A 56,949-nucleotide genomic window follows, 5' to 3' on the forward strand; every position below is an offset into this window, starting at 1 on the left:
ACAGTTCAGTTTACACTACCAAAGACTACAAAAACTCCTGAAAATTATACTTAGTGATACAATGCTATACGTAATTGAGCGAATTGAGATGTGTTTCAAACTCAATATCGAATTACTTCCATCGTTGATAAGTCAATGGTCACTTACAGTGTATTGCCATTGTTAGCCACAGTTACTTTTTTGATGTATAATATTCTTTCCAGGTTTTTATCCTTTTAACAAACATTTTTAGGTAGTTTTCCGTCAAAAAGATATTCGACCAATCAAACCTTTGTGCTTGAACGCCGAGATAAAAAGCAAAAATAGCTGCCCCAGCTTCTGGAATTAGTTTAATTTCTTTTTTCGTAATCGCTCTTACCTTTTGGTAACCATTAAGGAAGCTTTCAACTTTTGATTCATAGCTTTCTTTATTTATCTCTATGTGAAATAATTGGATAAAGAAATAACCAATATCTAAAAACAAAAAGCCATTACCGCAATTGTCAAAGTCGAAAATGGTTATTTCTTCTTTATTATTTACACTTACATTATCATACCAAATATCGAGATGAACTATTCCTTTCTTAACCTCTGATTGTTCTATTTCTCGAAATGTATTGGAGATTTCAAGACCTATTTCTTTAAGATATTGCATCTCGCTCAAATCCTCTGCGAAATAATGCTTTAATAATTCGTATGATTTATTTAAAAGTAATTCTGAATTATAGTTGGTTCTATTTATGTTTTTATTTGAAGTAATGGTGTGAAACCTTGCCATTAGAGATCCCATTTCATAACAAGTTTCATTATCCATAAATCTCATCTTTTTTCCTTCAGCATATGAAAATAGTACAATGTAGCGCTGCCCTTCAGGTGCATTGATTTCTTGTATCAGATTATTTTCCTTATCTGGAATAGGGAATGAAACAGAAACACTATTTTCTTTCAACAGTTTAAGAAGCCACAATTCTTCTTGAATTTCAGTTTTGGTTCTCCAACCATGGCAATAGACTCTTATTACATACTTTATTTTTTTGTCAGAGATAAAGTAAGTATGATTTACACCTGTTCGGAATAATGTACACTGAAATCCCTCTCTGAGATCGTATTTATCTTTAATAAATTCACCTAAGTTCTTCTCTGATAAGACTGATGTTATGACTGGAAAAATGGACATCAAATTTTGGTCGTATTTAATTCTTTGTAAATGACTATTTGATTTTTATCCCCGCGAATATACATAAATACGAAGGGATTCGAACATTTTCGCGTATTAATCATTTTGAATTAAAAGCCACGTAGGGTAAATGAATGAGATCATTCCTTTGATTTTGATGGCGAAGTATGGTATCTTACTAATGGTATCTTAAATACTTTGGCTATCAAAAAAAGCTGGAGTAAACACCTCAGCTTTTTTTGAATCGGATTGTTTAAGATTCTATTCAGTAATTTTGAGTGATTGAATAAGCCCATTAGACAACTGAAAATGAAATTTTAAAATGACTGGACTTCCAGGAAAAGATCCAGAAATTTCCGCGGACAGCATATTTTCTTTTTCGTCATAATCCAATGGCTCCATAGTAGCGTTATACTCCTTATTGGATTTATCTATCCATTGTTCAATTTCCGCTTTACCGTTATGGGTTTTTCCTTCATCAAATACTACCGCGGTTTCTGTAAAGCATCGGGCATAAGCTGCACTATCGAAGTTGTTTTGTTTTTTTACTAACTCGGCAATTATTCTCGGTAAGTTCATATGTTTTATTTTTAAATAATATTAAATTGTTGGTACTGTTCCACCATCGATTATATATTCGGTTCCTGTTAGATAGCTGGCTCTCGGTGAAACAAGGAAAGCAACGAGTTCAGCCACTTCTTCAGGTTCGGCTGGTCTTCCGAAAGGGATTCCACCCAAAGCGTTTATTACGCCTTTCTGCGCTTCTTCTACTGTACTTTTGGTGTTTCTTGCAATTTCGCCCAGCCATGCTTCCGATGCTGTGGTATTGATCCATCCAGGCGAAACAGTCAGTACACGAACACCTTTTGGAGTTACTTCATTCGATAAACTTTTGCTGTAGTTACGCAGTCCTGCCTTTGCTGCGGCATACGGCAAAGTCGAATCATATAGAGGCAATTTCCCCTGAATTGAAGCTATATGGATGATAACGCCTGTTTTCCGATCGATCATTTGCGGTAAAAATCCTTTATCTAGACGAATCGGGGCCAAAAGATTCGCCTGTAGCGTATATTCCCAATCCGCATCGCTGAGTGCCGCAAACCCGCCGGTGGGGGTTGATGACCCACCAAGATTGTTTATCAAAATATCCAATCTTCCATAGTTAGTAAGTACCTCGCTAACTACGTTTTGGGCACCTTCTGTTTTACTCAAATCGGATGCGATGAAATGCAGGTTACTGTTTTCTTTCTCAGGTGCGTTTCTTGCGGTTACTATCACTGTTGCTCCAGCCTGTAGCAGTCTTTCTGCAATTGCTATTCCGGCACCTTTAGTGCCGCCGGTCACCAAAGCTATTTTGCCTGATAATTCATTGTTGAAATTGAATTGTTCCATTTTTACGAATTGTTTATAGGACAAAATTGGATTATAAAAACAGTTAGCACAAGTACGGAAATACGATTCATATAGGGATAAATTTTTCCCCTATTGTGCAATTCAGAACATACCTTTAATTTTGGAATATGTATGAGAGAAAAATAATTCCGAACCTGAACTGTGGTCTTGATCTGATCGGTGAAGTGCTTTACGGCAAATGGAAAATACGTTTGCTCTGGTTTATTGATCAGGGATATCGACGACCAAGCGAATTGCAGCGTAAAATTCCGGATGCTTCGCGTAGGGTTTTAAATATTCAGTTAAAGGAGTTGGAAGACCACGGATTAATTACAAAAAAAATATATCCTGTTGTACCGCCAAAAGTTGAATATAGTCTTACGGATTTCGGCAAGACATTGATTCCGATTATTTCTGCATTGGGACGCTGGGGAGATGAACATGAAGAACTTCTGCGTTCTCTGATTTTAAATCGTTTAAAGTCGGAAAGTTGATTATTTTTTAAAGTTTCAGCATGACTTTTTTTTATGCGCTTACCGCCTATGCTAAAGAAAGGTAGGATTTTGCCAATGCTTTAATTAAATTTGGTCGAAAGCATAGAGATAAAATTAAAGCAAAATGAGATTTCTATTTTAAATGCTCATTTTTTGATTATAGAACTATCGTGCACTTTGCTATAAAATTCTGACTGGTCAGAATCAAATTTGAAACTCATACTGAAAAAACTATTTCCTTCAGCAAGTCGAAGCTGTACTAGTTCCCATTCCAATATTATCTCCCATAGATACCCGTTTACGTATAGAACGTGCTTGTTTCCATTTAAAGACAGTGTATCCGTTCAAGGAAATGCAACGAAAAGACTGATATAAGGGCATTTGCCAAAAGTTTTATCATACGTTATCATTTTACTAGAAAATGGTATCAGTTATTCATTTGAGACAGTAATGAGTCATCCATCCAAACTGGTGGAAATCGATGAAGCAAGTGAAAGAAAATTTAGGACTTATCTTTATTTTGTTTACTTGGATAATCCATTGATTAATATTTCCCGGGTTGAAATTAGAAAGGAAAAAGGCGGCCATGGTGTGGCGGAGGATAAAATCGTCGACAGGTACTATCGTACGCTGACCAATTTATTACCTGCAATAAAGCTTGCGAAAAAGCTTAATTATTTGATAACTCTGGCAAAACAATGGTTTTGATAACGGAAGTATTGCAAGGAGGGATCGCCATTTTATTGCCAGAAAACAAGCTTCCAAATTGGTTTATCAAATACGCGGTCAATAAAATTAATTTATAAGCTTTCCGTATATGCTATTTGGCTTACTAAGGGCCAGGTTATCTTTTGAATTCTATGTGGTCGCAGAAACGATTTGTTAGTACCATATAAATACAAAAGCCATAAAACAAATATGTACAAATAGGTGACTGTTAATTCTCTTCATTATCCAAATTATTTTTGTGGAATCTCAATGTCTTTATCGCTTTGAGAAAATCCTCTTCTGTTTGTATTTTTAAATCAACATCACTGAATGATAGGGTGTATGTATAGCCGTATTTTACGGCACGTCCAATTAAAGTTGTTAGAAAGGGTATTACTTTTATGTTTGTGTTTTTGTTGCTAATTATTTTAGTAATTTTGAATTTATTATTGTATATTTGCCTGATAACCAATTTTTAAACATTATGGCTAAATCAAAAAAACATTTAGGTAAGTATGTAGATCCACGTACCGATTTCGGTTGGAAATTTTATTTTGGTAGGGAGGAAAACAAAATCTTACTGATTGAGTTTCTCAATAGTCTATTTCATGGAGAGAAGATAATTTCGGATCTAAGATATAAGCCTGTAGAACATGATGGTGATTATGAGGAAATGCGTCGTGTTGTATTTGATTTACATTGTATCGGCAGCGATGGTGAGGTTTTCATCATTGAGATGCAGCAGCTCTTTCAAGAATTTTTTAAGGACCGCGCGGTGTACTATACCTCACGTCTCATCAATAAACAATTAGCGCGAGGTAAGAAGGGGAGTGATTATTACCTACCTGAGGTTTACTTTATTGGTATTTTGGAGTTTGACATGGATAGAAATGGAGGTTCCGGTATATCCCGTGTCACAGAACGCCCTTATTTCTATGATGTGGCGCTGTGTGACAAATTGACCAAAGAAATATTCTATGATAAATTGGGATATAAAATGATTTCGCTCCCATTATTTAATAAACAGCCAGAAGAACTAAAGACAGTTATGGATCAGTGGTTGTACTTACTTAAACATTTGAGTACCATGGATAGATTGCCAACGTTTTTGGATAAAAGAATATTTGGTCTTATCTTTGAGATAGGAGAGATAGGTAAATTAACGGAGGAGGAGCTAATGTCATACGAAGCAAGTTTAAAACATAAGCGTGATGCTGAGAGCGTATTTAATTCGGCCAAGAAATCCGGAGAAGCTTTAGGTCACGCTAAGGGTCTAGCAGAAGGAGAGCGTAAAAAAGCTCTTGAGACTGCCAAAGCATTTAAGGAAATGGGGCTACCTATAGCTGATATTGCTAAAGGCACTGGACTTTCTGTTGAAGAGGTTGAAAAGCTCTAAGTTTTGGGAAGTGTAAAGTAAATTGCGTCACTCTTTTTCAATTTAAAGAAAGTATATCCGATCAAGGGAAATATGGCTGAGAGAATAATATAGATGCATTTCGCTTGAAATTGCCAATTTATATTCAATGGGAGTGGCATTTCCTTGATGAGATGAGTTATTAAAACATCATATGCTATGTAATAAGCCTCAGGAATTAGCCATAAAATGGTGATACCTATATTTGTGTTAAACTGATAATTTCCTGTTATGAGTATACAAAATATTAACATCAGTAGTCCAATCAATGCTGGCCAAAATATAGAGAATATCTTTCTATTTCTTTTCGCTTGTAGGTATCCTGCATAAATAAGTGCTTCAACTTGAAATCCAAAAATAATCAGGTTAAAATTTAAACTCCCCGTAAAATATCTCAGCCAATCACCATCTGTGAACACCGCATAAAATGTCAAAGCCATAAAACTGAGATGTACAAATAGGGGAGCGTCAATTCTCTTCATTATCCATATTACGTTTGTGGAATCTCAATGTCTTTATCGATTTAAGAAGATCCTGTTCTGTTTGCGCATTCAGGTTTGAACCATGAAGGTTAAATCGGACTTTTGAAGAGTCTCCCCATAGGCTGCCGATGTACACTCCGGTGTTTCCTTTTCCGGATATTCTCGGAAATACGATTTTCGCTCTTCTGTTATCGATAATATCCCAGGATACATTTTGTTTTCTGTAAAGATCAGCATCGAGATCCAAATCCAATATCGGCATATCTTTTACAATAATATAGTCCGAAGAGTCCGTTGCACTTTCCTCCATCATCTGTCTGGTAATGACTTCTATGTTATGCTCTGTCAAACTATTGGAATACATCCCCAGATCGAAGTAAAGCGTATCGTTGTTGTCTACAGCAATTGCGCCGACATAACTGTCGATTCCGTTTTGTTTGACTTGTTGCCATTTATAGGGAACCTCAAGTGTAAATAGACCAAAATCCATTGTCTTTGTGCGAGATGGATCCTTGCAACCAGTAACGAGGATAGTAAGGGCAGAAATGTGGAATAGTTTTATGAACTGTTTCATGCTATGGCTTATACGTTGAATTTACAAAATTAGGATGGACTATCCATCTATGGCTAGTATTTTTTATTATTAAATCGCAAACGGGTGGGGTGAAAGAGCCAGATTAATTATTAGCTTCGTGCAATATGATTTTCCTTTTAGATATAGACGGTGTCATGGTACGTGCCAATCCACTTTATTTCGAGATGAATCAGCGTTAGCCGTTAATTTTTCAAAAATAGTATATAACCGTACAATGTACTGTATGGCTAGTCAAATCAGGTCATTGGTCGAGCCAATGAACGATATTGAGCAAAAACTGGGCATTCTGTGTTGCGGCGGGATGGTTCATTCCTCTTTTTTCACTTTTGATGCCATGGAGCTGTGCCGAAAAAGGAGCACCATCTCCGAATACCACAATCCTCCCTTTCCCAAACCGGAGGTAAGCACCGTTTGCAAATCCTTTGCCCGACAATCGGGGAATATTGTCTGGAATAGGTCTTTTTATCTGATTAGCATCATTGGGTAGATAGATGTCATATTCTTCATTTAATAAAGAAATAATATGTGCGTTCGTTGGGATGATAAACCCTGTTCCACCCCAACACATAATACTGTCTATTTCTCTACCTGATCCAGTGGTTATTTCGTTGGATAACAGTGTTTCTCTATCTTTTGAAAAGATTTCGGGACGTCCATTTTTAGGTAAGGCAAAACCGTTCACTATATGAATGCCAAATGCTGCACCAAGCGTTTGTACAGAACCGCCACAAGGCATGTGGTCGGTGACTAGAAATAGGCTTCCACCATCAAATACCCATTGGCGGAGAGTTTCTATCTCCTTATCGGTAAAGGCTGAATAGAGGTGGGCAATTTCCAGTTTTCCGGATTATATAGGGCATTTATGCTGATATAGATTTTTACTTCCTTTAATTGATCGCAAGAGATTTTTTCTTTAGCACTTCGGAGACGATATCCATCAGCCTGAAGGAGATCTGAAAAAGGAGCGTAAGCTCCTCTCAAAGTAACTGGATTGTTGTGTGCCTCGTCAAATAGGAGTAGAGGTCCATCACCGATCCGGTGGTGCGGATCGGTAATGGGATAATGAAACTGTTCATCTGCTACCTGTTGGGCCCTAAGCTGAGCCATACCCAACAGCAGAAATACGCAGGCAATAAATCTGTTCATATTATTTTTTGAATAGGATTATTGGTCAGTCTTTAGCCAAGCATCATTTTCGAAACACTGCATCTGCTTTACCTTACCATTGGCAACAGAAAATGTCAATGGGAAGGTGCCATCATCGTTGAGGAAGAAAAATTCCGAACGAGGAGTAAATGAAATTGTTTTGTTATCCCACAATTGTGTAAGCATTAAGCCTGTTGAGGAGGGTTCTATTTGAATCTTAAAGTTGTTGTCATTTAACTTTTGATAAGTTCCGGCCAGCTGTTTCAGTTGAGATGCGGTTAGAGTCGCAATTTTATTCGGGTCAAATTGCACGCGCTCACATACAATTCTACCAAGGATTTTTGTTTGGCTAAAATCGCCGGAGCCATTCTTTAAAAATTCTATAGCATATCCTTCGTTTTTGGATTCAAAATGCGTGTCATCTTTACGGACCAGCTGATATCTTTTTTTCTGATCCCATAGCTGTGTGACATACAGGTTGTTTTCTTGCGCCTGGAAAGCAATGAAAGCTACTTTATTGGGTAGCTGGTAGTAACCTTGAAATGATTTTAGCGGAACCAACTGTTGTTGCTGGGGGCTGTCTTTAGGGTGGGACTGTGCAAATGTATCAATCGAAGCAAAAAGACAACATGCTCCCACCAGAAGACCATATGTTGCTTTGGAAAATTGGTGGATCGCTTTCGAGTATCCCCTTGGTTTGATGTATTGTATCATAAATTTTTTTGTTGATATGATACAAGAGTAGGTCTTTTTGATAGGCTAACCGTTCGAATGGATGCAATCGAACAAACTTCATTGTGCCGGGTTAGTTTGATTGTTTACTATGGACTTTCATATATTCTGTCGGTGTAATGCCCGTTGTTTTTTTGAAGCTGGCATAAAAGGTTGTTCTTGAATTGAAGCCTGCCCTTATTGCGATTCCAAACATATCAAGTAGCTTGGCCTCTTCAGATAATAAAAGTTTTTTCGCTTCTTCCGTGCGAAGCTCGTTGATAAACTGGTAAAAATTTTTCTCCAGTCCATTGTTTATGATGTAGGACAGATCATGCGGATTGATTCCGATATGCCCCGCGAGCGATGATAGTGTTAAACCCGGGTCGAGATATAGCTTTTCAGCTGTTGTTTTCTGTAATAATTTTTCTTTTAATGTGTCTACCTGTTGTGCTGTCAGCCGCTCTTCGGCTTTAACCTTTTTATGCTCCGCTTCGTTGATGAGGTTTTCTGTAGACTCAATTGTGTAAATTGATCCTTGTGTTAGCGTTGCGTACCCAAGTGCCACGGTGCCCATAAAATATAAAATTGGGGCGACAGCACTAAAAACTACATGAACCATAGCCAGTAGACGGGCAACAATCATCAATAGTAACGCGATCAATAGATACTTCAACCAGACCATGTTTATCTTTTCCGTATAGGAAGATAGCTGGAGAATGTTTTTCTGATGTATTTCGAAGAGCCTATAACAGGCAATCCAATAAAAGATACATTGTGCAAAAAAGAAATATTTGATAGCAAAGATGATCCATTGCGGCATTTGAGGCGGATGGATATGATTATTAAAAAGTCCGGGTATTAAATAGATGATGGAGAAGAAAAGGAAAGCAAGGAAGGGAACAAAATGTAGTCCCCAATACCGAATTTTTGCTGTTGGCTTGACCATGTAGTGAACGGTCAGGTAGAAGCAGGGGAGTGTAGCCCATCGCGGGAGTTCCAGCGTATGGATCAATACGTTGCTCTCGATATGAAAACCTTCAAGAAAAAGCTGGGTAAATAAGCATGCCATCAAATAATACCATGTTCCAAGCCAGCGGTCTGCGCGCGAAAAACTGTGGTTGACACCCATAAAGATTAAGGTGCCAAGCATCAGAAATGCACCAGCTGAAAAAGCATGAAAGGTATAGAGTATATTGATCATGGGCCGTAGCAAGTTATCATTGTAACGTGAATTTAAACATAATTGATCAAATGGTACTACATCATCCAGATGGGTACCCCGATCCAACCATTGATGGATAGAAGGGCGACGAGATAGCAAAAAAAGAAATTATTGAAGGCCAAAAACAGACGAAGCCATAATGGGTTCAGTCTAGACCAACGGTAGTAAAGCAGCAAACTGCTGAGGACAATCAAAATAGCAAATAGAAGCATGCCTGTAATCCAGCATGGCTGGCTAATGTACTGTGAATAGTCTCCATTTCCTTCAGGCCGGCATTGTCCAGTAACCTGTTGTCGGCATTACCATTGAGCAGATAAAGCATAAATTTTGCCATGTCCTCAGCAGTGGACACCAAAGCGCTTCCGGCCCCATTTCCGATAGGACTATAGAATGGCATTGGTCTGTATTCGCCCTTTTGAAAGTCATAGCCTGTGGCAAAGCTGGGTCTATGCGTACCATCAAGATCAAATAAGCTATTGTGCATGTTTAATGGTGAAAAAATATTTTCCTTTAAATACTTATCCCAAGGCATGCCCGAAATTTTTTCAATCATATAGCCGAGTACATTATAGCCCGGATTGGAATAGGACATCATTGTTCCCGGTCTCCAGCGTACCGTAAGCGAATTGCTAACAGCTTTTAAGGCCTCGATACCAACAACTGGCTTTTTTTTGCTTATATCTACCATGCTGTTGAGTTGAACATCTTCAAAACCGGCAGTATGTTCGAGTAGGTGAACTACCCGTACCGGATCTGTGGCTTCCCAATGATTGTCAAATGGTATTTCGGGTGCTATATCACGAATACGGTCATTGAGTTTTAGCTTACCGTTAGCCACTAATTGTTGTATACCCATTGCCACGAAAAATTTCGTGACAGAAGCGAAGTGAAATTGCGTTTGATGTTCTACTTGCCGACGTTGTTTAAGATCAGCATAGCCCAGTCCACCCGAGTACAGTATACTGTCTTTTTTTACAATAGCAACCAGTAGACCGGGTATATGTTCCTTCTGAATGACATTATCTAAACTTCTATACAATTGGCTAATATTACTGTCAGATTTTGTAGCAGTGCTTACCTGTGCTGAGGCGGTAAAATAACTGGAAACAATGAGCATTGCGAGATAGAAAGTTTTTAAGTTGATCATATGCTTTTCTTTCTTGCAAATTAGCAATGATCTTAACCAGTCTTGTCCGTGTCCATCCAAACGGATAAATCTGTTAGGGTTACATGCGGTACAATATCGAAGCGCAATGAATGTCGGAGGCTATAATTTGGTAGTTTTTAATGATGCTGATTTCTTCTTGTGCAGAAGCGAAACATCATCATGTCTACCTTAGCCTTACAGTTTGTAATAATCTCTAACAATCCAAATAATTATTCTTCAATCTTATTAAGTATTGATAAACAATATTTATCTTTGAATTCACAAGTACCCAAAACCGATTTAATTTAAAAACTGACACCACGAAATTTGCCTAACCTTATTATGATCTAAAGGTCAGGCAGTAATATCTATTTTTAGCAAGCGCAGTAGTTGCTAATAAGACAGGAAATTTTACTTAAATTAAGGGTTCTTGGACCAGGCTTCTCTGTAGTTCGCATCAATATCGTGTTCATAACTTATTTCTGTGTCAAAAACAACCACTGGTCTGTTCTGGCAATTGTATCGATTCCAGGGGTATTCTTTTGTACCATTAGGATTTCCCGTGTGCGCAAAATTGATCCAACAGGTCTGCATAATTGCCGAGAGAGCATTAACCTCTGAAGGGTTGGCTTCTTTTAGCATTACTTTTCCTTCAATAGACTCTGCTGTTCCAAATATAAAAGGGATTTCCAATGAATGAAAGCTCGCTAGCCCGGTATCTTTTAAATAATTACTAGACCATCTGAACCTATATAGATAGGTAGGGGATTTGTCCTGCATTATTTCTGCAATAGTTGTTACTGAATGCCATATCATAGCATCAGCACCCATCTTTATGGGTTGAATATGTAGAGGTAAATTGCTATAGATATCTTTTATTTGGGCTGCCTTACCTGGATAATTATTTTCAATGAAAATATCTATCTGCTCTTCTTTTACAGGCATCACAGGGGCAGGCATGCTAGCAAAAAGAGTGCCTTCGTCCTGGTTCGAACCTACTATTAAAGGTACATGGCTACCATTTCCATTTTCAATAGCAACGTGTGAAGCTTCGGGTAGAAAATCGTCTCCTATTATTGGCTGAAAGGCAATATTTCCAGGAATTTCGAAAGCAATTTCGTCCACCAATTGTATTGATGCATCGACTATATCCTGTGTAGATATTTCATATAGTTTACTAGCTTTGTAATCATTGATACCTAATAGCTCAAAAAACTTTTTTGTGACATAGCTTGCTGTAGCTTTATCATAATAAACCGTCGGATAACTAGCGGGGCTTTCAGCAATCGCTTTGTGAAATAATCCTTTGGCTAAAGGTGATCCCAGAAGATTGATCACACTCGATCCCCCAGCAGATTCTCCAAAAATAGTAATATTGTCTGGATCTCCACCGAAATTATAAATGTTATCTTTTACCCATTTTAATGCTGCGAGTTGATCTCTGAATGCTATATTGGAATCAATCTGATCTCCTTCTGGTAAATCCTTTGTATAAAGAAATCCAAATGGCCCAAGTCTATAATTAATGGTGACCACGACGACGTCACCATTTTTTGCTAAGAGAGAACCATCATAAGCAGATATCGATCCGGAACCGGTTATATAACCCCCGCCATGTATCCAGAACATAACAGGGCGTTTTTTTTCGTCAGCACTTGGAGACCAAATATTTAGATATAGACAGTCTTCACTCGTTTGTTCTGTAATCTCTTCGGTACTTATCTGTGGTGAGGCAGGGCTATATAAAGTAGTTTCTTTAATCCCCTCCCAGTACTCCATTGGTTCGGGGGCTTTAAATCTCAGATTCTGGATAGGAGGCTTTGCATAAGGAATACCTTTCCAAGTACTGATTCCATTTTCTTTTTTGCCTTGTACCTGTCCGTAGCTTGTCGAAATTAATGTGTTTTCATTCATAAATTTGAGTTTTTTAATTGCTAAAATTCTATTAACAGCTCGAATTTATGAGATGAGTGATTAGAGATAAAATATATTCCCTTTCAATTTCTATTACTTATCTCCGTTTTTATCCAAATATTGATAATCAGTTGATTAAATTTTATTACTGATTGCTGCTTAATTTTATATACTGTCGATCCAGATATACAAATTAGTCTCAGATGATAGGCTTAGTTTTTTTCTAAGTCTCGTTTTTCGGTTGTCCACAGACGAAATTGTATTATTCTTATACTTTGCTATTTCTTTTGTCTGCAGATTGAGTTTCAAATAGGCGCACAATTCCAAATCGGAAGCACTAAGGTCACTGTTTAGGTTAAGTAGTTTCTTCTGGAATTCAGGAAAGACCTGCTTGAAAACAATGTAGAATGATCCGTCATTTTCTTTAGCCATTTGTAATAATTGGTTAATCTGTTCTGTATGAGATTTCACATCTATAAAATTAACCTCGGTAATCTCTTCATGAATTGCGGAATTCTTGTCTCCTTGTCTTATTCTGATGTAATAGTATGCTGCTGCTATTGCTATAATGATAACTCCAATTATTGCATATGTAATTAATTCTGAATGAAATTTATTATCAAGAGACACCTCTATTTTTTCTGCGATAGGGATAGCCTCCCGCTCACTTTGATCAATTTCATTTCTCAATTTTTTACTATCATCAGCTCGCAGACGCGCAGGAACAGTCATTCTCATTTCTGAGTATAAACTGGCAAGGGCATCTGTAATAAAATAGGATTCAGTAGGAATATCATAAATTTGTGCAATGCGATATGATTCATTATAAAGATCTAACGCATTTTGGTTGTGGTTGTAAGCAACAGAATTGTAGGCTAATAGTCCTTTAAACCTATAGAGAGCGATCATAAAACGTTTATCTTTAAGATTTGATAATAATTTTTCTGCCTCTTTAAGGTATTGCGCAGCTTTTTCGTATTTATGTGTTGCAAGAGAGACCGATCCTACAATTCTTGCTTTGATTCCCAGCCAGCGGGGTTTTCCAGCGTGTTTTGGCGAAATCATCCTTGCTTCTAGATATGCTTTTTGAACATAATACATCATAGAATCCTTGAATGGAGCAGGATTTTTATCACCAATTGTTGGATTGGAATGTTCAAATATCATTGCTATACCTCCATAATGCTGTAATTTTAGTATATGCCTATTATCTTTTTGAAGTACATTTGAACTTAGTTTTAAACCAATGTCGAAAGCGTTTCTGGCTTTACTATATAATCCTAAATTTACGAAAGCTCGCCCCATATAAGTATAAAGAAGGCTTAATCTATAATAATCTTTCTCGTCCTGAGCAATAGATAAGGCTTTTTCAATTCTCTTAAGAACATTGTAGTTATCCCCTAATTCACTGTAAATTCTTATAGCTGTCGTAATAGATTGTAATGCTTCTTTAGAATTGCTGTTTTCAATTGCTTCAGCAAATATATTATTGCAAGTCATCAATAGATCTTGTTCGCTTTTTTTTGAGAACGTTTCAGCTGAATATACGGTATTATAAATGTTATCACAATTTCTTATATAACCCTGTCCATTTGATAGCGTGCTAAAGAATAATAAAAAAAGGCATATTGTTTTTCCCATCCATTTTAAAAATAATATAGTAAATAGGTTACGTTTAATCACAAAGTTAGTATTTTTCTATAGAATACAAACATTATCGATATTAAGCGCTTTGGGTTTTACAATTGGGAGTGCAAAGATAATGCTGTTTTACTAACATTTATGTTTTTAAAAAAAGTATAAATAGATATTAAAGGAATATCTTTACAATAAAAAAAGCACATCAAGTATTATTTATAGCTTCAGTTCAAAGCCGTTCCTTTTATAAAATTCAATAGCATTACCGTCTGAAGTAAGCATCTGCATATGAAAACCCTTATAGATATCTTGCATTTTATTCATGATCAAACGACCAATCCCCTTAATTTAATAGGAAGGGAAAAGACATTCATCTATCATATTTCTTCATAGTGCAAAACCTGCGGGAAAGGATCATAATAATCGTGCAGTAAGACTTTCCATTTCTGGTATTGCGGAGACTGTCGGAATCCAACTTCATGTGCTTCGACAGAAACCCATTTCACTAATAAAATGTATTGGTTGTCTACCTCTATGCATTTCTTTAAGGAGTGTATTATATATCCGTCGATAGATGATATATACTGGCTAGCTATTTGAAAATCATTCTCAAACTTCTCCGCTCTACCAAGTTTTACATTTAAAATAGCTACTTCTAAAATCATCGTGTTTTTATTTTTTTAAAATTAGGATTAGTAATATCAGTCAATATAAAAATCGATTTCTTACCAATTAAGTGAAGCCAGTGACCTCTCCGCGAATTTAGGTGTATTCTAAAATAGAAAATTCCGCTGTTTTGTTTTTTTTATAAACATTTCAGGAGTCAAATCCCCTAAAAAGCTGTGGAGTCTGAAGGTGTTGTACTCTTCCATCCAGATTTCAATTTTTTCCTTCGCATCTTCCAATGACAGGAACCAATGCGCATTTAGACACTCGTCCCGAAAACTTCCATTGAATGATTCAATATACGGATTATCTGTTGGTTTTACTGGGATGGAGAAAACTAATCCCACCTGATGCTCATATGCCCATCTATCGACCTCCTTGGAAATAAATTATTCACTTGTGTTAGTTTTATTTGGTGTTCATGATTGCTCCGCAATTCCGATCCGTTATCCACTTGGATTTTTCTGGGTATTGCCTGTTGGAATAGTCGGAGCTCTTCCAAAACAGAAACAACGTCACTTCCTTTAAGCCCTAGTCCAATCTCAATAGCCATGCATTTACGGCTATAGTTATCCACTATAGTTAAACAGCGGATTTTCCTGCCATCTAACAGCGTGTCAGCGACAAAGTCCATACTCCAGCAGTCATGTAAATTGGAAAAAACCGGTCTCTCGGATCGATGAACGGCGGCGCGGCAGCGTCTGGGCCTTTTCACGCGTAGATTTAAGCCTTCTTCTTTATAAATTCGATAAATCCGTTTTGGATTATCCCGCCAGCCTTTTTGGATTATCCCGCCAGCCTTCACGTTTCAATAGAACAATAATGCGTTCTATGCCGTAACGCACGCATGTTTCAGCAATGCTTTTTATGCGAAGGCGTAATGGACTGTCATCTGGTCTATGGTGTTTATAATACCAAACTGAGGTGCTCAGCAGAGATATCTCGCACGCTCTGTGTAGGGAAATTCGATAATCAAAAATGAGTCCGGTAACCATGGTTCTACGCTGCGAAGGCTTTAAAACTTTTTTTAATACATCCTGGAGCATCTGTTTGTCCAGACTAAGATCGGCCACGAGCTTTTTGAGCTGTGCATTTTCTTCTTCCAATTGCCGGAGCTTACGCAGCTCCTATACCCCCAAGCCACCGTATCTCTTCTTCCAGTTGTAGAACGTAGCTTCGCTGATACCCATTTTTCTGCAGACTTCTTCCACACGGGTACCTGTCTCGGACTGTTTGATCGCAAAGGCAATCTGTGCTTCGGTAAACTTTGATTTTTTCATCGTTTTTCCTCCCTTTTAAAATTAGTAATTCAAGTCAGAATTCTCTACTTTTAAATGCTCTAGTTGTTTGGGGAGAGGTCAAAATCAAAAAACATCACAATATGCGCACACTAGCCATTGCACTATTTTCGGTGGTATTTATTTTTTCGTATAACTCTTGTACTTCCATATCGCCAAAGTACTTAGCACAGAATGCCGCGGCACATAGCGTTTCGAAGGTAGGATTGAAGGAGACATACATCTTTGATAATTATCCCCAGAAGGTAATTGGCCATAATCATAGCCCTCAGGAGAAGAGTGCAGCCTATAATGAATACTGTTTATGGAACTATATTGAACCAAATTATTATAAAACGGATAGTCTGCACTATCTTTACAAAACCTCATTGGAGCTGACCAAAAAAAATAAAATCCATTTCAAACTTATTGATACTTTAGGAAATGTCGTGCGTGAAAGAACGAGGAAAGTTAAGCCCGAACCACAAAACTTTGTTTCTTTCAGAAATACCGATCTTGAAATCTATGTATTAGTCAATAGATTCTTCACCGAAACTATTTGCTTTGCACTAGATAAACATGGTAATTTAGTAGTGCCCAATGAGTCGACAGCAGCAGGATTTCTTATTCTCTTTCCACTCGCGGGCGCCCTCAACCATGATGCTTATACTTATTGTCGTGTGGATACAATTGCCAATTAAGGCTTATGGTAAAGCAGATCCTATTTGGAAAGAAGAAGGTGATCATCTTGTGCTAGAGTTTCATGGGCTTGGAATTGGTGAGGGTGTAGGTGATAGTGTAAATGAGGGAGTTACACATCAATGGAGTTATCTCTAAAACCTATGGTTCACCATCGAGCGCAAAATTATCGAATATCATCCTTTATCCACTTTAATTTCCCGCGTTGGATCATGGTGATGTACTTTTGAACGTGATCATCGGTCAATAGGCTATTGTCTTCAATGTGGTAATTGAATTGCTTGGTGAAGGTGAAATATTGAATACTTCCTACATAGGCATTATTGAGATAGATATGCCAAAGGCTATATTCCTTCGCTCGCACTTTCACTATCTGCCGTTTTCCCTGATGGTAAAATAATTCAGGAACATCACTATCAAAACGAAGTATAAGCGCATCAATGCAAGCTTCCTTGATATCATCCGCGAGCTCTCCATAGGCAAGCTCCCAAATGCCCTGAGATTTCCTGAAAACATAGAAATCAAGGCCATTTTTGCTGTAAAGATGATAGTCTTTCATGCCCATGCTCTTATCGTGTACAGTCATCTGGACGTACATAACACGATTGCGGCAATAAACTTCGAGCGGTTTCATAAATCAAAAATACTAACAAATTTAGTAAAACAACAGGTCCAATTGTACATTTGTTTTATGAAACTCAGCAAGCAACCACCGACGGGTTACATAGATCATATTGAGAAAACGGCTCTATTAGCAGCACAAAGCGTTGGATCAGGTTCTTGCTAATGTATCGACTATAAAAATTGGTTCGTTAAAAATTTCATCGTCTTCCAGATAACCAGAATAATTGGCTCCGTTAAATTCTTCTATCTCTTTATAAGCGATTTCCCGTGGCAACCATTCGACATCTATGAATGGAATGACGACCATGGTATAAATACAATCAATAATATGTGATTCGCCCTGTTCAATATATGTTTTCGAAGAAAAAGGAATTTCATTACCTAATTTCCATGCGAGGAAAAAGTTAAAAATACTCACCCAGATCACGTAGACCTCTGATGCTCCAATACGTACTTCAAAATTAATTCCACGATCTTCTTTAATGAAGGGCCTAAATCTCTTGATTTGATATTGTGGAAAATCGTTGTTAAACTTATCCAAAATTTTCTTCACAAGATCAGGGTTTTCCTGTTCGAATTTGTCACTCCTCTTATAGATATCTATTAATTTAGGAGATCCATTTTCATAGTGTTTCCAAAAAAAATCCCTATCAAAATAATTATTAATTATGTTCTTAATTGTTTCCATATATAAATTATTGACAACCTGTCATTGGTTTTGGCGACCGTGCGGCCACTCAGATTCGAAGATACTGTTGTTTCTGGATATATTTCTTTATCTGCAATAGCATTCTGTTATGAAATATACGGGAAATATGCGCTTAAATTGTATTTAAGGATATCTTAATCGTTACTTTTGGATGATCGTAAGTCATGTTCTACTTTAAAATTTAACATTCGAATTTGGCGAATTGCGTATATTTAAGCGTTATGTGACATAGTAGTAAATCAAGTCCTAAATGGAACAAAGAGAATTTTCAAAATTAATACTCAAATTCTTGGAAGGAAATTATTCACAGTTTGCTCAGACAATAAAGTTTCAAGATGACGGATCTTTTGATTGTGATTTGAAAAGTGAATCCGGAATATTTTCAATTTGGATTGCAACATATAATACCGAAATAACTATTGGAATTGAAGATCCAAATGGAAAAACAGATATTCATAGTCATATTCCATGTTATGGGTTAGGTGATTTAGAAGCTTGTGTTGCAGAGCTATCATCATTTATTGAGAATATTAAAGCTGACACTTTAGTTTTATATCAAGATGAGGATGGAAAATATGATTGGATAGAATCATTTGAATTTGAAAACTTTGATAACTGTAAAAAGTTTTCTTGGAAGATTAATCACGACGTCACATAAAATGCGGACCAGTGGAAGGAATGCTTACTATTACTCGTAAACTTTCGCACCTTTGAAAATATCAGCAAATGTTGACCACGCAGCTTTTTCAGCATCTACTTTTGCGTCTGTATTATCATAATACCCTTGGATATCTTCTGCGTATGAGGCCAAAGCCTCCAGAAAGTCGGGTAAAGTTTTGTTTTCCCAAGTTTCAGGATTTTGGAGCAGATCCTTATGCAGAAGATCAAGAAATTTAATGAAGCTTTGTCTGTCTTTTACTTTCAATTTATATAATTGATTATCCATGTATTTTTACTTAAGTAATTAAAATCATTTTAACTAGTTTAAAGAAGCCATATCCTTAATTATGACCATAAAAAATAGTATTTTCAATTTACAAAACAAAAGATCTCCCATTGAGAACATTGTCCGCTTCTTCCAGAGTGCTTCTTTACCTTTATAGGCCCTCTAATTTTAAATAAAGCCAAATGGGGCAAAACTAGTTTGAGCTCAATAACTTCCAATAGATCATTCCTTGATACTCTTTCACTACATTGAAATTTAGAAAAGTTAATATTTTTTGTGAAGCGAAATTCTCTTCTGAACAATTGGCTGTAATCGCTTTAACTCCTGCTTGCTTAAATGCCCATTCTATTAATCCTAAGGCAGCCTCTTTCGCATATCCTTTTTTCGTTTCGGTCTGAACGATGCCATATCCAAGATCAATCTCGCCAAATTCATTAGGAGTACCTTTAAATCCAATATCTCCTATTAATATATTTGTATTTTTATGAATAACCATCCATGACTCAAATCCGGTAGGGGATTGTACTTTATTTAAATTATTTATAATTCTTGGCAATGTATCCAAAGTTTCCAAATCTGGCCAATCTTTAGTAGGAATAATGCCTAATTCTGTAAAACGTGAAGTCGAACTGGATAATGCTTCCTCACAAATCTGAATTGTAAAAGGTAATAATTTTAATCTATCTGTCTGAATTTCAAGCTGCATAATGATAATTTTGTAAAATCATTTGATCTGTTTGGTCGGAATTCTCGATTTAAAAGAATCTATTTCAATTTGTCCAAAATATCCTGAAGTTATTACGAGCAGTTTAGCAAGTTGCGCTTGACTGAAGTTTTTTACATTCCTTATTTCTCTAACCAAATTACCAATTTTTAGGGAGAAATTTGCATTGGTATTAAATATATATGAGAAAGCAATAATTTGTTAGTTCTTAATAATACTGTTTAGCTTTAAAAGAAGTTAAACATCATCATGTAAAAGGCTTAAAATATGATTTGTAATATACATATGTCCAATTTTTTTAAACCTGATTTTTTTAAAGTTACTATTTCCCGTAACCTGCACTTCTTTCAACCCCTTACCTTAGCCTTACAAATGGTAATCATCTTGAAAATTAATATCTTTAAAAATATTTATTCAACATAAATAATATATATTAGGCTTGGGTATTAACCTTGTACAGGTGAAAAGTAGCATATCATAATAGTAACCACAACCAATTCCAGCCTTCCAATAGCTGCCCATGTTTTCAGTGGTACCAATATGTTTAGCGATATAGGGAAGAGCTATGTAGATTCCTTCGGGGGCCGATCTACCAGCTATGAGAAGAATGCGCAGAAGATATAAAGCCGCGTTACCGAAGCGTTTAACGAACATGCTAAGACATTCACGCTAAATCTATTATGAGGATTGGTTTAGCTAATCAAGAAGTTTCAGGAAAAGGGAGTCAGATTTTTATGATTACTGTAGTGGTGACACCAGTACATCTAAGAGGGGTTGCTTGCATTATGATGGAAAGGCAGGATTATCTATTAGACGGCCAACTGATTGAGCAAAAAGTTAGAGAGAAAATTAAGTTCATGAAGTCGATTTATGGACATATTTTTTTAAAATGTAAAAGAAAAGTTTAATGTGAAAAAAATTACTAAATTAGATTTCATAATTAGCCGATTAAATTTTTAAAGCCGTAAGTTGCCAGTAGGTTCTGATTTCCCAAAATCGCGAAGAAATGAAGGAAATAATGCTTGGTTCGGGATCAGGATCGGGCTCTCAACCACAATCAGCTTGTACCGCAAGTTGCACTTGTCCAGGTGGAGGTAAAACATTTGAGGTACAAATCATTTGTTTGAATGATTGCCGGGCTGTAAGTGAGCAGGGGGTGGAGTGTATTGATAAAGGTGTACTTAAAGGCTTTGTTACTTGCAAGTCGGCTTATGCTTCTCAATGTTATTATAGCATTTGATATATAAATCAATTAGACTAGTAAATTATGAGCATTATCAAAAAGTATCGATTATATGATATCCGGTTAATTTTTTGTTTGGCCTTTCTACTTGTAGCTTCTAATCAAATGTGCATTGCACAGATAAATGTTTCGCTAACACCAATGGTTGATAGGAATTATTTTTCCGTGATTATACCCAAGCGCAGTGTTTATTCAACAAGTGATTATAAGGGACTTAATTTATCGAGATTTAGTAATTGGCAGCTATATCTGTCGTCTTTTTCCGGAAATCAAGCCGCCTATGAAGCAGTTGGATTGAGTTATCTTAAAGAAATTGACCCCAGCATCGATACCAGCATGATTTACCTAGGCAAATTAGAAAGGAATAGTATCGCATCGTTTGTGGGGGTTGATAAAGACGGAAATTTTCATGCAGTTGTAGATGAAAATAACAACCGGGACTTCAGTGATGACAATTGGTATAAATTTCCACCTAATTTATCTGCAAAAGATTTTGCTGTTAACAAAGAGGAAATTGTCTGTAAAATAGCTTATTATGACGGAAAGCAAGTCAGAGATACGTGCCTAAAATTTGATGTAGAGTTTTTGAGATTTCCAAGTAAGTTTACTAGACAGGATGACCACAATCAGAATGGTAACTTAGCGAATATTTTTGAGCTTCGCATGCTCAAAAAGTCTTATAAAAAGGGGGCTACAACAGTAAACGGACAACGTTATGACTTTTATGTAAGTGATCCATATTACAATCTTTATCCCTCTTTATCACCCTATTCAATGACTGTTAAGAAAGCTGCTCTGAACGAGTCTAATGATCTGTATCAGTATTACTCCCTTTCCGATGAATTGGTGCGTATAGGGGACGGGCTTTATCAAATGCCTAAATTAGTAAAAGACGAATTGCATTTAAACTATGTAAAGCAAGCAGATTATGGCGATGGCTCAATAGGAAAAAGCATGTCTTTAGCCAGAGCCGAAGAATTGATTACAGGTAGGGAATATTATTTAGGGGAACCCACCGGTAAGTATACCCTCATTGACTTTTGGGCCAGCTGGTGCAAACCGTGTATCGCATCAATCCCCAATTTAAAGGCTATCCATTCTACATTCTCTGGAAAAGGACTTGATGTATTGAGTCTTGCAGTGGACAAGCGTTCTAATACAGCCAAGTTGAAACAATTGATTTCAGAACACGGAATGAGTTGGGACCAGCTTTATATGGATAGCGATAAAGAAGGCCTTGATTATTTGAAGAAGAACCATATTCAATCTTTCCCAACAACAATGCTTATCGATCCACGAGGAAAGGTGATTTATCGCGGTACATCTGAAGCCGCATTAATCAAGGCTAAAGAACTGCTGGGTAAAATTATAAATAGCAAATAGTATAATTTAACATCTGTAAAGCTCATGGAAAGATCAATATTTAATTTTTACAGATTTATAAAATATCTTCTTTTTGTACTATTGTTAATAAATGTGGGCTTTGTTTATTCCCAAGATTTTAAAGTTCCATTGACTCCTCAAGTCGGAGAAGAATCTAATCATGCAATTATGATTACGGATGCAATAGAAATACTTATGACTACAAGGTTTAGATACGAATAACTTCAATATTTGGCAATTGTATAAGCAGTCTTTTTTCTATGAGCAATTAGCATTTGAAATTGGCGGAATGCCGTTTTTAAGGCAAATAAACCCTTCTATTGATACCACATTGATTTATCGAAGCAAGCTGACAGGAAATAGCATAGCCACGTTTGTGGGATTGGATAATCCGGGTGTTTTTCATGCAGTTTTAGATGCAAACAATAATAGAGATTTCAGTGATGAAAAATGGTACAAGTTCGAAATAGAAAACTTTTCCCACGATTACGTCCAGTCCGATGAGGATGTTTTATGCAAATTTGAATATTTTGATGGCCTGAACCTGCGTGATACGTCGCTGAGGATGGAGTTAACATTTACCAAATTCCGTCCTGGGTATCATACCGAGATTGATTCTAATAACGATGGTAGAATGAAAGATAAATTTCAACTATCGTTGAAGAGACTATCTTACAAGTTCAATATGGCGATTTATCAGGGACAGCAATACCAGTTTTTTGTATCAGATGACTATTATAACCTCTATCAATATTCAAGAGATTATACCTTAAAAGTAAGAAAAATGCCAGTAGCAATCAATGATAATTTATATACCTATTATCCTTCGTCTGGCGAATTGGTCAGATTAAACAATAGTCTATTTCGTATTCCAATGACAGTTGCCGACACACTATCTTTTAAATATGTAGGTGAAACAAAAGAAAGTGATGCTTCTATATGCAAGCCCATAACTCCTGGTTTAGCTATTGATTTGCTAACAAATAGGAATTATTCACTGGGTGGTAAAACGGAGCCACCGAACGCGTCAGCCTGTACTGAGATTTTAGTCCGTAACCAATTCTTATCCCAGCTGCTAGTGGCATCAATAACTAATAATCCAATTACCGTAATTGAAATTGATTGGCCCCCTGAGTGCAATTCAATTGTAAAATCATCAAGCTCATCCATTTGCTATTGTTAAGTTATATTATCTATACACTATATTGACTCAGATTCATTCCATTGTGGGATACCGCTAAACATTTCCTTTACAAACTGTTCTGTATATCGCTAGATCCCAGCTTCCTCCTTATCAAATTAAGCCGTTATTGTTGAGCAAACTGTAGGAGTATAGCAAAGTTTGACCCGGAGGTTCTCTACCCATTCAGCGCGAATAACAATTGTGATTAACCTTTTCGTATCTCGGGATAAACCGATTACCGTAATATCTTTACACATTCCGGCAAACCAGTCGATAATATACACCTTAGTACTAGCGCGAAACTGTTTCGTGCCGATACGAGTTTTTAGTTTCCCTTCACCATGGCTGATGTTCTCTTTGATGTTAGCAACCAATGTCCATAATGGTGTAGGTTCTAAATGATCCATATTGATTCAGTTATACTTGAAATATGGTGAAGTTCAATTATTTTATCAGAGATCTTCTGGTATTTCGCACTTTTCTTGCCATGATCCATCAGCGGAATAGTTACTATATTTTTTTATTTCTTGAATATAAGACCGCTATCAAATATAACTATTTGGAACTATTATTCCGTTCATGCTTTTTCGATGCTGCAAATTTTTGTAAGTTGGTATAATCGAAAAGCAGCAATTTTATGCAACAAACTACCAAGACAAAACGGTCACTGATTTTAACAACAATTATCTGTAGCGTTTATCTTGTGCTGACCATATTTTACCATCATATTGACAAGTATCTTTCTGGTATTGTGTACTGGGGTCTGACAGCTTTAATCCCCGTTACTTTTGTCACGATATTTGTTTTTGAAATCAAGGGAATTACCGAAATTATCCGCAATCAGAAGAACTTGTCTTTAAAATTTTGCTTACCAACAATAGTTTGTTCAATTACAATTTTGTACACGCTATTTAGTCCCTACAAGCTTGATTCAGAAAAACTCGAAAGCGACGTTGAATTTAGAGCCTGTTATGAAGGGACTCAAAATCAAGCTTATATCCTTTTCAGAAAAGACAAGACATTTGAACTGCATTGGACAGGCGTTTTCGGATATAATGAATGGAGGACAGGCAAATGGCAGAGAGCAGGTAATGTATTAACGCTCAAATATGATGGAAAAAAAGTTGAACAACTTGGCGAAGTGATTTTGATTTCAAAGGGTTATCTTAATCCAATCGGAAAATCAATTGATAAAAAGAAATATCCATATCCGATGTTTTATCTTGGATACTGTAAACATGAAAATTAAATTGTCTTCAAAACATGACGAATAAAATAAGTTACCGACATTTATGTTATTTTCTAGCTGTCCGTTTACAAGAAGGTAGAGTCACATCATTTTAACGTCACAGGGGTTTGCAATTATGAATAAACTTTTAATAATTTCTATTTTCTTTTGTTTATCTGGTACTGGGCTAGCTCAAGATAAAGAGGATATCATATTGTCTGTTTTATCCAAAAACGTTGTAGGGAAGACATTCAGGTTTAATCTGAGTGATAAGAAGGATTACTTGAATGAAGTCGATGTAGCCTATCTAGGCGAGATAGAGACGAAAGCAAAAAAAAAGTATTGCATATTAACTTGGGGCAGGATGTGGGGGCCGAATAAACATACTACAGGCTCAATTCTTTTATATGATAATGAAAAACAATACTTTGGGAATTATGTGTTGGGAGCATCAAGTGATTTGCCTATAAAGTTAGACAAGAATGAACTGTTCTTTTATAACACAACTAAAAATGAATGTGATCGATCGTTAGTCACCAAAATTGATTTTTCTGAGATTCCTAAGAATATCTTCATAAAATGCAGTGGTGAATTGGGTGATGTTTACGAGCTTAATTTAGATTCCTTAGAAAAGAAATAAAACGCTCAATCTTTCGCTACTCGGCTACATTTCGCCACAGTACAATATCAAAGTCAGTCAATAGCTGACAAATTTTGCCATCACTGTCCCTTCCAATGTATGTAGCATAAAAACCATCTCCATACCCCGTGGAGAAAAAGACAGCATTGTAATTTTGAAAATCGTAATTTAAATAATCCTTGAATTTTTCGGAGAACATATTGTCCCAGTTTTTGTCGAGCAGCGTATTCAGACTATCCTTTGCTGCTTGATCAACGAAAAGACCTAGTCCTGCATCTACTCCATAGCCATATATTTCTTTGGATTTAAGGGGGATTGGAGTCTGTCCAGGTAATAAGGCAAACTCCCATTTTCGGATAGGCTTATCTGAGAATTTTACCCGTGCAAAGGCAACCCTTCGATCCTTATTGGCGATGATATTTGCCATTGCCAATTCGACCGGAAACTCACCTATTGGGAAATTCTCATTAAAAGCTAGCGCATCGCTCAACATCACAGGATCAGTCGCGATAATCTGGCCTGAAGATACCTTTAGATTTCCTACAACTATCATATCAAAAGTGATTTCCGTGCCGAATTGTGCTACTTTTGTGCCCTTCACGAAACTTCCCTCAAATATTTGCGGGAATGCCAGTGATGTGTCTCTAATTGTTATTTTAGGTATAGTATCTATGAGGTCAAATTCTGCTTTTTGCAAAATGACATCGTTATTATTACCTGGAGCTTTGTTTTTCGAAATACATGAAAATAGCACCAGGGCCATTAAACATATTGCTATTATTCTTTTGTGCATTGAACGTATAATTATCTTTTTCTAATTGTTGAATGACGAAAAGATAATTTCGCTCAGTCCGTCGAGCTCGCCATCATATTCATGGTCGTAGACTCTGATCGGATAATCATTTGTTTCGAAGGAGCCTCTCGTATCAAATACCAGTGGCCCTGTATCATTACCTTCACTCGCAAACGGGATCAGGCCAAGTGGGATGAGTTGTTCAGGTATGTACCAGTCAAGATTGGCTATTATTTCCGCTAACGGTTGAGAAGGCAAGGAGTGAGGTAGTCTTACTATTGAACAATCACAGTCGGCAAAGAAATAGCGCTTATGCCATTCAATAAAGCTTTCAGGTAATGTAACTCCAAATTCTATCTCCACTTTTTTGTAATCCGCAGGAGTCATTGTTCCTGGAATTGGTTTCCATTCATACCAGCCATCTTCGTTAACTTCGGATGCCATCATTTCTTTTGGAACATCCTCTGTGTAAACAGAACTTACATCTCTGGTCAAATATGCATTAAAAAATTGTTCTATATTGTCGGTCATTTGCAGTCAGTTTTATCGCTTAAAAGTATCACTTTGCATCTAAATATTAAAAAAGGTTTTTCATTGTTGGATAAGTTTTCTTTAATTGAAGCTTACAAAATGAAAATGTATTATAGATATTTTGACGATCTTGAGCCGTCATATCTTCCCAAAATTCCGCTATTCCCATCTGATACAATCTCGTTCTAGATGCCGTAATAAAATGGACAAGAATTGATAAATATTTTGCTGAAGCCAGAACAATCTAAAGAGAAAGAATATATTCTAAATAAACTAAAAGAGTTATTATAAATGAAGTCTTAAGTTACTTTGGGGCTCCATTGTTTAAGAGTTCGTTATATATTTTGTAATTTTCATCATCGTAACAAACAAAAATTACCCTTTCTATTTTATTCGTTATCGTTAAAAAATCAGACACAGTTTGAATAGCGATTTGAGCAGCATTCTCTTTAGGAAACTTATAAATACCAGTACTGATATTGGGAAAAGAAATTGAAGTTACTTCATTGTCTAATGCAAGTTTAAGGCTATTGGAATATGCGGCCAATAGTAAATTTTCTTCATTACTCTTGCCGTTATTCCAAACAGGTCCGACAGTATGAATAACAAATTTTGCGGGGAGTTTTCCAGCTGTTGTTATAACAGCTTCACCGACTTTACAACCGCCTTGTTTACTTCGGATTTTTTGACAATCTTCAAGTATAGCTTTTCCTCCAGCTTTATGAATTGCACCATCAACACCACCACCACCAAGTAAAGATGTGTTCGCAGCGTTTACAATGGCATCCACTTCTATTTTTGTGATGTCGCCTTTTAGAACTTCAATCATTATTTTATCTTAAAGCCTGTTTAGTTTTAAAATTTTGGATGTATGTATCAATGACTTTGAAAGGAACGCTTTTGGTATCTGCATCCATTTTTTGTATGTCATTGATACGTTCAACCGTTTCTTTATCGTAAGAAGCATTCTCACCAGAGCCTATTAAAGAATCCACCGTTACGCCAAAGGCTTTAGCCATTTTGGCAACCATCTCAATAGACGGTAAATTTTCATTGCGTTCGTACTTTCCGATAATCTCACGGGAAGCATCAATCTTTTGAGCAAGGTCGCCCTGCGACCTTGCTTTTTCCTTTCTAAGGGTGCTTATTTTGCTTCCAATGTTTAATGTATCCCTCATATCCTACCCTTGTTACAGGGTAAATACAAATATAAGAGAACTTTTTTACAGAAAAAGTAAGGCGTTACTCGTCTAAATCCATTATGTTACAAAAAACCAACCGCACAAAGCCAACGCTGTTTTTGTCTTATAATTCATTTTATGTTTTTGCTCCGCAAATAGCCACAGTCAGCAAGCCTGTAATCAGCCTTTGCCAACGCACCCTCACGAAAAAGGTATCTGCTACAAAAAGAACATTTGTTTTTTTGGTTTATAGCGCTACTCCCTCTGGCCAGACAATGGCAGAGTCTGCGGCAGCAAGGAGTGGCAAAGCCACCGTTATTTATTGGGGCAATCTTCCAATGCCCCAAACCACATTGTATGCTCATTATCGGAACTCACATGATTTTTCGGTCGAAGGTACCGTCCATATCTACAAAAGTTTAATCAAAAATTAGTAGCGGTCAGATAGCCCGACGAACGTAATGATTCCAAGATGTGGTTTGCCTCAGCTTGATCCATATCATGTGCAAATTTTATGGTTTTAAAACCATATTCAAATCGAATAGTGCCTCTGTTTCTAAAAATGCCTAAACTATTCCCCTGGTTCCAAAAAATAAACTCAAAATGTTCTTCCTCAACATGAAATTTCTTCGCTTCCTGTAGATCACAAACCTTATGTCTGAATAGCATATCGTTTTTTCTGGCAATATTTATTTGCTCGCCATCTATTGTGATGATTTCTTTTCCAATTAAATACCATATTAACGTTTTCATTACAAATAAACCAGCTACTATGGACAGGATCAACCAAACTATAATAAATATGCCATCGAAGCTTAAACCTCCAGTGCTATCGTAAAAGTTTTCAAGTGTCGGGGCAAAAAAAATAATTTATTGTATCCAACCAACCAGCCATAAACTAAAAATAATGATAATAGGTAAATGCTTCTTTGCCGGGACGATAATGGAATATCCCGTGGGAGTTTCGTAATGGGTTGCAATACCGCTATAAGGCCTTTCCATAATCAATTTGTTTTATAGGTTTTACCAATTCAAATGGTCTAATTTTCCGCGGCTAATATGCAATAAAAAAACGAATTTCCATATTATATTTCGTTTCAAATTCCATCCCCAAGAAGTGCGTTGCCGCATGCGCAATTTATGGTTTCAAAACCATGCCTTAGCCGTACAGTTTGTAATAATCTTGAAAGTTAATATCTATAAACCTATTAATTCAGCTTAAATAATGTATATTAGGTTTGGGTATTAACCTAGGCCGATTGAAAAGTAGCATTCCATGATAGTAACCACGACCAATTCCAGCCTTCCAATAACAGCAGCCATATACAAACTTAAAGGGTGGAGGAGCTAATGCGAGCGGTCGTCGAATATTTAAAAATGCAGATAGGGATGATGATGTGGATCCAAAGAATCAATCGTTCACTGTAATACCCGGAGGTAATACTTATAAGAATATGGTTAAGGAAGGAGTTGATTTTGGGGATGTGGCATATTCGTTTAATATTTTGACAAAAGGAAGCACATTTTCCTTAGTAGCGGATAAAGGACCGAAAAATAAACTTGGGGAAAATTCAATTTTAGCAAATGAGCAATTAGGAATTCCAAAAGCGAGTGCAAATAATGGCGAAGATAGAAATGTCATTATTACCATAATATTTCCTGGATCTAGACTGCAGTTTACATCAGCTAATTCACCTTTCAATACAGGAGGGAAAATTCCAAAACAAAACCAAATAGACAGGCTAGGAGCAAGTTTATATACCCAAAATGCAGCATTAATTAAGAAAATTATAGAATTATTAAGAAATGGACAATCTTATAAAAAGTTTGATTAGCAAACATAAATTAGTAGTACTAGTTATTTTTATTTGCTCCTTTTATAAGGGGTATGCTCAGCGGAATAGTACTGATACTGATCTTTCAGGGCTTTATGAGTCCTCCAATGGACGATATATCTTGCGATTGATGGAGATAATTCCTTCAACCTACTATTATGAATTTATACCAAAAGATATGAAGGATTCTATTACTGTCTTGAATATGGTAATGGGAATTTGCGATAAACAAATAGAAAGTAATTCTTTTAAAACAACACTTAGTGGAGCATTCATGTCGGGGTTTGATTTTAAGTTTCTTAATACACTGGACGTGGAAGTCAATATCTCCAGATTTAGTTATGATTACAGATATTCAGATCTTGCCGGTCAATACTACAAACATAAAAATACTGCAGTGCCTAAACCAGAGTATGAGATGTTTTTTGATAAGGAAAAATATCACGCATATAAAGCAGTTGTTAATAAAAAAGAGTTATACTTGAGTTATTTTCCTTTATATTCCAATAACATGAAATTGATACGTATTGATAAAAAAACATGTTTAAAATTGCTTGCTACCGTTTTTAACTTTGCACTTGGTGATATGTCTCAACAATATTATTATGTAGAGATATCAAATGGCAAAAATATCGAATTTGGTTGGTTAGATTACAGTGACCTTAAATATTTCAAGCTGATAGGGAAAACATAAATCAACTGGATTACGGAGCGAGATTCTATGATGCGGAGATCGGAAGATGGAATGTGGTGGATCCAATTGCGGAAATGCACTATGATTATACATCATATGCTTATGTGTTAAACAACCCTCTGACCTACATCGACCTGTTTGGATTAGATACTCTAAATAATAATAATAAATTTTCTTCAGATCAATGGCAAAAATTTGATTCAAATAATGATGTTATTGGTCTCAATGAGGTAACAGTAACGCGTAGTAAAAACAACAATAGTAATTGGTTGGAAAGAGGCTTTAATGCGTTTAGAGACTTTGGATCTGATCATCCATATTTTAGTAGTAGACCTTATAACGTAGTTGATTATTACAGAACCACTAATGCCGCTCGAGACCCTGCAATTGATTTGATGAACTTTGCAATTTTAGCTTCAGGTGTAGGGGACGGTCTTATTTTAGCAAATGGACTTTATAATGGTGCTAAGTTAGCTTTGATATTGATATTTAAAATTCGTTATGCATTAAGATATTCTTCGAGTATACTTAAATTTGCCTTCAGTTCAGGGGGAAGTTATACTAAATCTAGTATGAGACAAGGGAACCTTCTACATAAGGGCTATAGAATCCTAGAAGCCGGGACGGAACAAGGAATTAAAGAATATAATTCGATAAAAGGAATTAGGTTAGATTATGTCGATTTTTCAACCAAACAATTTATGAATATAAACCTTTTAACCCTAATCAAATTAGCGAAGGAATCAGTCAATTAGAAAGATATAAGACTGTTTTTGAAAAGCATTTTGGGGAAAGTTTTAATACGGTTTTAGAGTTCTATTAATTATGGATAAGATAAAATTTAAGCGGGCGATAGATGAACTTCTATTACCACACAAGTTTGTTAGAAATAAAAATACTTGGATATTAAAAAAGCCTGAAATAAATAAAGTAATTTCAGTATATCAATCAAATTATTCTGATACCTATTATATTGATTATGGGTTTATTATTAACAAGCTTGAAATGAACGATCTTAAAATGCACGTCCTTAAACGCCTAGGAACGTCAGATTATAATGATCAACTTCTTATTAACAGAGTACTAAGTTTAGATAGCTCTATGTCAGAGCAGGAGAGAATTAGTCAATTAAAAGTCTTTATTGAAGATAAAGTCTTGTCAGTTTTGGAAAGGGTAAATACCGAATCTGATTTATTGGTATATATTCAGAGCTTTCCTAATTTAAATATGATTCCTCTTGTAGTTAAGAATTATTTCCGCTTGACCAATCGTAAAAATGTTAAGAGATGGGTAACTAAAATTTTATCAATTTTCGATTTCAATAAATCATAAAAGTCGAAATACAAATCAGGTGACTTCATTTTCGATTGATCATACGTGGAATATGTTGTTTGGGAATGACATGAAAAATAACATTGCTTTTACAACAAATACTGAATCCGGAAATCCTGGAAAATCTCATCGAAATGCAACTTTCAAAACTGAGGTGGGGGCTTTTATCAAGGCTTATCAAAGTAGTCGAGGAAATAATAATAATTTAATAAATGATTTTGTAAAGCGAATGAAATCTTATGGAATCAAAGTTACAGTCTCAGAAAATTAAAATATGAAGAAAATAATTATGTATTCGCTGGTATGGTAGACTTACCTGTTTTGGTAGTCTACCCTTATTGATTAAAATTTGCTTAACAAAAGATAATTTTAAACAGAATATTTTCATTTTTTTGAAGAAATGATGGTATGATTCGTCAAATATAGGGGGATAATTAGCTTTTTGAAGATTATCAGTAATTTGTTTATGATTAAATTAATATCTTAGTTTTGAACTCAATTTAAATTATGATCTCAATTAGACACATAAAAAAATCCTTTGTAAGCGATTGTTCTATTACTATTTGCGAATTATTGCTTTACTTAAATGTTAAGCATACTAGAAACCTGTAGCAAGTCAACTCTATCTGGTGGTTTGCAGATCTGTATATGTTCGTTGTCAGGAGGTATTTGCTATCCGTAATCCATATTGGACGCTATACTTTTAGCGCCTATTTTCCAACTATTATAAAAAAACATATGCGTTTACTTCATTTATTGTTATTTCTCCTAATTTCTTGTCAACTTCTATGGGGGCAAAAGAACGTCAAGCTTAAAATCCACCTTGAAGGTATGCATAAAGAGGTATTTAACATAAATTTCGATGATGGTCTCGTGCAAGATTTTATTGATGCTAGTCAGAAAGATACCTTGATTCAGCTAGAGAGACTCACTTATACACCTTATCCAAGGATCTTAATTTCTTATAAAGGCAAATACTATAATTATCTTATTAACAAGCAAACTTCTACCATAAATATACATTATGATCCAAGTAAAGCGGATTTTCCATTTTATTCTGACCAAACTGATAATATTACACCGATATATGATACAGTTTCAAGTCCCATTTTTCGCGAATTAAGAAGCTGTCTAAAAACAGAGCGATTGCAACTTATTGATTTATATAGCAAACATGGATCTGAAATTCGCACGAATGATTCAGTCAAGTTTGTGCTGAGGAATTTAACTAAAGAAATGAATTCAAAAACAATGGAGGTATTAACGTCTTACCCAGACGATTTTTTTTCTTTTTTGTACTTTAAAGAGCAAGTACTCATTCCAACACTGTTAGTCGAAGATGATTCTGAATACTATAATAATCTATTGGCTTACTATAACCGCACGTTTCCTCGCGAGTTTAGACTTACCGTTGAAGGTAAACAGATCGTCAAAGATATGGAACAAAAAATTACTCCAATACTTATCAAAGAAGGTGAGATAATGCCGGATATTTATTTTAAAGATATTTATGGGGATACAATTTTTTTTAAGAATCAACGGGAAAGCTTTGTGTTACTGGATTTTTGGGCAAGTTGGTGTGGGCCTTGCCTAGAGCAAATCCCTGACATAAGACTTTTACGTAATACTTTTTCCGAGGACTTGTTGAAGATTGTAGGCATTTCAATAGATCGTGATTCAGTAAGCTTTTTAAAAAGTATCAAAGAAAATGAGATGAGCTGGGTTCACAGTTTTGATCGAGGAGGTGTACTTAGTGGTTCATTAGGTTTTACCAGTATTCCAAGGATAGTACTGCTGGATCGAAATGGTAAGATTGTGTACTATAAACATGGAGGACGTATTGATATGCAGAAGATAAACGCCATACTTCGGGAAGACTAATGTCAGTTTAATCAATTTTCTGGATGGGCAGCTTGCTAACAGGTGTTCTAAGTGCTCTGTGTCTAATTCTAATTAAGTTTTGTAAGCTTTAAGTGTGCTAAGAGCCTGTAAAGTAACTATTTTGGTAACTTCATAAGTAGTTCCTTTGCAGGTACTTCTTGAATTTTACCATCAACTTTTACCACCAAACTTTCACCCTTTGCAGCACTTTCTTCTGCCAATTTTCGTAAAGCCTTTTGAACTCCTAAACGAATTCGTTCAGCAAGATTGATATTTTCACTATTTACCTTATCGTTCATTATGGTATTTCGATTTTAGTGTTGACCAAATTTCGCTATTTGAAACGAATTCTTCAAATTTATCACTTTGAGCAATTATTTCGGGTATTAGATCCATGGTAACACGGTGTAACTAGCGGTTGTTTTTCCTGCTCCGTTGCAGCCAGAGATAATGTAGATATTTGGCATATGCTTTTTTTGTAAAATAGCGAAAATTGATCAAATTTTAATTTCTTATTTAAAATTGGTTATTTCAGTAGCGATAGTTTACTCACTTCAAAAGCGGAAGGAGCACAAAGTTCGAGTAGGCTTTTTTTAACAGCCCTACAGTTTCCCCTAACCAGTCCTATTTTCAAACTCATACTTTAGCCATATCAATTTATAATCATCTTGAAAGTTAATAGCTGTAAACATATTAATTCAGCATAAATAATGTATATTCGACTTGGGTATTAACCTTGCTCTATTGAAAAGTATCAAACCATGAGAGTAACCAGTACCAATTCCAGCCTTCCAATAGCAGCCAATGTTGTTATCCGCACCAATGTCTTTAGCGATATAGGAGCGAGCTATGTCGATTTCTTTGGCGGTCGCTCTAATAGCTACGAGAAAAAGGTTCAGGAAATTTAAAAGCATATTATTCTGTGAAATTTATTAAAAGAGATGAAAAGCCTGATTTTAATAAGTAGTGTTTTGATTTTGCTATGGCAAAATCAAAAAAAAGAGGTGTATGTCTTAAAAGATGCAGAAGGGAATGTTGGTATTGAGTATAATAAAATTGATAAGGATGTTAATATAATAATAAGTGACGAATTGGTGAAAGATAACTCTGATAAAAGAGCAATAAAAATGTATTTAGCATCTTTTTTTAATACGAATAATGATGACCTAAAAAAGGACTTTAGTAAGCTATTTAATATAAGTATGTATGAGTTTGCTAAAAACAATAAAGAACAAATCTGTAGAGTCATTTATTATTTAGAACACATTGATCATGGTAATTTGCCAGAAATATATGGCTTGGAAGCATATAAGTTATTTGACATTTCGGATTTGAAACCAGAAATATCTAAAATAGAACAGTGTCTAAATAAAGGAAAAATTCTTAAAATCATATATGAAAGTGAAGAAGATTCTTTACCACTTAAAATTCCGGAAAGAATACCTTTATGATTAATTTAAGAACACATACGAGTTCAAATTTTGAAGTCGCTTATACTTTTAAAATTGATGGTTCGTTTAATTATGCGCAGGGTGGTAATGGACAACATTTTGTTTCTATGGGTATAACTAATCCAATAGATGGATATATTCATAACCACTTTGCTGGGGGGATTCCTAATTTGATGGTATGAGTGAAGTGAGCGCTTATGAAAGATCATTTCTTGAAAGTATTCAGGGTAATGGAATGCAATTATTTAAAAAGGATTTGTCAAATGGGAATTATGATCCTATCAAGGTGCCCAATGGAGCTATAATACCCGATCCATATTAAATTTAATAAAAATGATAAGGATGAAAAAAGCAGCAATTTTATTTATGATGGTTTTAATTACAGGATTTGTTTTCTCCCAATCTAAGGATAATAGAAATGAATCAGGTAGACACCTCAAGCCAGCTGGGTTAAATAAATTTTACGGTACCTGGAAGTATGAGGGGCAGCATGGAGTGTTTACTATAGTTTTAGTAAAAGAAGAGTATTTTAACAAAATTAATGGTGATAAGTTAGATTTCGCAGTTGGTTACCATTCTTATAAAAAGAATGGTGCGTTGATCGATGGTTATGATGTTGGTGGTAAGAATACCATAACTACCGGATCTTTTGATAAAAAAATAGATAATGAAAATGTATTATCTTTTCGATTTAGGGAAACTAAAAATCGTGTTAATGCCCGAGGAACATTGACTTATGTCAAAGGAAATCCTGATAGACTAGTTTTAAGACTTATATTAGCGGAAGGTGGGGGAATGATAAGTATAGATGGGAAAGGTGGTCAATATAAACTTCACGTTCCGAATAATATTGAGTTGAAAAGAGTTAAATAGAAAAAAAAGGTTTACAATGCAAGCGATTGATATTTAGATAACTACAGGTTAATACTAATTAAATTGCTTATCTATGTAATTTATAAAGAAGCAATTTTTTAATCTAAATTAAGCTTAAAGAAGCCGTTTAAAGTGGTTGACCAACGTTGATATTTGCCTTAGCCCTAAGATTTGTAAAAATCTTGAAAGTTAATAGCAGTAAACGTATTAATTCGGCATACCACGACCAATATAAGCCTTCCAGTTGCAGCCAATGTTGTCATCCGCACCAATGTCTTTAGCGATATAGGAGCGAGTAATTTAGATTTTTTTGGTGTAGTTCAATTTATTAAAGCGTTTTGCTGAGACTTTAAAATAAACTGTGTCAAGGATAATAAGTAGAAGTATTATTTTTGACATAGTAATTATGAGTATTAAAGAAAGCGATTTTGATTCCATGAAGGATAAAGCCCTGGAGCAGTTATGCAGCGGAGAATCACTTTATGGGTAGAACGTAGCTTTTTGCTCCATTAATGAAGAAGTTTTTAGAAGTAGCGTTAGAAGCTGAAATGGAGAGACATATGGACGCGGCCAAAATTAGAAGCCTACCTCTTAATGTAAATTCATAAAATTACCGATTATTAATAAGTTATATGATGAGCTTATTGCTATAAACGAAGTAGAATTGTTAGGAGATCTCGATCAAGAAGCAGATTTGGACGTATAATTCTCTGAGATTATTGATGTAAAAAAATGCCTTAGCTTATTTAATAGCTAAGGCATTTTTTTCTTGATCTAATAGATCTTTCCAGATCTGAGTATCTATTTTTGGCTTGATGTTTTTTACAGACTTAATAGCAAACAAGCTTCGTTTTATTGCATTGATCAATGTCTTCTGAATACTGTAATAGGAGAGGCCTTTAGCACTTTCTATTAGCGCAGTTTTCGAGACCTCTTTATCGAAAATAAATTGGTCTTCCTTGAGTACCAAATTGATCATCTTTTCTATTTGCTCTTTTTCTGGTAACTCTAATGAAATCGAAAGATCAAATCGACGAAGTAGCGCCTCATCAAGCATATCTTTCTGATTGGTAGCTGCGATCACCATACTACTTTGAGGCAGATAATCAAATAACTGCAATATCGTATTAACTACCCGCTTCATTTCGCCATGATCTTGGCTGTAGTCACGTACTTTACCAAGAGAGTCAAATTCATCGATAAAAATAATACAGTCTTCCTGGGCAGCTTTACGAAATATCTTGGCAAGATTTTTACTAGTTTCACCCAATTTTGATGAAACAATAGCTCCAAGGTTGACAACGATCATCAATTTGTTGAGCTCACCAGCGATGACATAAGAAGCTAATGTTTTACCACATCCCGATGGGCCATATAGCAAAAGCTTATTCGAGATCGGTAGATTGTATTTGGATAATAACTCACTTTGACGATGTTCCTCCAAAAAATTATTTAATTTATCTGCAGCATCTTCGGTTAGTACCAAATTATTGAGTGTATAATCTGAAGTGAGCTTTTCTAAGATTAACTCATCAGTCTCTCTGTCTTGTACCGTTTGATAATGAGTAGGGGAGCCAACCTTCATTAAATGATTGTTCTGCTTACGTAGAGAATCCTTTAATAGCGATTGAAGCTGCAAAGCAAAATTGAACTTTTTGGTGTTCTTGTTATGTTCAATAAATTCGTTCAACGTAGACAACAGTTTGTCCTGGTCATTTTCCAACCCAAAACGCGCAATGTCTTTTATATAATCTTGTTGACTCATTGTATTAAACTTTTAATGGCTTATCCATTTGGATATATGCAAATATAACAAATATTAAATATTGATATATTGTTACAATGTTATATTGTTTGATAGTTATCTCACGAAATACGAATAAGAGCCTTCGATTAACAAATAGTTCTTGAATCTTTGAAAAATGCAATAATTTAAAAGAATTCTGATTTATATTCTACTATGTATAACAACTTTCGAAACAAAACATGTCAGATATTTACTACTTAATCTTATCAATCTCCTTATATTTTGGGACTTGAAGATAAGTTTGGATAATTGAGTTGGTCGTTAATTTATACTGTTGGAGCAAAGAATCAATATTTTCATAATTTAAAGCTCCTAAACCATATCTGCTATTTAAGGCTAATAAATACTGCTGAATATTATGTTTAAATTCATTAAGTTTTGCCTCGCTTATACAGCGAGTTTGCTCACTTATATTAACATTATTCTCCAATATATTATTCTTCTGAAGCGTGATCGCAAAAAAATCTTTTTGGGGATAGTTTTTCTTAAACCATTCTATCGAACCTAATAATTGATGAATATTATCTCTTGTAATTTTATCATGCGTAGCCATTGATTTAGCTTCCATGACGAAGTAAGTTTCATTTTCCAATACCCATAATCCATCGGGGCCGTTTCCTGTCTCGTGTTCTGGACTACTAGAATTAAAACCTAGAAATCTCCCAATGTCTACCAATGCTTTTTCGAATTTTTTAAATGAGATATCTGGGGAATATACCAAAGATTTTAATATATCATTTACCGTAAATACTAAATCATTATAAGTGCCGAATTTTGCAATATAATTGTACGCATTTACTGATTGATTTTTATTTAATTTGCTTTGTTTAAACTTATAAGGTACCTGCGGAACGAACATTTTCGATGAAGTTTCACTTGCTATAATTTGTAAATTGTTTGATTCTAGTTTATTATGGTAATGTTCTAGTTGAGCAGCAAATTGATAATACCACGCTATTTCATGATCTTTAAGTTCGTTATTAAATTTCTTTTCTCTGTCATTGATAATTTCGTTTAAAATTACAGCTGTAGCATCTCTGTAATTTCTTCTCTTATATGATGCAATAGCCTTTTTTTCAATTTCAGCTAGATTGACAAGCTTATTTGATACGTTTTTTGCATAACCACTTTTTAATGCCATGAAATCAGTATGGAATTCGTGCCAATCTTTGTCTTGGTTTAGACACGCTTCCGCTGCTTTGTATATATCCTCAAATAAAATGGGCTTTTCTGATATATTTAACAGTTCAAATCCCAATTCAATATGTTTCTTTCCAACTTCTGTGAAGAAGTTTAAATTCTTTTTAAGACCTAAGAAAGAAATCAGATCATTACCAATTAAGAATACCGTGCAGAAATCAGCCCCTGATCTCGTCGCTCGTCCCAATCCCTGTTCAATAATTTGCGCTTTTTTGCTACTCAGTAAATCTTTGAGAACGTTTTCAGTATAAAGCTCCTTAACAGAATTATACGTTGGTAAACCATCAATTACCAATATCCTACATAAATCGTCATATAGATCTAGCCCCTCGTATCTATTAGCGATTACGTAAAGATTACCTTTAGAACTTGCTAGTTTCGCTAATCCACTTTCAATAGTCGACTTTTCAAGAAGTGTTGCTCCTAAATCAAGCCATGGTTTAGCTCTATCATAACTAGGTACTAGAATTACTGTGTTTTCTTTTGAATGGCGAAAAGTATCGAGTACATATCCCATTGCATCTTTTAAAGACAAACTTGTATCATACTTTTGAGGAGCGAGAATTAACCGTTTGCCAATATCATTTCTATTTTTAGGAACTATTGGATTAAGAACTGAATCGAGGCAAATGCCTAAATCTTTGATTAAATCATAATCATCTTCAAATGTTGCGCTTAGTATAAAACGGTGGTTTGCTTCATCATACGATTCAATGAAATCGTATGGTACATGAATTGGTTCAAACTCTATGGAATTGCCTGATATATAGCAATCATATAGATCTGGAAAGGATTTGAAAAATTCGTAGGCAAAGTAATTTTTACTTTCTTCCATTTTACTTTCAGCTTCTATCAAATCTTGAATTGAGGCTTTAAAATGATCGAATGACCAATATGGAATTTTGATAGAAGTATTTGGTTCGCGACTTACAAGAGATCTAAAAAGTCCTGGATGTTGATCTTTGATTGCTCCTTCGAATATTTTAAATATATTTTCTGCGGTTGAATTTCCATCTCTTGAAAAAGTAAGAGTAGTTTGTTGTCTAGCGATGTCCAAACATTTGTGTGCATCATCAATTAATAAAGCGCCCAAGCTTATGTTTTGTCTCTTAAATATTGATTTTCCGTTAAAAATTTTGTGGAAGCTTGTAACCAAAATAGATTCTCCATTCAAGAATGGTAATGGAAGTTCAGATCCCTGTATATCACAAGTAGGAACCCCGTAATTCTTAGATAAATTTATGGTTTGTTGAACTAATTGACGGTCTGGACATAAAAAAACGGAAGGCATGCCTGTCTCATTCATTTTTGAATATAGCATAAGTAGGCCCGTTAATGTTTTTCCTGAGCCAGTATTCATTTTGCATAAAATATCTTTTTGTGCTCTTCGATTCTGATGCCATTCATTTAACACTTCTTCTTGAATTCCTCTTAAATACCCAAATCCAGGTTTATATGGACATGTACCATACAATTCAATAGGGTCAACTTTTTTTTCGGATTTTTTTATGGAAGAAAGCTTATTCTTGAAAATACTCATAATTTATTTAATAATAGTTCAAATACTAATACATGTTATTTTAATTGTCATAACGCTTATACTTGTTAATAGTCGATCAATTGTCTTTTACGACCTATTGAATAATTAACGGTTCAACTACATTTCCGAACCAATTTTGTAATGTTGTAATTGCAGTTGGTGATAGCTCTTGGGTAAATAATAAAGTCAGTCGTTTTTTTGGCCGTGAACATGCAACATAAAATAAATTTCGATTTCTTTCGAAGGAATCTTGTTTGCCTTTAGGTATACCATTTGTTGCCCATTCTAGCATTTGATTCCAGTTATAGTTGTTCCAACCCCTCCCAAATACAACCAGAACATTTTCAAATTCGGCACCTTTAACTCCATGTTTTGTTGAAAATAAAGTCTTATCATCGATATATTGCAAAACATTAATAAGCTCTGAATATGGAATACTTCTTATATTTTTAATCTTTTCTCCAAATACAATTTCTTGTTCTGTTTGCTGTTCTATAGCTTTCTGATTTATTTCAAAAAGACGTTTTTCTTTTTCTTCTATCCTTTTTGATATTCTGGGTCTTTTCGTTTCTTTTAAAATATCTATTACATTGCCTATTGTTCCATTACTGCGAGCCTCAATTAGTCGTGTCATATCAGAGTGCCAGACTTCTTTATCAACATGTTTTCTAATACGAGGTGCATTCATATTAAAAGCGTTTAGCATTTCGCCGTATTTTTTATTATGGAAAGCTACTGATCCGGGTTCAACTACATCAGATAAAAATGAAATATAATCATCATTCTTTTTCAAATAATCATCTGTATCACTGAATACTTGAAATATGTTTTGATAATTTTGCTCTGATGCCAATACACTATTTGTAAGCATTAATACTTTTGTTGTGTCCGCAGCTATATTCCAACCTTTTTCTTGTATCTTAGTAATTGTTTTTGATAGATAATCGTGTGCCGTCACTTCTGGTAAATCATCTTTCCAATGGTTGCCGGTTCTTCTTTCACCAGTATAATTGTTGGAATGATATACTAAAATTTCACCTGTTGAATCAGGATCAGATTCATGTTGTTCTAACTCTGGCCTTATTTTATTTAATGCTTTAACGATCAATTTGTCTGATCTGAAATTGGCTTGTTTACCTATAACTTCAAGCTTACCTTCTGTTGCAGTAATTAGACCACATGAATTGCTGCCATAAATTTTTTGCCAGTGATCTCCAAAAAAACCAATTAGAGGTCCCTCTTCCTTTTCAATAAAATTTTCAACAATTGCATTAGCAAGATTTACGTTAGTATCTTGATATTCATCTATAAAGATTACAGGAAATTTATTTGTAAGTATTTTTTGAAATTTTTTGTCATTAAGTAAATGTGTCAAAAGCTTTATAACATCATCATGATGTAAAAATATTTCATCTGTTGTTATTTTTGGGTATCCTAAGTTGTATATTACTGTTTGTTGAGTTATGCCCCCTACCTCTTCAATTCTTTCTTTCCACCGATCGGTTAGATTTGGAATTTGCGCACGTATTGCTTTTTGGAAATCTTTAATCACATGCCATCCAAAAGCATGAATTGTTTCAGCGAAAATAATTGGGTTGTTATCTGTACGTGATTGTATTTCTTCTTTTGCAACATTTGTATAAGTTATACATGCTATTTTTTTGTTGGAGCGTAAGAAACTATCGCTATTATTCTCGATTTGATGCTTTAAAGCTTTAATTAAGGTGTAGGTTTTTCCTGCACCTGCACCAGCTTCAACTAAAAAATTTTTATTAGCATTTAAAGAGGCGAAAACTTTTTCAATACACTCAATCGAAGCCTTTTCAGCAGGACTCATATCTTCTACTTGTTTCATTTCGTTTCTTCTATTACAGTTGCTATTACTTTTTGTACTTCAGGGGCTGGAGTGTTAGGATGCTGAGCTAACCATTGTAATCCTTCAATAAGGTAATGAGGAACATTCCACTCTTTAACTTCTAAAGCATATTTTAATGCGAAATCTGTTTTTTCATCATTTTTGGGAGCATTTTCATATGCATTGAGAGCTTTCTCAATATCATTATCACCAGATAGTGTACATAGTTCAATATTGGCTAACATAAACGCATCTTCATAACTCCTTGCACAACAATTTTTGCCAGGTTCAGGGATTTGATATGCAATTCTCCTAAATCCGTTAATTTTTTGTTCAGGAGTTTTTGCCATTAAGTCAGCGAGCGAAATATGTCCTTTGGCTTCTTTGTTAAACCAGTTCTTGATACCAGAATTACTACTGTGGGTTGCACCATCTACTTGATGAGAAGAATAGACTGTTTGATCTTTATTATTTTTATCTTTTGTGACTGTCGCTTTTACTGAGTCCAAATCTGTTATTAAAACCGTTCTTAATTCAAGGAAATCAAGAAATTTATAAAAATGATGCATATATGCTCCGCCTACTTCAATCACAGATATATATTGTGGGTTGAGTTTAGGTGTATTTGCGATTGCTAATGAATCTATTTTTTCGATTATAACAGGCATTAGGATGCGCTCTGTAGGCCCTTCAATTAAAATTGCCTTGTCTGCAAAATATAAATCACACTTTGTAAGAGTTAGATATTTATGTAAAAATTCTTTATCCTTTTGTAATTCTGGGTTAACAAATTCATTTCTTAAATCTTTTATTCTGGTTTCTCTCTGTTCGTTTTTAGAAGTCAGAAAATAACGTATGGCATCAAATTTAGCTTCATTTGCTATATGAGTAGAATGGGTAGTTACTACAAACTGGACAGGCCATGGGATATTATTGTTTAATGTTTTTGAAAACTCAGATGCTATCTCATTTAGTTGTTTTATAAATACCTGTTGCATTTGCGGATGCAAATGAGCTTCTGGTTCTTCAATAAAAACTATATAAAGACCGTTTGCTATTGGCCTGCTTTGCCAGTCTCTGAAGAACTCAAATAATTGGAAAAGAATGTAAATTAGATTGCGAGATCCTAATCCATTATAAGTTTCAGGAAGAAATAATCCGTTCCCCTGACTATATCTTATTTTTGTATGGCTGTCAAGTATATTAGCTACGTCTAGAGTTGTTTCAGTACTCAAATTAGGATCTGCTAATCCTGGATAACCAAATATTTTTAAGGCTGGAAGTAATTTGTCAAGCTTCTCATTAAATTCAGTATCTACGGTTTGTTGGATTTCTTTGACAACGGTTTGCAAAGCTTCTGACTTTTCTTTCATATCGGCCGGAGCAGTAGTCGCATTTGCCGTTTTGAATAATTTAGATAAAACCTTTCCTAAAACATCTTTTTCTGTATGGGTGATATCATCAAGACCACGTTGGGCATTTATGAATCCAGCGCCTAAAAGCTGTCTAAATTTTGAATATTCCATTAATGCTAGATTGGTCTCATCATTTGGATCTTGTGCAAAAACTTTTACTTCATGAAATTGTGGTATTCGCTCTTTCAGATTTTTTAAAAATTCAGAAATACTTTCTGGACTATCGTCGGGAATACCATAGAAAAATGTATCTATTTTACCATCTTGTAATTGATATTTTATAATAATTACTACTGTTGTAGATTCTGGATCTAAATCAATGATAAAATCTCCAAGTATACCCAAGTCAATAGCTTCAGGATTATATTCAATAGTAAACTTAATTTCTATAGTAGGGAGTATTTTTCTAATTTCATCCTGCTCTTCTTTTTTTAGATGGAGAATCAATGCTTCCTTAAATTTTTCTACGGATGATATATTAAAATCATACAAGCTAAAAGAAGGAGTTTTATCAGACAGAAGTCTTCTAAAAATTTCTGTTAAAGAAGTTTTGCCGGAATTGTTTCTTCCAACAATTACTGTCGATTTTTCTTCAAGTGTAAGTTCGATACTTTTTAAAAGTCTGAAATTTTTTATTTCGAGTTTTTTTATTTTCATTTTTATATCTTTTATAATTAATTTCCAATCACCTCCACCATACTCTTCCCGCTCTGCTGCTTACTCACTTTAATCTGTACAGGGATCCTCTCGGTCATTTCCTGCACGTGAGAGATGACACCCACTTTACGTCCCTGATTGTGCAGGCGTTCAAGAGCATCCATTGCGATATTAAGTGTATTGGGGTCTAACGAACCAAAGCCTTCGTCAATAAATAAAGATTCCACTTTCATGCGGCTAGATGACAAAGAAGCAAGGCCTAATGCCAAGGCAAGCGAAACCAGAAACGATTCGCCGCCCGAAAGAGAGTATACCGTACGCACTTCATCGCCCATATCCTGATCTACTACCTGAAGAGCCAGAGAAAGAGGTATCCGTTCAATTTTGTACCTGTTGGTCAGTGCTTGCAAATGAATATTGGCATAGCCCAATAACACATCGAGCGTATATTCTTGGGCAATCTGACGGAATTTTTTACCGTCGGCCGAACCGATGATTTCATTCAGTTTGCTCCAGTTATCTTTGATAGCTTCCTGCGCCGCTATACGTTCCAGCAAGTCACCAATATTCTGTTTATGCACAGCATCTTGTTGTAGGCGGAAGCTGTTTTCCCCTTTTTTGTGTTTATTAGTTTCCAGAGCCGATTTTGCTACGGCATTGAGATCGATGAGTTCCTCAACTGCTCGGTCGGATATACTTTTTTCTTTGTGGGTGTCTAAAGCATGTTTTCGTTCTGAAAGAACACTGGTAGCTTTGGTCACTTCCTCGTCTATCGTTTGTAATTCCCCACGTTCTGTAACCATCCAATCGTTGCTCAGTGACAATAAATCATGGAGTTCCTCAATGGTTAACGATTGACTGTTCTTTGTGTTGAAATCGTCAAGCCAACCCTGCATTTTTTCCAATGCATTTTGAGCGTCGGCTTTTAAAGCTGTTATTGAAGCGGCCAATTCATCGTATTGGGTTTGGGCTTTGGTGCTGTTGATATTGAGTCGTTCTCTGGTTATTTTAAGTTGATCGAGTTGCTGCTGAGCATCGTTTATGGCTTGCTTTAGCTTGGTCTCCGTTTCGCTTGCAGATTGACCTCCAAATATCGAATTGCGCTCTTGATATAATGCTAGATACAGTTTATTTTCCACAATATGAGTTTCCGTTTTTTTGCTAACATCTGAAGCAAGACTTTTAGCTTGGTGTTCCAGTTGGCTTATCGTGGCTTCGAGTGCTGTATGTTGACGGTTATATTGATCGATCCTTTCGCTTTTTTCTTTCCAATCGCGGGCAAAGGTTTCAATACGCTCAACGAATGCTAGAGGTGAAGCTTTCCAATTTTTCATCCATTCTGGAGCGGTGAAATAGGGGGAGAGTAGCCGTTCAACACTCTCTAAATCACGAGTTGCCTTATCACGATCTCTCGTATGGCTGCTTTGCTGTTCTTTATAAACAGCCAGTTGGTTTTGGATGTCTTTGAGTTGATTGGCAAGGCTATCCGTCTTTTCTTTCAGTTGGTCTATTTGTGTTTTGCCAACTTCTATTTGTTGCTTTTTCTCTGTGTAAGCTTGTATTTGCGCTTGCAGATCACCCTGTTTGATTTTAAGACCCTGTAATTTTGTTTCAATCCAAGCTGCTTTTTCAGCACTGACTATGGCCTTACTTTCGTCGGCAATATCAAATTGTTCCCAAATTTGCTTTTTAGAGACTAATGCTACTTGCCTTGCTGCAATTTCTTCACTTTGGCGCTCAATGTTTTGCTGCAGCATCTTACTTTCCTGTTCCAGGGCTATATAGAGGTTATTGCTCGCGTGATAGCTCCGATCATGTTCCTCGAAGGATTTTTCCAGTTTCACCAATACATTTTCCAATTGCGGATTATGAAGCACATAAGGATGACTTATGCTTCCGCAAACAGGGCAAGGCTCGTTATCCACTAAAGCCGCCCGCAATGTTTCTACGTTTTCGGTCGATGCCAGACGAGCTTGCTGTAAAAGCTGCTGCGCCGTATCGCGTTGTGCCTTTTCCAACGGCAGCTGCTGGGCTAAGTTTTGTAAAGATTCCTGTTTTGTTTGAAGGTCAGACTTATCATTTGCCTGTTTTTGGTTTAGTGCTTCCAATTCCGTAAGTGCACCATAAAACAGTTGCCAATGCGCCTGTGCTTTTATAGTGTATTCAACCTGTCTGTCTGTTTCGGATTTTTCTAAGCCTAAAGTTTCGATAGGTGTTAATTGCAACTCTTTGGATAGCAAATCATTGCTTTTCTTTAAAATTTCCAGGCGATCTAACTTTTGCTTCCAATCAGAGTCTATCATCGAACTCTTGGTTTCGTCTTTATCATATTTATCTTGTATTTGTGTCAACATAGCGGACGATTGCTGCGCTATTTCTAAAAACTGCTGCGCATCCTTTAGTTTCGACAAGATGAGATCTTTATTTTCCGCAATCGGGCTGCGGTATTTGTTGTCTGCTTTCCAGTCGGTGATATCTTTTATTTGATTAGCAAGGTTTGCAAACTCCTCTTGTTTAGCCTTCTGTAAGGTTTGATGTTGATTATTGGCTTCAACAGAATTTTCAGCTTCTTCTTTAAGTTTTTCTACCTGTTGTTTTTTCTCCACCAGCAGCGTATCAAGTCTTCTAGCTTGCTCCAGTAGGGGAAGGGCATCGGTTAGCGCTTTGTCTTTTTCTGAAAGATTGATTTCGGCCAACTCCAGCTTATTTTTAAGCTTTTCTTTTTCCTCCTGTAGGACGGTGATGGCTGCTTTAATCTGTGCGAGGGCTGTTGTTTTTTCAGCATGCTGCTGTTGAGCATTTTTCAATGCATCCGCCCAGCTTTTTGTCTGCTGTGCTTGCTCAACAGTTTTCAGTTTTTGTCTGCGTGGCAGGGCAGCGCTTTGAACCTCCTTTGCAACATTTAATGCTGTGTACGCTAGATTAAAGTTAGATTGCAAATTAGCGATTTGTTCGTACCAAGAGATTTCAGTAGTAAGTTTTTCGATTTCCTTTTCTAGACTTTTGATCTCGATTTCCAATGTTTCCTGTTCATCCGACAGCGCCTTCAGTTCATCGTCGGTGAGCGTAATGATTTCGTTTTTCCGAATATTAAGCTCTCGCAACAGCACTTCTTCAGCTCTATATTTTTCATAGATCTTTTTCGATATTTCCGAATAAATATGAGTGCCCGTCAACTTTTCAAGCAGCGACGCTTTTTCACCCTTATCAGCCTTCATAAAAGCTGTAAAATCGCCTTGAGCGAGTAACACAGACCGGGTAAACTGATCGAAATTTAGACCTACCAACCTCGCAATTTCACTTAACGTTTCAGCTTTTTTCGCTGGAAAATCGATATTCGTAGTTATATTTTTCAACGTCACAGCATCAGATTGCATGCTACCATCCGCTTTATTTCTTGCACGCCTAACACTCCAAGTAGCACGATGATATTGTTCATCAATACCAACAAAATCAACCTCAGCAAAGCCATCCGCGGTACCATCGCGCAAGATGCTCCGCACATCACCCTGATTGAGCGTACTACCTTCGACATCTCTGATTTCGATACCAGATTCTTTCGCCTGCAGATACCGAGGTGTCTTTCCGTAAAGAGCAAGGCACAAGGCATCTAGTATCGTAGATTTTCCAGCGCCAGTAGCTCCCGTAATCGCAAATATGCCAGCGGATGATAATGGCTCTGAAGTAAAGTCAATTTCTGTTACTCCCTCTAGGGAAGCTAGGTTTTTAATTCTTATAGCTAATATCTTCATTCTACTCGGCTGTTTGATTGACTTCTTCCACTACTTGTTGAAAAAGATGTAGGATCTCTTCGGGTATGGCACTGTTATATCTCGTACGGTATATTCTTCCAAATACATCAATCGGCTTTAATTCCTGCAACTGCTCTGAAGCGATGAGTTGATGTTGCACAGTTTTGGAGTCAGGATACTTCACATCAATTTTCGCAAGTCTCACTTTCTTCTTCTGCAATGTCACCTCTACCTTATGCCTCAATGCTGGTTCAGGACCTTCTAAAAATACACGAACTTCCAGATAAGGTATTGTAGCTTTGTTAGCTTGATCAGAAGGAGGTAGTTGTTCAAGCAAAGCAATGACATCATGTAAAGGTTGGTGTTTTAACGGAACTCTCAGCAGCGGTACAAACAATGGTATCTCGATCGATCGTAGGTTACGCATCTCGTCGTCGAGATCAAACGCGATGACTTGGTGCTTGTAGTTAATTTCTGAAAAGGACATAGGCAGGGGACTGCCAGCATAACGCACATGTTCTTTACCGCCTATTTTTTGCGCCTTATGAATATGTCCAAGAGCAACATATTTTATATCATCATGAAATGTCGTAGCCGGAATACATTCTACACCACCCATAATTGGTCTTTCTGTTGTATCTAGCTCAGTTATTTCAGCATGGTGCGTATGTAGATGCCCCATCGATATAATGATTTGATCGTCCTTAATTTTTTCTTGCGCATAGTCAAATAACTCTTTATAAAGTGCGGTTACACCCTCTGTATAGGGGTTAGAGCAGTCAGGTATAGTTGGGTAATCTCCCATACGCAGGAATGGTACAGCAAGGCAGTATATCTTGATTCTTCCAGCCTGATCATATATCGGTACAATCAACTTTTCATAATCTATTTTTCCTTCCGCATCTTTCTCAACCAATCCAACAATATGAATTTTTGAAGACAGGAGTAAAGGCTTTGGCGCCTCCAGGCGAGATGCAGAGTCATGATTTCCGGCAGTGATTATAATTTGTAGATCTGGGTTTCTAGAAGTAGCTTTATTCAAGAAGGAATAAAACATTCTGATCGACTGAGCCGACGGATTTGATATATCAAACACGTCTCCGCTAATAAGCAGTACATCAATTTTTTCATGATGCAATGTTTCGACCAGCCAATCTAAGAATTGCTGATGTTCATAGGTGCGATCATATTCGTGAAATAATTGGCCAATATGCCAGTCTGCTGTATGAAGAATTTTCATTGTTAATAAATGGCTAGTTCATAAATCGTCCTTTTGAACTCGTTTTTATCACGACGGAAAAAAGGTGTGACGGTCTAATAATATGTGAGTACAATATAATAATTGTAATTTAAAACATAAATTTTTTAAGCATAATTTTTACAGTGTTTAATAAAAGAATTACATGAAAAAGTTCTTTCAATTATTCTAGGGAAAATTACAATGTGAAATTTTAAATTTTTTACGGGAAACCATATTTGGCTATATATATTTAAATAAATTCTAGAACAACAGTAAACCAGCAAAATTCTGTTTGGTTGAGATAGGATCGAAGTTGTAAATGCATTGAAGATTGACTTTACAGTTTCAGGCATTTTAATTAATTTCGAAAATTGAACCTATATTCAAATGAGAGAAATTAAAATGTTGTATCCCCTTAAAGATAGAATGATAGAAGTTTCAAAGTTTAAAAGTGATAATTAAAAGAATGAATTTAAGGATGTTGCAACTTTTTATAATCTGGATAGGACTGACAAAGTTATCGAAAAGGTATTAAATGAATGTAATTTTAACCATCCAAATTATTTACCATCTAATGACGATTTAAAAACTGAATGCGGAAAATTTGAATATAGCTTCCCTAGCTAAAATCGTAAAAAAATATCGCAAACCTAAAAAGATTAAAGATGCCAGAAGAAACTCATGAACCCTTTATAGTATCAAGCGAAGCTCCAAGCAGGCTTTCTGAATTACATAGTAGTCACCGAAAAACAGTTATTATAAAAAATCTTGACTTTGGCCAAAAAGCGAGATTATACAATTTAACATGTGATGTATTGATTATTAAAAATTGTACATTTAATCTTTACTTCAGATTAGAAAATTGTAAAATACTTTCTATAGAGATTCGAAATACGACGTTCGAGAATGTTTTGTCTTTTGGAAGGGAGTCACAAATTGGGCAAATTTACTTAAATACAGTTAAGGTTTTCAATTCATTAAACTCATATTGTAGATTTACACATTTTAATTGTTACGAATTACATGCAAAAGAACTTAATCTCATAAATAGGGAAGGGGAGTATGCAAAAAATCTAGAGGAAATATACATATATCTTCAGGATAATAATATTAAAAGTACGAATATATCAGTTTTCGAGAGGGATATTGAAGTTGAATTGAAAAACAATATTTTCAAGAATTTCTTGGTTAAAGAAACCAAACAATTATCCTTCATTATTAGGGATAACAATGTATTGAACAACGTCACGTTAAATGATATAAACAATCTTCAATTTAATGGATTATACGAATCACCCATTGGTAAGTTGGAGCTTAATGGCTGCGGTATAAGTCAATTCACAAATTATTTAGAACGTGGTGATGAAGACTATTTTGAAGATAATAGAATAGGGGAGATACATCTAAATAGCTGTACTGCCCTTAAAAAGATAAACTTAGACATTCCCAGGCCGCTTAAGCTTTACATTGAGGAGTGTAAATTCGACCAACCATTTCTAATATCCTCTATCTACAAAGATATACATATTACTCCAACCTATGTGAGTATAGGAGACAAAAATTCGGGCGATATTCTTATTGAACATTTCAATATACATTTGAGCTTTTGGGGAACAAATTTTTCTAATATCACGATTAAACGTTCCGGAATTAATGCATTAGAATTTGAGACATTTGTTAATCATGGTAAGATAAACTTTATAGATTCAAAGACTGCTTTACCAAACTTTGTAAAAGCCAATAGCGATACGAATTATTTAACGGCAAAAGATTCCATTCTAGACAACATCAACTTTCATTTTTTTGATCTTAATACGTTTAGACATATACAATTCATCAATACAAATATATTAGGGATGAAGCTGTTTCATTATCCTATAAAATTGGCTAATTACTCAGAGAACCTTAATCTACTACCTTGTTTAGTTGACGAACGAGACTTTAACATAAATGCCAAGTTTGCTTACAATCAATTCAGATTGCTAGCTGAGCGCAATGGCGATACTGATAAATCCGTTGAGTATCGAGCTTTAGAACTAAATTACTTACGTAGGACTAAAAGTAATGAAGCTGACAGGATGTTACTATTATTAAATGAGGTCTCTAATTGGCATGGCAGAAATTGGTTGTTAGGAGTAGCCTTTACTTTAATTGCGAGTATGATATCTTTTGTCGCATATCAAGCCTCGTTACACATATTTGATTTTTTTGATTCAAACTGGCCTAGAGAGTACGTTCGGTATATTGCCACTTATCCCAAGTTACAATTAGATGGATATTCTGAAAATGCAAATTTCTTAACTGATATAGCCAGATTATTCGGTATCATCTTTATGGGATATGGTATCTTCCAAACAATATCAGCTTTTAGGAAATATAGTAGGAAATAGGTATCATCAATCGAAGTCTTTTTTAAAATGTGAGGGATTTGAATAAAAATTGATAAGATTTAATATTTATATATTCTCTTTCCACTTTCTTGTAATTTTATTATTTCACGTATTTTAGAGATATCTCTATTTTGAGATTCGCAAAAACGAATCATGTCATATTCTATTTCACGTTGAATAATTAGAGCTGTATCGGATATTGATTTAATTCTTTTGCATAAATCATTAATTATTTCCTTTCTCTTATTATAATAATCTAGCTCCTGCTGGATTTCAGATAATGATTTATGAATTAACCAATTTCTTTCTATAAGGAAGGGATTCATTATTGCTTGCAATGATTTATTAAATAGTCTATTTTGTTTGGCCGTCTTTATTGCTTTCCCTAAGGTGAAACTTTGAAGTTCCTTTAAGAAAATATCAGCTTGCGCAATATTCGCATTAGGATTCAATTTAAGAGTGATCCAGAATGATAAGGCTTGTTCTACGACTTGAATTTTCCATATTGCTTCTCCTGTATAAGTATATAATGAAATTTCATCTTCATTAGCGGATATTGATTGTTTTTCTTTAGTCATTACTGTTTGGTTAATTAAAGGATTCTATTTTATTCTTTTCAAAATAACAAATTATGCTGTAATTCAAAAACAAAGCAGTGGCGAAGATTTGCCGCACTATATAAAAGCTAATATAACCAGTATATGCTTTTGCGATAAAACTATTCATTTTGATCCTTTCATAGGTGCAGCCTATGTATTTAAACTTCGTGATGCTTCTAGAAGAGAAGTTAGCTTAAAGCCATACCTTCTAAAATTTGCTTCTGAGGTTACCAATAGGAGAGAAGTTCTAAAGGATATTACACTTTTTTATACAATGGATAGAAATATATTTCTGCATGTTGAAAACGGTGTACTAGCCATCGAAAAGTTTTCTGTTACCGTATTTCTAATGATAGATGATCTAAGCACAAAAAAATATTTTATATTGACGGATCAGGTGTGGATGATCATGGAGGAACTTTTTGATAAAAGACGGTTGTCTTTATCCAAGAGTGGGTTGATCTGGAGTACTTGTGAGGCTGACAATAATATTAGATGAAGTAAAAAAGCATTTCGGAATGAAATTATTATCAAGTGGCAAGTTTTGAACAACATTTTCAACGAAAATGAACAACTATTATCTCAAAATAATTTACGATCTTTACACTAGATGAATGCCCAAAGACGGTTATTTAGCCCAAGCGGACATCTAGCCAAAACTGCCCCCCTTTTCGGTCATAAGGGAGGCTTTTTTTCTTTAATTATTTACCTTGATTTCTTATAACGCCTGATAGATCATCAGCTACGGTTTCCCGTAAACCTAACTTCTTTCAAAGTCATATCTTAGCCTTAAAGTTTGTAATCATCTTGAAAATTAATATCTGTAAACATATTAATTCAGCATAAATAATGTATATTAGACTTGGGTATTAATCTTGCACTATTGAAAAGTAACAAACCATGATAGTAACCAGTACCAATTCCATCCTTCCAATAGCCGCTAATCTTGTCATCAGCACCAATATTTTTAGCGATATAGGAGCGAGCTGTTTAGATTCCTTTAACGGTCGCTCTACCAGCTATGAGAAGAAGATGAAGGAAATGTACAAGTTTGTCAACGAAACTCTTAAGCAACGAGCTCATTCAATTCGTGCTGATGCGATTATTGGGCTTAGTGTAGATAGCTATTGCATTTATCGAATATTTCATTCTCGGGAATTACTATATCAAATGGATTGCCATCTCGGTTATTGAACAATAAATTTAGAGCAAGCCGCAAAAAAAATACGAAAGTAGAATGGTTTAGCTTTGAAGGGAGGAATTTGGAGTACAGTTATTAAAATGAGAGATATTTATTTTGTATTTTTGTAAGTGAATATTGCAAATGCATTAAGTTTACCATTTCTCGTATTTCGTGTAAATATCTGGATGGCCTAAATGAATGAAAATACATTCAGTATTAATATTGGATTAATGAACAATAAACTATATGGATATAAGTCTAAAACTTACAAATAGCGAAGACGTCTTATTGCGTGTTAAATTAGACGAAAACAGTCCAAAAGACGGAAGTGTGGTATTCAATTTATCTTCTGTTTTAGATGGTAAAAGCCTCTTAAAATTAAAATTGGAAAATGACAAACTAACAGTTTTAGAAAAAACAATTGATTTTGACGAAGACATAGATCGCCTAAAAGAAATACTTGAAGAATTTCTGGTGCAATCAAATCCCAATCAACAGTTTGGTGCTGAAGATACTGAAACCGAAGAAGAGGATGATGAAACGCCATATGACCCTGACAAAATTAGAGTCGATACTAAAAGTTTTTCATTGCACCAGATTTACGATATGATAAATCGTGGTGATATTAATCTTACTCCTGACTTCCAAAGAAACCTTGTTTGGGATAATCAAAGAAAATCAAGGCTCATTGAGTCGATCTTAATGAGAATTCCATTGCCTATGTTTTATTTCGCACAAGACGATGAAGGAAGGATTTCTGTTGTCGATGGGTTACAGCGTTTAAGTACCATAAGGGATTTTATGGATAATAAATTTCAACTTCGAAAACTTGAATATTTAGGAGAAAAATGTGATGGTAAAGTTTATGTTCATACTGATCCTAAGAAAGCCATAGATGCAAAATACTATCGATGGTTTAATATGACACAAATAACTGTAAATGTTATTGATCCTTCATCGCCTTTTAAATTAAAATATGATATTTTCAGAAGAATAAATACTGGAGGACAACCCTTAAATGCACAGGAAATTAGAAATTGTTTATCAAGTGACGAATTGCGTAGTGCGCTTCGCGAGATGGCAAATCTTCCAAGTTTCAAAATGGCAACAGGCTACAGTATCAAAGACGTCCGCATGGAAGCTCAGGAATTAGCGTTGAGATTTATTATGTTTCATCGAAAATATACAGCAGACAATACGCTTAATAATTATAGTGGAAATATAGAATCTGAATTAAATACATTAACAGAAGCACTAAGTAAGGACAAAAAGTTTGATTACTCACATTATATTAATCTTTTTGACAAAGCAATGCAAAATGCATACTATTTATTTGGAAGGTATTCGTTTAGGAAATGTAAAGTTGAGCATGTAAATACAAGTGCATACCGCCAATTAATTAATAAGGCGCTATTCGTTAGTTGGGGAGTATTGCTAGCTGAATATGATCTTCATTCATTACAAGCTTCAAATGACTTTGAGTCATTTTCTCTACTATTGGCACAAAAAGTCAGCAATGAACACGAACTATTCTTATTCTTATCTTACAGTACTAACTCTAAAGCCAATATCCAAGCTGCATTCAAAGCTGCCGAACAACTAATCAGCGTTAACTTGAAATAATGAATTATCTAAAAATAAATCAATTCAAATGCTTTATTGATGCGGACATAAGTATCAATAAGCTAACTGTTATGGCCGGAGCAAACGGAAATGGTAAGAGTACTACGATACAAGCATTACTTTATTTTAGGAGAACCATTGAACATTGTGGCGAATGGATAAATGAGAAATATGTCCTTAATAAAGTTAATGGCATGAATGTTCCTTTGAACGGTGTTTATTGTTTAGCTTTAGGAAGTAGTAGTTTCGTTTTGAATAAGAATGCTGAAGAAAATGAAATTACTCTTGGTCTTTTTAATGAGAAACAGGAAATTTTAGTCACCTATGAGGTGGACAATAGAGATGCTAAACTCTATTTATCCCCTAGATCTCCACAGAAGACAGAGATTACCAACTTTGCAATTTTCAAGCAAGAATTTTATTATCTCAATGCTGAACGTATAGGTCCCCGAATTAATCAATCACTACAATTTTTCGATTATCCGAATGCAGGTTGGCAAGGTGAAACAACAGCACAGGTGATCGGGCTTGAAAATGGTTATTATAAAATCGATGACGAAAGAAAATTTGCTCAAAATCAATCCAATTATATAATTGACCAAGTTAACAACTGGCTTGACTTCATTATGAAAGGAGTGAAAATCAAAGTTGAAACCAATCCGAATACGTTAACTTCACAAATCCTAATTGAAAACCAATATACAGTATCTGATCCGACACTTTCCACCAATTTAGGATTCGGTATAAGTTATATTCTTCCCATTTTGGCTACAGGTTTAATTGCAAAAAAAGGGTCATTCTTCATTATTGAAAACCCTGAAGCTCATTTACATCCGTCCGCACAATCCAGGATAGGCAGATTTTTAGCAATGGTCGCAAGTAATGGTGTCAATGTAATTATTGAAACTCATAGTGACCACTTGGTGAATGGAATACAATTAGCTGTCGCCGAGAAAAAGATTGATTATAATGATGTTACGATTAATTTTTTTCAGCATAGCATCGACTCCTTACAGCCAGAGGTACAGCCAATTACAATAACATCAAATGGGGAACTGTCTGATTGGCCTTCGGGTTTCTTTGACCAGACACAAATTGATTTTGCCGAACTGTTTAATCTTCGAAAAGGATGAGAAATTTCTTCTTGTTTAAAGATGCGTTACACACAGCAACGCTTGAAGATTTCGAAATAGGTGTATCATCATTAAATGAAGTTGTTGCAAATAGGGATTCAAAAAAAGATAGGTTTATTCGGTATGAGGATTTTTGGAGCCAGGAATCATCTCATGGTTTCTTTTATGAACTTCCCGAAAAACTTAATAAAGAATATATTGGATTGACTCTAAAATTGTTCAACTCATTTGTACCTATTCCGATTGATATATTAAATGAAGGTGACTATGATATTTTGTATGATGGTGATTGCAATGGTTTCAAAGGCTTTGATTTTGCCCCTACAACTGTTTCAGCAAACAGACAGGTTACTGGCTTAACTAGTTTTAATCTTTTTAAAGGTAATTGTGCAAATCAAAAGGGCTACGCGTCATTAGAAGCATTCTGGGCGCATAAGGAATCTTTATTTCCTAATATTATATTCTGTGAAAGGGTCTGGGATCAGATATCACACCTATCTGTCAACGATGATAGGTTCAATTTGATCAATGAAAGATTGAAAAAGTTGAATTCATTTACGGGTCTATGGAAAACAGGAAACTTTGAATACAAAAATCTTGGACTGGACAATTCGCCCGATACTCCTACGAGAATAGCGAA

61 protein-coding genes and 2 pseudogenes (1 of these 63 only partly in view) are annotated in these 56,949 nt (G+C 35.3%); 30 read left to right on the top strand and 33 right to left on the bottom strand.

Features of this window, described 5'->3' with window-relative positions:
• Positions 1 to 172: 172 nt before the first annotated feature.
• The 3 genes from B2W36_RS11920 to B2W36_RS11930 all read right to left on the bottom strand — a co-directional run bounded on the left by B2W36_RS11920 (position 173) and on the right by B2W36_RS11930 (position 2,548).
• A complete protein-coding gene (locus tag B2W36_RS11920; protein WP_293887862.1) occupies positions 173 to 1,156 on the bottom strand; it encodes a phosphotransferase in 984 nt (327 codons plus the stop codon).
• A gap of 261 nt (positions 1,157 to 1,417) precedes the next feature.
• Positions 1,418 to 1,735, bottom strand: coding sequence for a nuclear transport factor 2 family protein (locus B2W36_RS11925; protein WP_293887863.1), 318 nt, complete (start codon positions 1,733 to 1,735; stop codon positions 1,418 to 1,420).
• A 21-nt stretch (positions 1,736 to 1,756) separates the two neighbouring features.
• Positions 1,757 to 2,548: an SDR family oxidoreductase gene (locus B2W36_RS11930; RefSeq protein ID WP_293887864.1), complete on the bottom strand. Its 792-nt coding sequence runs from the start codon at positions 2,546 to 2,548 to the stop codon at positions 1,757 to 1,759.
• 128 nt (positions 2,549 to 2,676) lie between these two features.
• Between B2W36_RS11930 and B2W36_RS11935 the strand changes: the two genes are divergently transcribed.
• The 3 genes from B2W36_RS11935 (at position 2,677) to B2W36_RS11945 (ending at position 5,146) form a co-directional block, all read left to right on the top strand.
• Complete coding sequence (locus B2W36_RS11935; RefSeq protein WP_293887865.1) at positions 2,677 to 3,042, top strand: winged helix-turn-helix transcriptional regulator; 366 nt, start codon at positions 2,677 to 2,679, stop codon at positions 3,040 to 3,042.
• 381 nt (positions 3,043 to 3,423) lie between these two features.
• Positions 3,424 to 3,750, top strand: a complete 327-nt coding sequence (locus B2W36_RS11940) for a hypothetical protein (protein ID WP_293887866.1) — start codon at positions 3,424 to 3,426, stop codon at positions 3,748 to 3,750.
• A gap of 484 nt (positions 3,751 to 4,234) precedes the next feature.
• Positions 4,235 to 5,146: an Rpn family recombination-promoting nuclease/putative transposase gene (locus B2W36_RS11945; protein ID WP_293887867.1), complete on the top strand. Its 912-nt coding sequence runs from the start codon at positions 4,235 to 4,237 to the stop codon at positions 5,144 to 5,146.
• Here the strand turns inward: B2W36_RS11945 and B2W36_RS11950 are convergent.
• From B2W36_RS11950 to B2W36_RS12000, 11 genes and pseudogenes are all read right to left on the bottom strand, one after another.
• On the bottom strand, positions 5,143 to 5,646 hold the full coding sequence (locus B2W36_RS11950; protein WP_293887868.1) for a hypothetical protein: 504 nt from the start codon (positions 5,644 to 5,646) through the stop codon (positions 5,143 to 5,145). The genes B2W36_RS11945 and B2W36_RS11950 overlap by 4 nt on opposite strands.
• Positions 5,633 to 6,220, bottom strand: coding sequence for a hypothetical protein (locus B2W36_RS11955; protein WP_293887869.1), 588 nt, complete (start codon positions 6,218 to 6,220; stop codon positions 5,633 to 5,635). Before B2W36_RS11955 ends, B2W36_RS11950 begins: the two co-directional genes overlap by 14 nt.
• A 262-nt stretch (positions 6,221 to 6,482) precedes the next feature.
• The gene (locus B2W36_RS11960; RefSeq protein ID WP_293887870.1) at positions 6,483 to 6,977 is read right to left on the bottom strand and encodes a hypothetical protein; all 495 of its coding nucleotides are present in this window, start codon (positions 6,975 to 6,977) and stop codon (positions 6,483 to 6,485) included.
• Between the two features lie 56 nt (positions 6,978 to 7,033).
• Positions 7,034 to 7,387, bottom strand: coding sequence for a hypothetical protein (locus tag B2W36_RS11965; protein ID WP_293887871.1), 354 nt, complete (start codon positions 7,385 to 7,387; stop codon positions 7,034 to 7,036).
• Positions 7,388 to 7,405: 18 nt separating this feature from the next.
• A complete protein-coding gene (locus tag B2W36_RS11970) occupies positions 7,406 to 8,101 on the bottom strand; it encodes a hypothetical protein (protein ID WP_293887872.1) in 696 nt (231 codons plus the stop codon).
• Positions 8,102 to 8,192: 91 nt separating this feature from the next.
• Entirely contained in the window at positions 8,193 to 9,302 is a 1,110-nt protein-coding gene (locus B2W36_RS11975; protein ID WP_293887873.1) for a helix-turn-helix domain-containing protein, read from the bottom strand.
• 211 nt (positions 9,303 to 9,513) lie between these two features.
• Positions 9,514 to 10,470: a serine hydrolase domain-containing protein gene (locus B2W36_RS11980; protein ID WP_293887874.1), complete on the bottom strand. Its 957-nt coding sequence runs from the start codon at positions 10,468 to 10,470 to the stop codon at positions 9,514 to 9,516.
• A 420-nt stretch (positions 10,471 to 10,890) separates the two neighbouring features.
• Positions 10,891 to 12,384: a carboxylesterase/lipase family protein gene (locus tag B2W36_RS11985; protein ID WP_293887875.1), complete on the bottom strand. Its 1,494-nt coding sequence runs from the start codon at positions 12,382 to 12,384 to the stop codon at positions 10,891 to 10,893.
• A 165-nt stretch (positions 12,385 to 12,549) separates the two neighbouring features.
• Positions 12,550 to 14,025 carry a hypothetical protein gene (locus tag B2W36_RS11990; RefSeq protein WP_293887876.1) on the bottom strand — a complete coding sequence of 492 codons (1,476 nt, stop codon included), beginning with the start codon at positions 14,023 to 14,025 and terminating at the stop codon, positions 12,550 to 12,552.
• Positions 14,026 to 14,399: 374 nt separating this feature from the next.
• Complete coding sequence (locus tag B2W36_RS11995; RefSeq protein ID WP_293887877.1) at positions 14,400 to 14,687, bottom strand: antibiotic biosynthesis monooxygenase family protein; 288 nt, start codon at positions 14,685 to 14,687, stop codon at positions 14,400 to 14,402.
• A gap of 108 nt (positions 14,688 to 14,795) precedes the next feature.
• A pseudogene (locus tag B2W36_RS12000) lies at positions 14,796 to 15,968 on the bottom strand (IS3 family transposase).
• 101 nt (positions 15,969 to 16,069) lie between these two features.
• Here B2W36_RS12000 and B2W36_RS12005 point away from each other — a divergent pair.
• Together B2W36_RS12005 and B2W36_RS12010 are read left to right on the top strand one after the other, a co-directional pair.
• Positions 16,070 to 16,666 (top strand): hypothetical protein, encoded by a 597-nt coding sequence (locus B2W36_RS12005; RefSeq protein ID WP_293887878.1) that lies wholly within the window; start codon positions 16,070 to 16,072, stop codon positions 16,664 to 16,666.
• Complete coding sequence (locus B2W36_RS12010) at positions 16,644 to 16,802, top strand: hypothetical protein (protein WP_293887879.1); 159 nt, start codon at positions 16,644 to 16,646, stop codon at positions 16,800 to 16,802. The genes B2W36_RS12005 and B2W36_RS12010 overlap by 23 nt, the downstream gene beginning before the upstream one ends.
• 28 nt (positions 16,803 to 16,830) lie before the next feature.
• Here the strand turns inward: B2W36_RS12010 and B2W36_RS12015 are convergent, their stop codons facing one another.
• Both B2W36_RS12015 and B2W36_RS12020 read right to left on the bottom strand, forming a co-directional pair.
• Entirely contained in the window at positions 16,831 to 17,298 is a 468-nt protein-coding gene (locus tag B2W36_RS12015) for a hypothetical protein (RefSeq protein WP_293887880.1), read from the bottom strand.
• A 138-nt stretch (positions 17,299 to 17,436) separates the two neighbouring features.
• Positions 17,437 to 17,976: a hypothetical protein gene (locus B2W36_RS12020; RefSeq protein ID WP_293887881.1), complete on the bottom strand. Its 540-nt coding sequence runs from the start codon at positions 17,974 to 17,976 to the stop codon at positions 17,437 to 17,439.
• Positions 17,977 to 18,247: 271 nt separating this feature from the next.
• Here B2W36_RS12020 and B2W36_RS12025 point away from each other — a divergent pair, with 271 nt between their 5' ends.
• On the top strand, positions 18,248 to 18,655 hold the full coding sequence (locus B2W36_RS12025) for a hypothetical protein (protein ID WP_293887882.1): 408 nt from the start codon (positions 18,248 to 18,250) through the stop codon (positions 18,653 to 18,655).
• Positions 18,656 to 18,685: 30 nt separating this feature from the next.
• Here the strand turns inward: B2W36_RS12025 and B2W36_RS12030 are convergent, their stop codons facing one another.
• Together B2W36_RS12030 and B2W36_RS12035 are read right to left on the bottom strand one after the other, a co-directional pair.
• A complete protein-coding gene (locus B2W36_RS12030) occupies positions 18,686 to 18,943 on the bottom strand; it encodes a DUF7660 family protein (RefSeq protein WP_293887883.1) in 258 nt (85 codons plus the stop codon).
• A gap of 193 nt (positions 18,944 to 19,136) precedes the next feature.
• Entirely contained in the window at positions 19,137 to 19,649 is a 513-nt protein-coding gene (locus B2W36_RS12035) for a GNAT family N-acetyltransferase (protein WP_293887884.1), read from the bottom strand.
• A 698-nt stretch (positions 19,650 to 20,347) separates the two neighbouring features.
• On the opposite strand from B2W36_RS12035, the gene B2W36_RS12040 reads away from it, so the two are divergent.
• From B2W36_RS12040 to B2W36_RS12050, 3 genes are all read left to right on the top strand, one after another.
• Positions 20,348 to 20,575, top strand: coding sequence for a hypothetical protein (locus tag B2W36_RS12040; protein WP_293887885.1), 228 nt, complete (start codon positions 20,348 to 20,350; stop codon positions 20,573 to 20,575).
• 359 nt (positions 20,576 to 20,934) lie between these two features.
• Positions 20,935 to 22,293: a TlpA family protein disulfide reductase gene (locus B2W36_RS12045; protein ID WP_293887886.1), complete on the top strand. Its 1,359-nt coding sequence runs from the start codon at positions 20,935 to 20,937 to the stop codon at positions 22,291 to 22,293.
• A gap of 289 nt (positions 22,294 to 22,582) precedes the next feature.
• Positions 22,583 to 23,476 (top strand): hypothetical protein, encoded by an 894-nt coding sequence (locus tag B2W36_RS12050; RefSeq protein ID WP_293887887.1) that lies wholly within the window; start codon positions 22,583 to 22,585, stop codon positions 23,474 to 23,476.
• A gap of 116 nt (positions 23,477 to 23,592) precedes the next feature.
• Here the strand turns inward: B2W36_RS12050 and B2W36_RS12055 are convergent, their stop codons facing one another.
• Positions 23,593 to 23,883, bottom strand: coding sequence for a hypothetical protein (locus B2W36_RS12055; RefSeq protein ID WP_293887888.1), 291 nt, complete (start codon positions 23,881 to 23,883; stop codon positions 23,593 to 23,595).
• 230 nt (positions 23,884 to 24,113) lie between these two features.
• Between B2W36_RS12055 and B2W36_RS12060 the strand changes: the two genes are divergently transcribed.
• Together B2W36_RS12060 and B2W36_RS12065 are read left to right on the top strand one after the other, a co-directional pair.
• Complete coding sequence (locus B2W36_RS12060) at positions 24,114 to 24,725, top strand: hypothetical protein (protein WP_293887889.1); 612 nt, start codon at positions 24,114 to 24,116, stop codon at positions 24,723 to 24,725.
• Between the two features lie 115 nt (positions 24,726 to 24,840).
• Positions 24,841 to 25,344, top strand: coding sequence for a hypothetical protein (locus tag B2W36_RS12065; protein ID WP_293887890.1), 504 nt, complete (start codon positions 24,841 to 24,843; stop codon positions 25,342 to 25,344).
• Between the two features lie 16 nt (positions 25,345 to 25,360).
• Here the strand turns inward: B2W36_RS12065 and B2W36_RS12070 are convergent, their stop codons facing one another.
• The 4 genes from B2W36_RS12070 to B2W36_RS12085 form a co-directional block, all read right to left on the bottom strand.
• Positions 25,361 to 26,137 carry a DUF4241 domain-containing protein gene (locus B2W36_RS12070; RefSeq protein WP_293887891.1) on the bottom strand — a complete coding sequence of 259 codons (777 nt, stop codon included), beginning with the start codon at positions 26,135 to 26,137 and terminating at the stop codon, positions 25,361 to 25,363.
• A gap of 21 nt (positions 26,138 to 26,158) precedes the next feature.
• Positions 26,159 to 26,668 (bottom strand): SMI1/KNR4 family protein, encoded by a 510-nt coding sequence (locus tag B2W36_RS12075; protein WP_293887892.1) that lies wholly within the window; start codon positions 26,666 to 26,668, stop codon positions 26,159 to 26,161.
• 304 nt (positions 26,669 to 26,972) lie between these two features.
• On the bottom strand, positions 26,973 to 27,497 hold the full coding sequence (locus tag B2W36_RS12080; RefSeq protein ID WP_293887893.1) for an O-acetyl-ADP-ribose deacetylase: 525 nt from the start codon (positions 27,495 to 27,497) through the stop codon (positions 26,973 to 26,975).
• A gap of 4 nt (positions 27,498 to 27,501) precedes the next feature.
• Complete coding sequence (locus B2W36_RS12085; RefSeq protein WP_293887894.1) at positions 27,502 to 27,846, bottom strand: helix-turn-helix domain-containing protein; 345 nt, start codon at positions 27,844 to 27,846, stop codon at positions 27,502 to 27,504.
• Between the two features lie 83 nt (positions 27,847 to 27,929).
• On the opposite strand from B2W36_RS12085, the gene B2W36_RS12090 reads away from it, so the two are divergent.
• Positions 27,930 to 28,283, top strand: coding sequence for a hypothetical protein (locus tag B2W36_RS12090; protein WP_293887895.1), 354 nt, complete (start codon positions 27,930 to 27,932; stop codon positions 28,281 to 28,283).
• On the opposite strand, the gene B2W36_RS12095 is transcribed toward B2W36_RS12090, so the two are convergent.
• Together B2W36_RS12095 and B2W36_RS12100 are read right to left on the bottom strand one after the other, a co-directional pair.
• Complete coding sequence (locus B2W36_RS12095; protein ID WP_293887896.1) at positions 28,273 to 28,602, bottom strand: hypothetical protein; 330 nt, start codon at positions 28,600 to 28,602, stop codon at positions 28,273 to 28,275. The two genes, B2W36_RS12090 and B2W36_RS12095, sit on opposite strands and share 11 nt — an antisense overlap.
• A 117-nt stretch (positions 28,603 to 28,719) precedes the next feature.
• A complete protein-coding gene (locus B2W36_RS12100; protein WP_293887897.1) occupies positions 28,720 to 28,851 on the bottom strand; it encodes a hypothetical protein in 132 nt (43 codons plus the stop codon).
• A 452-nt stretch (positions 28,852 to 29,303) separates the two neighbouring features.
• On the opposite strand from B2W36_RS12100, the gene B2W36_RS12105 reads away from it, so the two are divergent.
• The 7 genes from B2W36_RS12105 (at position 29,304) to B2W36_RS12130 (ending at position 33,591) form a co-directional block, all read left to right on the top strand.
• The gene (locus B2W36_RS12105) at positions 29,304 to 29,684 is read left to right on the top strand and encodes a hypothetical protein (RefSeq protein WP_349678861.1); all 381 of its coding nucleotides are present in this window, start codon (positions 29,304 to 29,306) and stop codon (positions 29,682 to 29,684) included.
• Complete coding sequence (locus B2W36_RS12110) at positions 29,656 to 30,378, top strand: hypothetical protein (RefSeq protein WP_293887899.1); 723 nt, start codon at positions 29,656 to 29,658, stop codon at positions 30,376 to 30,378. Before B2W36_RS12105 ends, B2W36_RS12110 begins: the two co-directional genes overlap by 29 nt.
• Before the next feature lie 38 nt (positions 30,379 to 30,416).
• On the top strand, positions 30,417 to 31,133 hold the full coding sequence (locus B2W36_RS12115) for a hypothetical protein (RefSeq protein WP_293888053.1): 717 nt from the start codon (positions 30,417 to 30,419) through the stop codon (positions 31,131 to 31,133).
• A complete protein-coding gene (locus B2W36_RS22665) occupies positions 31,121 to 31,201 on the top strand; it encodes a hypothetical protein (protein WP_414712089.1) in 81 nt (26 codons plus the stop codon). The genes B2W36_RS12115 and B2W36_RS22665 overlap by 13 nt, the downstream gene beginning before the upstream one ends.
• Positions 31,202 to 31,203: 2 nt before the next feature.
• Positions 31,204 to 31,710, top strand: a complete 507-nt coding sequence (locus B2W36_RS12120; RefSeq protein WP_293887900.1) for a DUF4304 domain-containing protein — start codon at positions 31,204 to 31,206, stop codon at positions 31,708 to 31,710.
• A 70-nt stretch (positions 31,711 to 31,780) separates the two neighbouring features.
• Positions 31,781 to 31,981 carry a hypothetical protein gene (locus B2W36_RS12125; protein ID WP_286776843.1) on the top strand — a complete coding sequence of 67 codons (201 nt, stop codon included), beginning with the start codon at positions 31,781 to 31,783 and terminating at the stop codon, positions 31,979 to 31,981.
• A 560-nt stretch (positions 31,982 to 32,541) separates the two neighbouring features.
• Complete coding sequence (locus B2W36_RS12130; RefSeq protein WP_293887901.1) at positions 32,542 to 33,591, top strand: TlpA family protein disulfide reductase; 1,050 nt, start codon at positions 32,542 to 32,544, stop codon at positions 33,589 to 33,591.
• Positions 33,592 to 33,707: 116 nt separating this feature from the next.
• On the opposite strand, the gene B2W36_RS12135 is transcribed toward B2W36_RS12130, so the two are convergent.
• A complete protein-coding gene (locus B2W36_RS12135; protein WP_293887902.1) occupies positions 33,708 to 33,890 on the bottom strand; it encodes a hypothetical protein in 183 nt (60 codons plus the stop codon).
• 462 nt (positions 33,891 to 34,352) lie between these two features.
• On the opposite strand from B2W36_RS12135, the gene B2W36_RS12140 reads away from it, so the two are divergent.
• The 5 genes and pseudogenes from B2W36_RS12140 to B2W36_RS22710 all read left to right on the top strand — a co-directional run.
• Positions 34,353 to 34,499 (top strand): hypothetical protein, encoded by a 147-nt coding sequence (locus tag B2W36_RS12140; RefSeq protein WP_293887903.1) that lies wholly within the window; start codon positions 34,353 to 34,355, stop codon positions 34,497 to 34,499.
• Positions 34,500 to 34,532: 33 nt separating this feature from the next.
• Positions 34,533 to 35,042 (top strand): hypothetical protein, encoded by a 510-nt coding sequence (locus tag B2W36_RS12145; RefSeq protein WP_293887904.1) that lies wholly within the window; start codon positions 34,533 to 34,535, stop codon positions 35,040 to 35,042.
• Positions 35,039 to 35,224 (top strand): hypothetical protein, encoded by a 186-nt coding sequence (locus tag B2W36_RS12150; RefSeq protein WP_293887905.1) that lies wholly within the window; start codon positions 35,039 to 35,041, stop codon positions 35,222 to 35,224. The genes B2W36_RS12145 and B2W36_RS12150 overlap by 4 nt, the downstream gene beginning before the upstream one ends.
• 160 nt (positions 35,225 to 35,384) lie before the next feature.
• A complete protein-coding gene (locus B2W36_RS12155; protein WP_293887906.1) occupies positions 35,385 to 35,915 on the top strand; it encodes a DUF6705 family protein in 531 nt (176 codons plus the stop codon).
• 406 nt (positions 35,916 to 36,321) lie between these two features.
• Positions 36,322 to 36,481, top strand: a pseudogene (locus B2W36_RS22710) (IS256 family transposase); the annotation flags it as partial.
• A 176-nt stretch (positions 36,482 to 36,657) separates the two neighbouring features.
• On the opposite strand, the gene B2W36_RS12160 reads toward B2W36_RS22710, so the two are convergent.
• The 6 genes from B2W36_RS12160 to B2W36_RS12185 all read right to left on the bottom strand — a co-directional run bounded on the left by B2W36_RS12160 (position 36,658) and on the right by B2W36_RS12185 (position 49,381).
• Positions 36,658 to 37,680, bottom strand: a complete 1,023-nt coding sequence (locus tag B2W36_RS12160; RefSeq protein WP_293887907.1) for an AAA family ATPase — start codon at positions 37,678 to 37,680, stop codon at positions 36,658 to 36,660.
• A gap of 235 nt (positions 37,681 to 37,915) precedes the next feature.
• Complete coding sequence (locus tag B2W36_RS12165; protein WP_293887908.1) at positions 37,916 to 40,462, bottom strand: DEAD/DEAH box helicase family protein; 2,547 nt, start codon at positions 40,460 to 40,462, stop codon at positions 37,916 to 37,918.
• Positions 40,463 to 40,556: 94 nt separating this feature from the next.
• Complete coding sequence (locus tag B2W36_RS12170) at positions 40,557 to 42,317, bottom strand: UvrD-helicase domain-containing protein (protein ID WP_293887909.1); 1,761 nt, start codon at positions 42,315 to 42,317, stop codon at positions 40,557 to 40,559.
• Complete coding sequence (locus tag B2W36_RS12175; protein ID WP_293887910.1) at positions 42,314 to 44,389, bottom strand: AAA family ATPase; 2,076 nt, start codon at positions 44,387 to 44,389, stop codon at positions 42,314 to 42,316. Before B2W36_RS12175 ends, B2W36_RS12170 begins: the two co-directional genes overlap by 4 nt.
• 17 nt (positions 44,390 to 44,406) lie before the next feature.
• Entirely contained in the window at positions 44,407 to 48,141 is a 3,735-nt protein-coding gene (locus B2W36_RS12180; RefSeq protein ID WP_293887911.1) for an AAA family ATPase, read from the bottom strand.
• A 1-nt stretch (position 48,142) separates the two neighbouring features.
• On the bottom strand, positions 48,143 to 49,381 hold the full coding sequence (locus tag B2W36_RS12185; protein ID WP_293887912.1) for an exonuclease SbcCD subunit D: 1,239 nt from the start codon (positions 49,379 to 49,381) through the stop codon (positions 48,143 to 48,145).
• Positions 49,382 to 50,046: 665 nt separating this feature from the next.
• On the opposite strand from B2W36_RS12185, the gene B2W36_RS12190 reads away from it, so the two are divergent.
• Complete coding sequence (locus tag B2W36_RS12190) at positions 50,047 to 51,771, top strand: hypothetical protein (RefSeq protein WP_293887913.1); 1,725 nt, start codon at positions 50,047 to 50,049, stop codon at positions 51,769 to 51,771.
• A 59-nt stretch (positions 51,772 to 51,830) separates the two neighbouring features.
• Here B2W36_RS12190 and B2W36_RS12195 read toward each other — a convergent pair whose 3' ends face one another.
• On the bottom strand, positions 51,831 to 52,349 hold the full coding sequence (locus tag B2W36_RS12195; protein ID WP_293887914.1) for a hypothetical protein: 519 nt from the start codon (positions 52,347 to 52,349) through the stop codon (positions 51,831 to 51,833).
• Between the two features lie 295 nt (positions 52,350 to 52,644).
• Here B2W36_RS12195 and B2W36_RS12200 point away from each other — a divergent pair, with 295 nt between their 5' ends.
• The 5 genes from B2W36_RS12200 to B2W36_RS12220 form a co-directional block, all read left to right on the top strand.
• A complete protein-coding gene (locus B2W36_RS12200; RefSeq protein ID WP_293887915.1) occupies positions 52,645 to 52,869 on the top strand; it encodes a hypothetical protein in 225 nt (74 codons plus the stop codon).
• A 401-nt stretch (positions 52,870 to 53,270) separates the two neighbouring features.
• Positions 53,271 to 53,564, top strand: coding sequence for a heavy metal-binding domain-containing protein (locus tag B2W36_RS12205; protein ID WP_293887916.1), 294 nt, complete (start codon positions 53,271 to 53,273; stop codon positions 53,562 to 53,564).
• 235 nt (positions 53,565 to 53,799) lie between these two features.
• A complete protein-coding gene (locus B2W36_RS12210; protein ID WP_293887917.1) occupies positions 53,800 to 55,176 on the top strand; it encodes a DUF262 domain-containing protein in 1,377 nt (458 codons plus the stop codon).
• Positions 55,176 to 56,309, top strand: a complete 1,134-nt coding sequence (locus B2W36_RS12215) for an AAA family ATPase (RefSeq protein WP_293887918.1) — start codon at positions 55,176 to 55,178, stop codon at positions 56,307 to 56,309. Before B2W36_RS12210 ends, B2W36_RS12215 begins: the two co-directional genes overlap by 1 nt.
• Positions 56,306 to 56,949, top strand: the 5' portion of a protein-coding gene (locus B2W36_RS12220) for a hypothetical protein (RefSeq protein ID WP_293887919.1). It continues 172 nt past the right edge of the window; the window shows 644 of its 816 coding nt (coding positions 1–644); its start codon is at positions 56,306 to 56,308; its stop codon lies beyond the right edge, outside the window. Before B2W36_RS12215 ends, B2W36_RS12220 begins: the two co-directional genes overlap by 4 nt.

Origin of the sequence: Sphingobacterium sp. UBA3549 (assembly GCF_002376635.1) — a bacterium.
Classification (GTDB): Bacteria; Bacteroidota; Bacteroidia; order Sphingobacteriales; family Sphingobacteriaceae; genus Sphingobacterium.

What these genes read in the sequence shown, in the direction of transcription:
- B2W36_RS11920 (WP_293887862.1), bottom strand. Translation starts at nt 1,156, where the DNA reads ATGTCCATTTTTCCAGTCATAACATCAGTCTTATCAGAGAAGAACTTA.
- B2W36_RS11925 (WP_293887863.1), bottom strand. Translation starts at nt 1,735, where the DNA reads ATGAACTTACCGAGAATAATTGCCGAGTTAGTAAAAAAACAAAACAAC.
- B2W36_RS11930 (WP_293887864.1), bottom strand. Translation starts at nt 2,548, where the DNA reads ATGGAACAATTCAATTTCAACAATGAATTATCAGGCAAAATAGCTTTG.
- B2W36_RS11935 (WP_293887865.1), top strand. Translation starts at nt 2,677, where the DNA reads ATGTATGAGAGAAAAATAATTCCGAACCTGAACTGTGGTCTTGATCTG.
- B2W36_RS11945 (WP_293887867.1), top strand. Translation starts at nt 4,235, where the DNA reads ATGGCTAAATCAAAAAAACATTTAGGTAAGTATGTAGATCCACGTACC.
- B2W36_RS11950 (WP_293887868.1), bottom strand. Translation starts at nt 5,646, where the DNA reads ATGAAGAGAATTGACGCTCCCCTATTTGTACATCTCAGTTTTATGGCT.
- B2W36_RS11955 (WP_293887869.1), bottom strand. Translation starts at nt 6,220, where the DNA reads ATGAAACAGTTCATAAAACTATTCCACATTTCTGCCCTTACTATCCTC.
- B2W36_RS11960 (WP_293887870.1), bottom strand. Translation starts at nt 6,977, where the DNA reads ATGCCTTGTGGCGGTTCTGTACAAACGCTTGGTGCAGCATTTGGCATT.
- B2W36_RS11965 (WP_293887871.1), bottom strand. Translation starts at nt 7,387, where the DNA reads ATGAACAGATTTATTGCCTGCGTATTTCTGCTGTTGGGTATGGCTCAG.
- B2W36_RS11970 (WP_293887872.1), bottom strand. Translation starts at nt 8,101, where the DNA reads ATGATACAATACATCAAACCAAGGGGATACTCGAAAGCGATCCACCAA.
- B2W36_RS11975 (WP_293887873.1), bottom strand. Translation starts at nt 9,302, where the DNA reads ATGATCAATATACTCTATACCTTTCATGCTTTTTCAGCTGGTGCATTT.
- B2W36_RS11980 (WP_293887874.1), bottom strand. Translation starts at nt 10,470, where the DNA reads ATGATCAACTTAAAAACTTTCTATCTCGCAATGCTCATTGTTTCCAGT.
- B2W36_RS11985 (WP_293887875.1), bottom strand. Translation starts at nt 12,384, where the DNA reads ATGAATGAAAACACATTAATTTCGACAAGCTACGGACAGGTACAAGGC.
- B2W36_RS11990 (WP_293887876.1), bottom strand. Translation starts at nt 14,025, where the DNA reads ATGGGAAAAACAATATGCCTTTTTTTATTATTCTTTAGCACGCTATCA.
- B2W36_RS11995 (WP_293887877.1), bottom strand. Translation starts at nt 14,687, where the DNA reads ATGATTTTAGAAGTAGCTATTTTAAATGTAAAACTTGGTAGAGCGGAG.
- B2W36_RS12005 (WP_293887878.1), top strand. Translation starts at nt 16,070, where the DNA reads ATGCGCACACTAGCCATTGCACTATTTTCGGTGGTATTTATTTTTTCG.
- B2W36_RS12015 (WP_293887880.1), bottom strand. Translation starts at nt 17,298, where the DNA reads ATGAAACCGCTCGAAGTTTATTGCCGCAATCGTGTTATGTACGTCCAG.
- B2W36_RS12020 (WP_293887881.1), bottom strand. Translation starts at nt 17,976, where the DNA reads ATGGAAACAATTAAGAACATAATTAATAATTATTTTGATAGGGATTTT.
- B2W36_RS12025 (WP_293887882.1), top strand. Translation starts at nt 18,248, where the DNA reads ATGGAACAAAGAGAATTTTCAAAATTAATACTCAAATTCTTGGAAGGA.
- B2W36_RS12030 (WP_293887883.1), bottom strand. Translation starts at nt 18,943, where the DNA reads ATGGATAATCAATTATATAAATTGAAAGTAAAAGACAGACAAAGCTTC.
- B2W36_RS12035 (WP_293887884.1), bottom strand. Translation starts at nt 19,649, where the DNA reads ATGCAGCTTGAAATTCAGACAGATAGATTAAAATTATTACCTTTTACA.
- B2W36_RS12040 (WP_293887885.1), top strand. Translation starts at nt 20,348, where the DNA reads ATGAGGATTGGTTTAGCTAATCAAGAAGTTTCAGGAAAAGGGAGTCAG.
- B2W36_RS12045 (WP_293887886.1), top strand. Translation starts at nt 20,935, where the DNA reads ATGAGCATTATCAAAAAGTATCGATTATATGATATCCGGTTAATTTTT.
- B2W36_RS12050 (WP_293887887.1), top strand. Translation starts at nt 22,583, where the DNA reads ATGCCGTTTTTAAGGCAAATAAACCCTTCTATTGATACCACATTGATT.
- B2W36_RS12055 (WP_293887888.1), bottom strand. Translation starts at nt 23,883, where the DNA reads ATGGATCATTTAGAACCTACACCATTATGGACATTGGTTGCTAACATC.
- B2W36_RS12060 (WP_293887889.1), top strand. Translation starts at nt 24,114, where the DNA reads ATGCAACAAACTACCAAGACAAAACGGTCACTGATTTTAACAACAATT.
- B2W36_RS12065 (WP_293887890.1), top strand. Translation starts at nt 24,841, where the DNA reads ATGAATAAACTTTTAATAATTTCTATTTTCTTTTGTTTATCTGGTACT.
- B2W36_RS12070 (WP_293887891.1), bottom strand. Translation starts at nt 26,137, where the DNA reads ATGCACAAAAGAATAATAGCAATATGTTTAATGGCCCTGGTGCTATTT.
- B2W36_RS12075 (WP_293887892.1), bottom strand. Translation starts at nt 26,668, where the DNA reads ATGACCGACAATATAGAACAATTTTTTAATGCATATTTGACCAGAGAT.
- B2W36_RS12080 (WP_293887893.1), bottom strand. Translation starts at nt 27,497, where the DNA reads ATGATTGAAGTTCTAAAAGGCGACATCACAAAAATAGAAGTGGATGCC.
- B2W36_RS12085 (WP_293887894.1), bottom strand. Translation starts at nt 27,846, where the DNA reads ATGAGGGATACATTAAACATTGGAAGCAAAATAAGCACCCTTAGAAAG.
- B2W36_RS12090 (WP_293887895.1), top strand. Translation starts at nt 27,930, where the DNA reads ATGTTACAAAAAACCAACCGCACAAAGCCAACGCTGTTTTTGTCTTAT.
- B2W36_RS12095 (WP_293887896.1), bottom strand. Translation starts at nt 28,602, where the DNA reads ATGAAAACGTTAATATGGTATTTAATTGGAAAAGAAATCATCACAATA.
- B2W36_RS12100 (WP_293887897.1), bottom strand. Translation starts at nt 28,851, where the DNA reads ATGGAAAGGCCTTATAGCGGTATTGCAACCCATTACGAAACTCCCACG.
- B2W36_RS12105 (WP_349678861.1), top strand. Translation starts at nt 29,304, where the DNA reads ATGGTTAAGGAAGGAGTTGATTTTGGGGATGTGGCATATTCGTTTAAT.
- B2W36_RS12110 (WP_293887899.1), top strand. Translation starts at nt 29,656, where the DNA reads ATGGACAATCTTATAAAAAGTTTGATTAGCAAACATAAATTAGTAGTA.
- B2W36_RS12120 (WP_293887900.1), top strand. Translation starts at nt 31,204, where the DNA reads ATGGATAAGATAAAATTTAAGCGGGCGATAGATGAACTTCTATTACCA.
- B2W36_RS12125 (WP_286776843.1), top strand. Translation starts at nt 31,781, where the DNA reads ATGAAAAATAACATTGCTTTTACAACAAATACTGAATCCGGAAATCCT.
- B2W36_RS12130 (WP_293887901.1), top strand. Translation starts at nt 32,542, where the DNA reads ATGCATAAAGAGGTATTTAACATAAATTTCGATGATGGTCTCGTGCAA.
- B2W36_RS12135 (WP_293887902.1), bottom strand. Translation starts at nt 33,890, where the DNA reads ATGAACGATAAGGTAAATAGTGAAAATATCAATCTTGCTGAACGAATT.
- B2W36_RS12140 (WP_293887903.1), top strand. Translation starts at nt 34,353, where the DNA reads ATGAGAGTAACCAGTACCAATTCCAGCCTTCCAATAGCAGCCAATGTT.
- B2W36_RS12145 (WP_293887904.1), top strand. Translation starts at nt 34,533, where the DNA reads ATGAAAAGCCTGATTTTAATAAGTAGTGTTTTGATTTTGCTATGGCAA.
- B2W36_RS12150 (WP_293887905.1), top strand. Translation starts at nt 35,039, where the DNA reads ATGATTAATTTAAGAACACATACGAGTTCAAATTTTGAAGTCGCTTAT.
- B2W36_RS12155 (WP_293887906.1), top strand. Translation starts at nt 35,385, where the DNA reads ATGAAAAAAGCAGCAATTTTATTTATGATGGTTTTAATTACAGGATTT.
- B2W36_RS12160 (WP_293887907.1), bottom strand. Translation starts at nt 37,680, where the DNA reads ATGAGTCAACAAGATTATATAAAAGACATTGCGCGTTTTGGGTTGGAA.
- B2W36_RS12165 (WP_293887908.1), bottom strand. Translation starts at nt 40,462, where the DNA reads ATGAGTATTTTCAAGAATAAGCTTTCTTCCATAAAAAAATCCGAAAAA.
- B2W36_RS12170 (WP_293887909.1), bottom strand. Translation starts at nt 42,317, where the DNA reads ATGAAACAAGTAGAAGATATGAGTCCTGCTGAAAAGGCTTCGATTGAG.
- B2W36_RS12175 (WP_293887910.1), bottom strand. Translation starts at nt 44,389, where the DNA reads ATGAAAATAAAAAAACTCGAAATAAAAAATTTCAGACTTTTAAAAAGT.
- B2W36_RS12180 (WP_293887911.1), bottom strand. Translation starts at nt 48,141, where the DNA reads ATGAAGATATTAGCTATAAGAATTAAAAACCTAGCTTCCCTAGAGGGA.
- B2W36_RS12185 (WP_293887912.1), bottom strand. Translation starts at nt 49,381, where the DNA reads ATGAAAATTCTTCATACAGCAGACTGGCATATTGGCCAATTATTTCAC.
- B2W36_RS12190 (WP_293887913.1), top strand. Translation starts at nt 50,047, where the DNA reads ATGCCAGAAGAAACTCATGAACCCTTTATAGTATCAAGCGAAGCTCCA.
- B2W36_RS12195 (WP_293887914.1), bottom strand. Translation starts at nt 52,349, where the DNA reads ATGACTAAAGAAAAACAATCAATATCCGCTAATGAAGATGAAATTTCA.
- B2W36_RS12200 (WP_293887915.1), top strand. Translation starts at nt 52,645, where the DNA reads ATGGATAGAAATATATTTCTGCATGTTGAAAACGGTGTACTAGCCATC.
- B2W36_RS12205 (WP_293887916.1), top strand. Translation starts at nt 53,271, where the DNA reads ATGATAGTAACCAGTACCAATTCCATCCTTCCAATAGCCGCTAATCTT.
- B2W36_RS12210 (WP_293887917.1), top strand. Translation starts at nt 53,800, where the DNA reads ATGGATATAAGTCTAAAACTTACAAATAGCGAAGACGTCTTATTGCGT.
- B2W36_RS12215 (WP_293887918.1), top strand. Translation starts at nt 55,176, where the DNA reads ATGAATTATCTAAAAATAAATCAATTCAAATGCTTTATTGATGCGGAC.